The sequence below is a fragment of the Nostoc favosum CHAB5714 genome, assembly GCF_020829495.1.
Taxonomy (GTDB): Bacteria; Cyanobacteriota; Cyanobacteriia; order Cyanobacteriales; family Nostocaceae; genus Nostoc; species Nostoc favosum.
On sequence record NZ_JAIVFQ010000031.1, the window covers coordinates 1 to 57671 of the forward strand.

The window sequence follows — 57671 nt, forward strand, 5'->3', positions numbered from 1 at the left end:
GATAATGCTTCCAAAAATATAGAAATGGTCGGCATGGGGCATCGGCACGACCTTAAACGGACGGGGAGCGACCATAAGACTACGAAGAGTAGCTAGTTGCTGTGAGCCGCCAAGAATCACCGCACCTTTAGGTGCGGTGAGTATGTCAACATTGAATCACCATGCTGTAGTGATAGCTCATCTATTATTCACCTTCGTCGTTTTCAAAGTCTTCCAAGCTTTTTAGTACCCGTTGAATGTTCTTCTCCAAATATAGCGGAGCATCATCTCCGTCCTTCCCTGGAATGGTGAGAGGTTCTTCAGGTAGCAACGATGTTTCCAATAGGTATCACTTCCTTTTCCTCGACCTGGCTGAAGAATGTATCCAGCTTTCGCTACCATTGCCTTCAGTTCTCTAATTTTCTTGGGCATTGGTTTTCACGGTTTACCAGTTCAAGCTTACTATAAGTTCAGCGATCGCCTGATCTTCTAGGTTAGTTATTATCCAAAAAATTGAGAATGCGGCGACATATTCCATCACCTTTTGGGACTTTAGGCAAAAGTGCGACGCCGAATAGCCCATCGGAGATATCGCTTTTGATGTTTCTTTTGATTTGGCACTCACCAGATGCGGTCTTTAACTTAGCACAACTTGAAGCGTTTCTTGCCAGTCTAACTGCAACTTTGAGTGAGCATTGCCGCTATTAATGGCAATTTCTACCCAGCCGTGACTACCAACTAAAGCTATTATCTCTCCCACGTTGACATCACTGTAAGTTTCACAACCTGGTATAATCAACCCTGCAACTTGCACAGACCAAGTTTTGCCTTGTACGTAACTTCCTGCAATGTTGCTCACTAAGTTGCCAAAGTGGTCAATATATTGAATGCAACCCACTACACCAGTGGTTGTTTGCTTACACTCGCCTATATCCAGTTTTACCAAACTTTCTGGATCAATTTCTTGTCCTAGCTGTTTGAGAGGGACACCACTAGCAAGATTAGCTCCCACTGGTGCAAAAATATCTCTACCGTGAAAAGTCTTGCTTGGTTGGGGAGTTCGCCAATAGTTAAAATTTGTAAGTTCGACGGCTGCGATCGCCGGACTTTGACTGAGTAACCCGCTAAAGATACCATTATCTGGGCCTACGAGAAACCCTTGAGCAAATTTTACTGCGATCGCTCGTCGCTTGCTTCCCACACCCGGATCTACTACTGCCACATGCACTGTCCCAACAGGGAAATAGGGATAAGCATTCATCAGGGAAAATCTGGCTGCGGCTATGTCTTGCGGTGGAATTTGGTGCGTTAAGTCTACCACCGTAAGTCTGGCGTTGATTTGGGCTATGACACCCTTCATTATGCCTACATAAACATCGCGATCGCCGAAATCGCTCATTAAAGTCATAAGTGGCTGTTGACCTACATGCTTCTTAGACATGTTTTTCCTAAAATCTACATAAAGTCGTAAAATTCTGTAGCAACAGCTACAAAATATGTGTTATGTTAAGAATACAAGATATAAAGCAAAAAATTAAAGAGGGTAATTACTATGAATCAAAATAGACTACAAAGTGCCAGAAAAGCACAAGAAGCTCACAGAGAGAGTATACAAAAAAGCCTAGAACATCGCTTGCAAGTAGCCAGAGCAAAGGGCGACGAACAACTGATTCGTCAACTGGAAGCTGAGATGAGGTATTCGGGCTAAATCAAGTTTTCAATGTTCTTAGTTTGTTGTGTAACCCGCTACGGCGGGTTTTTTTTGTATTTAGGGTGTTTCCTGGCAATTTCGCTCTTACAGCGTTTTCAATTAATTCAATTACCCCACTCCCCAGTACAGACGCGATTAATCGCGTCTCTCCCATTCCCCATTCCCCACCCTCACACTTCTGGCTCAACACCCAAGGCTCGTAACTGTGCCGCCAAGCGTTCAGCCCGTTGCAGAGCAGTTTCTTTAGCTTCTCGCTCTTGTTCGGCTCGCAAACGTTCTTGTTCAGCTCGTAAGCATTCTTGTTCGGCTCGTAAACGTTCTTGTTCAGCTCGTTCTGCACCAGTAGGAATTACATTACCCGTAGCGTCACACCACCTCAGCCAAACATCCCGCTTCCCTTCATACGCACCTTCCCACAAACATAAACCTAGCTCAACTTCAGTCAGCCATTGCTCACTCATGGGTATATATTGCCGCCCACGCAACTCGTACATCTGTAGAACTTCACCACTAAGTTGTCGAGTTGGATCAAAGATAATGTAGTACATTACCCGCATCCTGGCATACTCTAAGATTTTTCGTCCTGTTTCATTGCCTTCTCGATTTGAAACAATTTCAATCACCACCTCTGGCGGTTTACCAAAATCCCAGAAGAAATAAGAGCGATGCCGTCTTTCCCACCAGTTATCAGCTACTTGTACATCTAGGCTCAAAAAGACATCAGGCACAATCGGCGGTTGCTTGTTACTGGGAAACAACCCTACATTGGCAGCCACGAGAAACCCTTGGGCATTACTAGGCCCGTTCCAAGAACTGTAAAGTGTTTCTGTCAGCAGCCGTTGTTGTTTTTCAGATGGCAGATTATCCAAGGGTTCATCGTCCTCTGTCACCAGATGACTAACATCTGGTAACAAATCTTCTGGTAATAAGCCAGCGTCTGTCAAGATGATAGATTCACTCATAAGGAATTCTGGGGGTAGCAGCTTAATTCTATTGTGGCAGCAGGATTAATCTCCTTCACCCTAACAGTAGATTTTCTACACCTACTATTGCCGTCGTAGTTGCTACCTGGATAATCCTACTGTATTGTAACCGCCACTGTAGTGCATTAGAAATTGTTAGGTAGCCAATTTCTGGCGGTTGCTGCAAAATCCTTTCTGCAAGTATTTCACGCCCAATTTCATCTAAAGGAAAGTTGCGTTCCTCTAAAAATGCTATTACATCTTCTTTGTTGCCATTACGGCGTAAGATTTCTATTAGCCCGTAGGTTGTTTGATAATCTCCAGTTCTTTCTCTTGATACAAAGACAACATTCTGGAATTTTAAATTAGCAGTGCGGGAGCTATGCTCATCAATCTTTTCATACGCCAATATTAGCAGATGATAGCCTAATCCATATACTTTTTGACTGGCATTCCGAAAGGGGCAAGAAGATTGTGGCTGACGAATTGATGTCACTTTTAAATCAACTTCTAATCCGGGAAAATCAATTCCCAAAGCAGCACTACCAAGGGTGTATTCATACTTTGTAGACAAATATTGATTAAAAGTCAACTCAACATACGTTCCTACTGCTTTGCCATCTGTAACCCCATACAAATTAGGAATCGGTGTTGCACTAAGTACAATACAAAAATCCCGTGCAGCAGTTTTGAGGGAAGATAAGGTTAGCGCTTCCATTTTTTAAATAGCCAAAGTTAATTGTTGCCAACCAGATTTACTCAATTCAAAGTTTCTTTGACCGATTCTTTTGCACACCCACTCTACACAAGCTGGTACAATAGCATTCCCAAATAATGCGTATTGATCGTAAATTCTGGCAACTTGACACCAATCATCAGGAAAACCCATAAGTCTGGCATATTCAATATTAGTTAAACGTCGAAATTTATCACCTACTTGATAACGTTCATAATGCCTTGATGTTGAGGCAGTCAATGTAGATGCAATGCCATTAGTTCCGAATATAGTATAACCAAGTCTCGCGCCTCCATCTTGGTTGTACAAAATTTCAACTCCATTACAATAACGATTTACAGGCTTACTTTGCTTAATCCGCTCCAGCGTATCGGCAGTAAAATCAAACTGGGTATCCACCATTGACTCATCCTGAAGAATATCCTGAAGCCTCTTTCTCGGCTTGATGTCAGGTAATGACGAAATATTTTGAGTGAACATCTGATTTTGATAGGCAATTCCCCAATTATTATTTTTCCTGTCCATCGTCATAATTGGCAACATGTATTTTACCAATGGAGCTTCGAGGCTTGGCAGTAAAATATTGTCTTCTGTAGTTAAAAAAACTGATAGCTTTTCTAAAGTATTAGGTGTTATATCTGTTGAGCTTAACTTTGTACCAAAGATAAAAATTCTATCTCGATTTTGAGGGATACCAAAGCTCAAGGGGCTAATTAGTCGCCATTCAATAAAATAATCTAATTCTGAAAGTGCATTTAAAATTAATCTAAAATGAGAGCCGTTTTCCATTATCAAAAGTCTTTTGACATTTTCCAAAAAAAAATATTTTGGCTGCTTCTGGTCTAATATTTCTATAATGCGCTCAAATAGTGTTCCCCTAACTATATCTCTCACGCCAAGTTTTTTACCAGCAGGACTAAAAGGTTGACAAGGGAAGCCAGCAGTTAAAATATCATGATTGGGAATGTCTAAGATGGAGATTTCGTTGATATCGCCTAAAACAATAGAGTCTTTGCCAAAATTACTTTCATAAACTTTACAGCAAAGTTCATTAATATCATTCGCCCATACTGTTTGAATATTTGCATTTGCCATACCCAGGCGAAACCCACCGATACCAGCAAAAAGCTCTAAAGCTTTGAGTTTGTTTGTTGTCATGCCACACTACTGCAACCGCAAAGCATAATGGTAAAACTCTTCATTCTTAATGTAATCTCGCGTTTCATAGAGTTTTTGCGCTGTTATGTTAGAAATTTGAGTAGCTAAAATCACTCGAATGGCTCCACTCTCTTTTGCATATTCTTCCGCAACACTCATCAATAACTTTGCAATTCCCTTCCGGCGATACGACTCTTCCACATACAAATCGTTCAATATCCATACTTGTTTCATCGACACTGAAGAAAAGCTGGGATAAAGCTGAGTAAATCCAACTAATTCCCCATTGTCATTAGCTGCAAACACTACCGAGTCATTATTGTTGAAACGTTCTTTGAGAAACTCCTTGGCAGCTTCAAGGTTTGATGGCTGATTGTAAAAAATACGATACCGATCAAATAGTACTGAAACACTTTCAAGATGATTAATATTAGCCAAGAAAACTTCCATTGAGTGTCCTCATCACTTCAATGCAGTTTACACCCAATGCTGCTCGGTTAAGGTAAATGGGAGATGAAATCAAGAAAAATATTTGCTTTCTCAATTCAAGTAATTGGTGGGCATTGCCCACCCTACTTAGACAATTCCCTAGTTTACTAAGACTTTGGTTTATAAGTCGAAGCAACATGCAATTCTTTCAACTGTTTAGCATCTACACTCGAAGGTGCATCTGTTAACAAACAACGTGCTTGTTGTGTTTTCGGAAAAGCAATGACATCTCGAATGGATTCTTCGCCAGCTAGCAACATCACCAAACGATCTAAACCGTAGGCGATGCCACCATGCGGTGGTGTACCATATTCAAATGCTTCTAAGAGAAAGCCAAATTTATTTTGTGCTTCTTCAGGAGATAAACCAATCGCTTCAAAGACTTGCTGTTGAATTTCTCGCTGATAAATCCGCAGACTTCCGCCGCCAACTTCCACGCCGTTAAGTACCAAGTCGTAAGCTTGGGCGCGTGCAGTTTTTAAATCGCTCAAATCATCAGGATGTGGTGCTGTGAATGGGTGGTGGAGTGCTTCTAGACGTTTTTCGTCAGCATTCCACTCGAACATGGGGAAATCTGTAATCCAGAGTAAGTTGATTTTTTCTGGATCAATTAAGTTAAATTCTCTAGCGATCGCTTGCCGTAATCTATCTAATGTCTTATTAACTGTAGCAGCATCACCAGCCCCAAACAACAGCAAATGTCCAGCTTTTGCACCTGTACGGCGTAAAATTTCTTCTTTTTGTTCAACGCTGAGGTTGTCTTTAATCGCGCCAATGGTGTCAATTTCGCCATCATCCCTGACGCGGATATAAGCTAAACCTTTAGCACCGGCTTCACTGGCTTCTTTAAATAAATCACCGCCTGGTTTAATGCGGACATTAGAAATTACATCGTTACCGTTGGGAATGGGCAGGATTTTGACGATACCACCATTAGTAACAGTGTCCCGAAAGACTTTGAAACCAGAGTCTTTGACAATATCTGAGACATCAACTAATTCCAAACCATAGCGGGTATCTGGTTTATCACTCCCGTAGCGTTCCATCCCCTCAGCGTAAGTGAGGCGGGGGAAAGGACGCTGTAACTCAATACCTTTAACTGTTTTGAAGATATGACAAACTAAGCTTTCATTCAGTTCGATAATTTCTTCTTGGGACATGAAGCTCATTTCCATGTCCAACTGGGTAAATTCCGGTTGTCTGTCGGCGCGTAAATCTTCGTCACGAAAGCAACGCGCAATCTGATAATATCTATCTAAGCCGGATACCATCAGCAATTGTTTAAATAGCTGGGGTGATTGCGGCAAAGCATACCACTCACCAGGATTGACGCGACTGGGTAGAACATAATCCCGCGCCCCTTCTGGGGTAGAACGCGTAAGTATTGGGGTTTCGACTTCGATAAAACCTTCCAAATCTTCCAAATAACGCCGCATGGCTTTGACAATTTGATGACGCAGTTGCAAATTTTGCGCCATGCGTTCGCGTCGCAAATCCAAATAACGATATTTCAGCCGCAAGTCTTCCCGCACTGTCTCGGTGTCAGCTACGGAAACTTGGAAAGGTAACTGTTTGCGAACAGCATTCAGGAGTTGAATTTTATCGGCGTAGATTTCTACCTCGCCTGTTGGGATGCGGGTATTCAGCGATTCATCGGGACGTTGTGTTACCCTACCAGTGATTTCGACAACATATTCATTTCGCAGGGCGTTTGCCTGTTCGTAAGAATCTGGGGTGCGTTGCGGATCGCTGACGATTTGGACAATTCCAGAGCGATCGCGTAAATCTAAAAATATCACACCACCGTGATCGCGGCGACGGTCTATCCATCCGTAAAAGGTAACAGTTTCTCCAATATGTTCTTTTCGGAGTTCGCCGCAATAGTGAGTTCGCATAAGTGTTAGTTATTGTTTCCGGGCTAGATTGGCAAGCAAATGTCAAAGCTTTCCCATTATCTAGCATCAATTGTAATTGTAGTAATAAACATACAATAATCTCACGCCAATTTGGCAAAGGTCGATTGGGGGAGTCGGTGAGACGCAAAAGCTCAAAGAAGACGCGATGAGGCAAAGAAATTATAAGGGAAATGCTGAAAACCCCTGAGAAACAGCAACGCAGTTGCGTATTTCGTACTTCAGGCTCTTGATGAAAGCTAATAACACCCTGAAGGGTGTTCTGATTTAATCTTTTTGGTGCGCTATATACTCTATTACATTTAGGTGCATCCCAGTTTTTATTTTGCAATGAGAGAATAACTGTCATTGCGAGGAGGAACGACGAAGCAATCTCATGGACTCGTTTTGACCTAAAGAATTTTGCGATTGCTTCGTTCCTCGCAATGACATGTAAAAAAGTGGGATGCTCCCATAACCAAACTTGTTCACTTGTCGGATAGGTATCAAATTGATAATCCTAAATTCTCAACTAACAAAAAAGCGAAACGCACTCTGAATGATATTGAGTTCACTCACTTACCCATCACTCGACGCGTCACCCCACCCCAGTTTTGTCTAAAGCCAAAACTTCCCCTCCCCGCAAGCAGGAGGGGATTAAGGGGAGCCAGTGCGGTCTTGGGGTTCACCTGCGTGGAGCCGGATAGCGTGTGGGGTAAAACGCCTATGGGATAAGCGTTTGAGCTTAAGTTGACACCAATGGGCAGTGCCATGCCCCTACCGATGTACCTCACATAAACGAGAACCGCTATATATTTTTGTGTAACTTAACTATGGAACACAACTAATAACTGTTAATCGCTGTCTCCATAAAAATCTTCATCTAATAACTGTTCTATCAGAAAAGGGCAATCGAGAGGATATTCTGTGTCCGTTGGTTTTCTCACTCCTAATTTAGCTTTTTTACTTTCTTTGATTGCCAGTTTGCGAGCATCAATATAGGTTTGAGAAATAACTTCAGTAATATAGTTTTTGAAAGAAGGATTTTCTTCCAAATCCTTTTTTACTCGAAAACGATGTTCTGTAACAGAACTATACCAGCTTCCTTTCATCATCTCAGGAGCATCAGATTGAACGGTTAACTTGAGTAAATGAGCAATCAAGATTGTTAAATTACTCATAAATGACCGTTTTTCTGACTTTCCCATGTCTTCTAATTCTATAAGCAAATGCTCCCAATCTATGTCATTAAAACGATGTTCTTTAATTTGCTCAATAATGCTTTCTCGCCACAGATTAAAATCTCGTTCGTACAGTTGATTGTTCATATAGCAGTTCTCGTTTACGTGAGGTACACCCGTAGGGGCACGGCACTGCCGTGCCCTTACACATCGTGATGTAATATTGTACAGATAGAACGATTTACCAGCCTTGGAGAAATTGCTGGGGAAGAAGTTTTGAGTGAGTTGTTTACTTTGTATTCAGAACCAGTGATTCGGCTGAATTCGGTCAAAATATTAAGTTGACAAGCACAACTTGGTAGCGCATACTTTGTTTCGCCTAGAAAAGCATATCTTTAATTTAACTCTTCTGTAAGTTGTGGAACCGCTACAGTTGCAATATTGATAACGATAGCTTAAGTATGGTGTGCAGCAAGTCGTTGAAATGCCGACGGCGCTGGAATATCTACGAGGTGCTTGCGTATCACCTCGGCACACGCACCTGGGCTTAACAACGAGGTATCGACTTCAAGATCATAGATGCCAGGGATGTGGACTTCACGTTGCCATAATTGAACCGGATGTGGCATCAACGAGTCGGCTGTACTTCCTACTTTCCCCCCCGTCTTTTGTCGCCGTTCCATAATAATCTCAATTGGGCAACGAACGCCTACGAACAAGACCGGCAATCCGTTCAAACGCCGCGCACTATCGGCCAGAATGCCCCGTGGGATTGCGTAGGCGTCATGGTGTCCGACATCAACCACGACATTCAGACCCAAGCGGCTGTGGGCGGCAATGGACTCATACATGGCGCTGTACAGAATGGGAACAAGGGGTTCGATGTCCTGGCGTTCTCCCCCTGGCCGCAGACCGATCCCAGGTAGGTATCGTGGGGGAGTCATTTGCATAAACCTATCGACACCCAAGTTCATCCACAGACCATCAAATGTCTCCTGGATAACTGCGACAATGCTCGACTTTCCCGATCGCGGGGCACCATTCAGGATGATAATCTGTCCTAGCTCCTGTGTCTGCCCCATGATCACTCCTCGCGTCTTTAATATATAGTTAGCAGTTCCACGTTAAGGCTAAAACGTTGAATAGGCAATTGAAAATGCTTCAATCTCAGCTATGAGGCATTGGCTGAGGTAGAGATTTGATTGTGAGTGCAAGCACATTGCAAGGAAGACCGCTCCCGTTAAGAGTTAGACTGCTCCCGTTAAGAGTTAGACTGCTCCCGTTAAGAGTTAGACCGCTCCCGTTAAGAGTTAGACCGCTCCCGTTAAGAGTTAGACCGCTCCCGTTAAGAGTTAGACCGCTCCCGTTAAGAGTTAGACCGCTCCCGTTAAGAGTTAGACCGCTCCCGTTAAGAGTTAGACCGCTCCCGTCACGAGTTAGACCGCTCCCGTTGATTTCCAATTTTCTGGGTTTAGCTCAAACGGTTAGAAGCCCCACATCCTACCCGTAGGGAGGTGTGGGATGAATAGCCGGACAAAAACGAGGTACACCCCTAACCGATGTTGACTATCACTCAACGAGGATTAGGGGTGTCCGAGTTTTTGTCAATCCCTGGAGTTGGCAACGAGTCAATAAAGTCTTCAAGTATTTGAGTCATAGTCTTATCTTTCCATACTGAATATAGGCGTAACTTATTTAATCGGCGTTCACTTATTCGTATTTGTAAATATTTATTTTTCATTTTCGTACCATCATAGTCACTACATTTATGGGATTATAATAATACAAAGAAGGTAATAAATAAATGAGGACTGCATATCAATATAAGCTGCGACCAACAAAACAACAAGCTACTGAAATAGATAGGTGGTTGTCGATGTTGTGTTCACAGTACAACTATCTGTTGGCTGACAGATTTAATTGGTATGAGCAAAATCGTTGTCCAATTAACGCTTGTCCTCTTATCTGTTATCTTCCAGAGTTGAGGGACAATCCTGACTATTACAGTCAAAAGAAAACTTTACCCAATCTCAAAAAGACACATCCTCATTACAGTGATATTCACTCACAAGTTTTACAGGATGTAGTTAAAAGGGTTAAGGTGACATTCGACCGTTTTCTAGGTGGGGATAGCAACGGCAAGAGAAGCGGTAGACCTCGCTTTAAGTCTCGTGACCGTTACCGGACTTTTACTTATCCACAGATGAAGGATGATTGTATTCAAGGCAGTTTAATAAATCTTCCGAAACTGGGAAATATTAAAGTTATTTTGCATCGTCCCATACCTGACGGGTTTAAGACAAAGACTGCCTCTGTCACCAAAAAAGCTGACGGGTACTACATCACTCTCAGTCTAGAAGACCCAACAGTTCCAACTATTAAGCCTAATATCAATCCTGAATCAATTACAGGTATTGACCTTGGTTTAAAGGAGTTTTTAACAACTTCTGATGGTGAACCTGTTGCAATCCCTCAACACTACCGCAAGTCTCAAAAACGGTTACGTGTCATTCAAAAACGTGTTTCACGCCGTAAAAAAGGCAGTAATCGTAGACGCAAAGCTGTTAAGCAATTGGGTAAGCAACACAAAAAAGTTGCTGATAAACGCAAAGATTTTCACTTCAAAACAGCCTTGCGACTGCTGTCAAAATATGATGTTGTAGTTCATGAAGACCTCAATGTTAAAGGACTTGTCATGTCGCGGCAAGCTTTATCTATGCATGACGCGGGATGGTCAAGCTTTTTGTCGATACTGTCAAACAAAGCCGAAAATGCTGGTTTGTTGGTAATAGCTGTAAATCCTAAGAATACGTCACAAGATTGTTCTAGCTGTGGAATGAAAGTACCTAAAAAGCTGCATGAAAGATGGCATTCTTGTCAATGCGGATGTAGCCTTGACCGTGACCATAATGCAGCAATAAATATAAAAAACAGAGCGCTGGGGCATCGCGTTCTTAAAGCCAAGAGTCTCCTAAGCAATAGCCGGATTGTCTTGGAAGCCTACACTGTACTCGTAGAGTCAGTGTAGGAGATGTCACGTTGATCCGCCCGTGATTCAAATCGCGGGATAATATAGCGATGTCTACGACGGGCTACGCTTACGCTCGTTTGTATGCAATAGACTTTGACCTCTCTCCAAACCTCTCTCCTAAGAGGAGAGAGGCTTTGAATCTTGCTCCCCAACGCTAGTAGGGAAGGGGTTGGGGGTTAGGTCTCTATTGGACTCAACTGAGAAATCGCACCCTCTTTAACTTAGAGATTAAGGTAAAATTATAATTAAAAATATTAAGAATTTTAAAGAAGCTAATCAATGTCCAGCATTACTCTTGACAAAAGTAACTCTCATGTCGTCGTTATCGGTGCGGGAATAGGTGGACTGACTGCTGGAGCATTATTAGCTCATAGAGGTTACAGCGTCTTAATTTTGGATCAGGCTCTCGTACCAGGAGGCTGTGCTTCGACGTTTAAACGCCAGGGATTTACTTTTGATGTGGGCGCAACTCAGGTTGCGGGGTTGGAACCAGGGGGAATTCACCACCGCATTTTCTCAGAATTGCAAATAGATTTACCGCAAGCAACGCCTTGTGATCCTGCTTGTGCGGTGTATTTACCTGGGGAAAGCACACCGATTAATGTCTGGCGCGACCAAAAGAAATGGCAAGAGGAACGACAAAAACAGTTTCCCGGTAGCGAACCGTTTTGGCAATTGATGGCAACTTTGTTTGATGCCAGTTGGGAATTTCAAGGACGCGATCCGGTGCTACCACCACGTAATTTATGGGATTTGTGGCAGCTAGCGCAAGCGGTGCGTCCTAGTACATTAATTACTGTACCCTTCACTTTGTTTACGGTGGGAGATGCTTTACGGTTATGTGGACTGGGAAATGACCAACGACTGAGAACTTTTTTAGATTTGCAATTGAAGCTATACTCCCAGGTGGATGCAGAACAGACAGCATTACTTTATGCCGCCACAGCGTTAAGTGTATCCCAACTGCCCCAAGGATTGTTTCACCTCCAGGGAAGTATGCAAGTATTAAGCGATCGCCTGGTACAATCCTTAGAAAGAGATGGCGGCAAATTGTTGATGCGCCACACTGTAGAACAAATCAAAGTAGAAAACGGCAAAGCTACTGCTGTAGTCATTAGAAATCAAAAAACTGGCGAAGTCTGGACAGAAGCCGCCGACCACATAGTTACCAATGTCACCGTGCAAAACTTGGTGCAGTTATTGGGAAAACAAGCGCCATCTGGATATAAAAACCGGGTGGAAAAACTGCCCCAAGCATCGGGTGCGTTTGTGGTGTATTTGGGTGTAGATGCCAGCGCGATTCCGCCTGAATGCCCTCCCCACCTACAATTTCTGTACGATGTCAATGGCCCGATTGGTGAGAATAATTCCCTATTTGTTTCCGTCAGTCATCCTGGAGACGGCCGCGCACCGGAGGGGAAAGCGACAATTATTGCTTCTTCATTTGTCGATCCTGCACAATGGTGGCAGACTGATGATTATGAAGGACTAAAAGAAAAGTTTACCCAAGAAGCGATCGCTCGTCTTGCCCAATACTTCTATCTCAAACCAGAAACTATTATTCATCAAGAAGCCGCAACACCGCACACTTTTGCCTATTTTACAGCCCGCGATCGCGGTATAGTTGGCGGTATTGGTCAAAGAATTCCTACCTTTGGCCCCTTTGGATTCGCAAATCGTACACCAATCCAGCATTTGTGGTTAGTTGGTGACTCCACCCATCCAGGTGAAGGTACTGCTGGAGTGAGTTATTCGGCGCTAACGGTAGTCAGGCAAATTGAGGCGCAAAGGTAGTACAATGTCCAAGTTAGTTTTGAGGGTTTGTAGTAAGGACTTTAGTCCTTATTTTCTAAGGACTAAAGTCCTTACTACGAACTTGTTTACAGACTAGTAGGGGCATACGACTGTATGTCGGCAGCAACATCTTTGTAGCAGAAATAAATTTCCTGAAATGGTATAAGTCATACCTGTAACCGATGGCAAACAGGACATAAAACTGGTGAAATAAGGTTAGTGTTGCGAATCTGGAGTAATGACAGACAGCGTTTTAATTCTTGGTGGACGCGGGCGGATTGGTAGCACTGTTGCTCAGGATCTTGCTACCCATACGCAGGCACAAATTACGATTACTGGACGTTCTGCGGAGTTTGGGAAGGCTGTTAGCTTGTCTTCGGGAGGACAAGTGCAGTTTTTGGTATTGGACTTGGCAGAAGTTGACAAGTTGCGAGATGCGATCGCAAACTCTAACTTAGTCATCCACTGTGCTGGGCCATTTCATTATCGAGATACTAATGTTCTTGAAACCTGTATTGCTCAAGGCGTTAACTATGTAGATGTCAGCGACCATCGTTCTTATACCAGTAAAGCTCTCAATTTTAGTGAACAAGCTGCTGCTGCTGGTGTGACAGCAATTATTAATACTGGTATTTTCCCTGGCATTTCTAACAGCATGGTACGTCAAGGTGTTGAACAATTTGATAAACCAGAAAAGATCCATTTAAGTTATTTAGTTTCCGGTTCTGGCGGTGCTGGCATTACAGTGATGCGGACAACTTTTCTTGGGTTGCAGTATCCTTTTGAGACTTGGATAGATGGAAAATGGAAGATAATTAAGCCTTATAGTGAAAGAGAGTTAATCAAGTTTCCACCTCCCTATGGACGCACCGGAGTTTACTGGTTTGATATGCCAGAAACCTTTACACTGCCGAAAGCTTTCCCATCAGTAAAAACTGTAATTACTAAGTTTGGCTCTGTTCCCGATTTTTACAATCACCTAACTTGGATTGCGGCACACGTTTTTCCCAAGTGGTTAATGCAGCGCCGTTACATGATTGAATTTCTGTCTCATGTCAGCCATTCGATGACAGATGTCACTAATAATTTTAGTGGGATTGGTGTAGCAGTTCGTTCAGAAGTTACAGGGCAAAAAAATGGTGAAACCGCCGTTTATTGTTCAACTGTAGTGCATGAAAATACAGCGGTGGCTTCTGGTTGCGGCACAGGTAGTATTGCCCAGTTATTGCTAGAAGGTAAACTCAAGAAACCAGGTGTTTTTGCTGTAGAAGAAGCCCTACCAACAGATTTATTTGAAGAGGTAATGCAAAGTCGAGGAATTAAAATTAATCACAGTTGGTTATAGCTTAACTAGTTCCGTGGGTTTAAGTCCCCCGGTTCAATAAAAATTTTGTTTTGTGTTGGAGTTAAATCCCCAGACGCTCGCGGACTCGCTAACGCTTCGCTAATACAAAACAAAATTTACGAAAGCGTTGCGGGGCGTTCGCGTTTAGCGTCTCTAAGAGTTGCCCATTACGAATTACGAATTACGAATTATTTAATACGCTTGAGTTAAGCACACTGGATGAAAATTTCATCCGATTTCACGAAATATTCAGATACAAAGGTAGGGGCGTACATTTGTACATTGGTGTCAACTTAACGTAAAAGTCAAAATAATTCGTAATTTATAATTCGTAATACTTCGGCTACGCCCTTACTTCGACGCCGCTCAGTACAAGTCGGCTACGCTCTCCCAAGGCTCAGTACAAGTTCGTAATTATTACCCCACGACTGAAGTCGCTTGCTCTGAAATAAGGAATAAATTTATTTGTCTCCATAAACTTTAGTTAGTTGCTCTGTACCTTTAATTACGAATTACGAATTATAAATTACGAATTATTTGGTCATGTACCGCAAGGAACTGAAGTTCCTTGCTAATAGCTAAAGTCATCTGAAGATGACTAAATATACTCAAAAATCTTTAGTCTACTTAAGTAGACTTTAGCTAAAAGCCAAAGAACTTTAGTTCCAGGCGGGTGAGGAAGGAAGCCAACGTTAAGCTATTTCTAGCTTAAGTTGACACCAGTGACATTTGCACGCCCCTACTAGAGGCAAAAATTAATATACCTTGCGGTAGAAGTAAAAACTGTACCTAAACATATAGGATGCCTGTGAGCCTGGAATATTGAATACATTTATACATAACGAAGGCTTATAACAAAACAACAAGAGGAGTTTTTTGTGCAAAAAATTTTATTAACTTTAAAGCAAGCGTTAAGTTCAAGCTTTTTGGTCGTTGGTTTAATTATTTTCATTAGCTTGTCAGGTTCTTTCATTTTTGTTCAGCAAGCTAGTTATGCAACTACTCTTGAAGAATTAAAGCTAATACCGCCAGAGTATAAACCAAATTCTGAAGAAAAAATTAATCGTGCTAACGAATTTGATCCAGGTGTTGGTATTCAAGAAGAAGAACGAGAAGAAGCTTATGAGCAAGCAATAAAAGATTCAAAAAACCTTAATACTATAGAGAAGACTTACGAAAGGAATTTGAAGGCTGAACAAGCACAAAATCCCCCAGAAAGTTTTGGGGAAAAAGCGAAAGAAGTTATTGAAAAGGTGACGGGGAAATAGGAAATATAGACCTAACCCCCAACCCCTTCCCGACCTCTCTCTAACCCTCTCCTACGAGGAGAGGGAAGCGGAAAAACTTTTGTTACTGGAAGGGGAGTAAAAATTAAAAGCCTCTCTCCGGTTTTGAGTGACAGGTTTAGAAAATTAAATCGCTTTTACTCAAATTCATCTATTGTGGCGGGAGGAGTAGCGTTTCTCTGATTAGCAATATTGCGCTCATACCACTTCATCAATGGAGTTGCACTGATGCCATGTATAATCACAGAAGCTACAATAGTAGTGTAAGTTATCCAAGCAATTTGTTCGGCAGCTTCACCTTTTAAACCATGACCAAAGGCATAGGCGAGATAATATAAAGAGCCGACACCGCGAATACCAAACCATCCAAATAACCACCGAGTTCCTGGGTGCAAGGTTCGGCGGTGTGAGTCTATAGGACGTTTACCTATTGTGCTAATCCAAACTCCTACAGGTCGGATTATCAAGAATAATAAAACTATCACTAATAAAGATTGCATAGCATAGTTGAGCATTGGCTGGAATAATAATATTGAACCCAATAGTAAAATTGTCCCAACTTCCAGCAGCTTTTCAACTTTTTCAACAAATTCCAATTGTGCTAGCGGTTTTTCAGGATTTCTGTAACTGCGTTGGACAACTAAACCAGCAACAAATACTGCCAAAAATCCATAGCCATTCACCATTTCTGTTAAGGAATAAGTTATTAGAATTGTGCTGATAGCAATAAAATCTTCCATTAACTCATCGGCAGGACGGCGTTTTTGAAGTTTTTGTTCAATCCAAACTAGAGATTTGGCAACAACAATTCCCATAACAATGCCAGCTGCGATCGCCCAAATTAAATCAACCGCAATCCACTGTTTAAACCAGTTCTCCCAGTTGTCATCTTTTAATGCATGAAGGCCAAAATAAACAAAGGGAAAAGCTAAAGCATCATTTAACCCACCTTCAGAAGTTAAACCAAATCTCAACTCATCTTGGTCGTTTATATCGGTCAGTTGTACTTCTGATGCTAATACTGGATCGGTAGGTGCGAGAATTGCTCCTAATAAAATCGCTTCTCCCCAACTCATCCCTAAAAACAATTTACCCACAACAGCCAGCGCAAAAATTGAAATTGGCATCAGAAATACAATCAATCGGGCTGTAATATCCCAAGTCCCCAATCTGAGAGGACGAACAATTCTTAAGCCGCAGCTAAACACAGAAATAATTACTACAAATTCTGTTATTTTTTCCAGCACTTGGGCATTAAAAACTTCATCCCGACGTAATTGAATCAGCCCAAAGGCGTAAGGGCCTAGCAAAATACCAACTAGTAGATAGATAAGGGCAAAAGAAAGAGGTAAACGAGCAATCCAACCTGACCCTAATGTGACCATCAGCAGAAGTAGACCAATCACAAATAGGTCAATAATATAGATATCTACCATATAGCGATTTATATAAAAATTAGGCGTTACTTTGTAAGCTTAGTTGTAATAGCTTGATGTTAGAAATTACCTATGGGCAGATTTTCTATTGGAGATTGGAAATTTACACCCGCTACCAAATTTGAGAAGAAGGGAACAGATAAGATCGCGCTTTGATTATTCGCGTCTGGATTACAACACAGCCCCTAAAATAATGGGATGTAGCACGGGAATATGGCTAATACACGCTGGAAAACCTCTCTTCTATTTCTCTTTCCTAAAAGGCTACGGTGTACGCACAAGTCGAAAAATCCTCTACCCACATTTTTCTCAGAGTGAAACTGTTACATTCACCCACATCCCGCCCAGAACTAAAGTTCAGGGCTGATAGCTGAAGTCCACTCAAGTGGACTGAATTGATTATTTAGTCCACTTGAGTGGACTTCAGCTATGAGACTCGGAATTCATTCCGAGGCGGGATAGAAACGCAGTGCGAGATTTATTAATAAAGATATGGCCGGGGCAAAGCTTGTGTATACACCGTAGCCTAAAAGGAGAGAAACTTTGAATTTCCCCCTTAGAGCGTCGGGAAGGGGGTTAGGTTAATCGTTAGCTTCTCCACAGACCTGAATTGTCAGAATACACACCTGTACGCTCCTACCAATGGTCTATATTCCCTACTTTCTCACTCAGATATTGCCCGATTTAGTACAAAGATACTATAATATATATAGCGTTCACAAAGCCTAACCAAATATATAACGGCTCTGTGAAAACCTTCTGGAAGATGGATTCAAGGGTTAGTTCGATGATGAAGCATTACATTCTCAACCTCAATCCGACTGCCAAGCATGAATGGGATCGGTGTATTTTACGTGACCCGTTGACTGCCAAACGCCCAGACATTGCCAAATTAATTGCTGAAGCGGTTGGTGCTGATACAGGCAGTTATTTAGTGAGCGTGAATATCGAAGTTCAAGTTTTGGAGCAAGCCGCAGTCCCTCAAGCCGAACAACTCTCGCTATCATTTCCAGAAGTGAGTGTGCCGTCACAACCACAACTGCGGGAAGCGGCTTGAGCTATAGTGCAGAATTTAGCAGAAAATAAAGCCTGCATAAGCAGGCTTACTTGGTGTAGCCGCAGACTTGAGTCTGATATCATGTCCGCTTGATTACTTATTAAACCTGAAGAACCCCACCCCGACAATCGTCGCTTTGTCTCCCCTCCTGCTTGCGGGGAGGGGATTAAGGGGAGCCAGTGCGGTCTTGGGGTTCACCTGCGTGGAGCCGGATAGCGTGTGGGGTGTAATGACTGTGGTTAGCATAACTTATGCGGGCATGATAGATATGACGGCTAACGGAATCATGAGTAGATTTGACCTGAGAGGAAAATTATTAAATGATGCAACTGAGTCATTATCCAGCTGCGTTGGGCGAAGCCCTTGCCGAAGGCATCGCACAAGCTGCCCAACGGGCTAATGAAATAGACTCTCAGTTGATGGCAGTGCAGCACCAAATTAACCGATTTGAAGGCAATGCGGATCGTGTCGCCGCCTTTGAGATGGATTTGAAAAATGATGCTCAACGCAAGGCTCGTCGCTTTGAAGTGCTGCTTGTGAATCAGGAATATCAAAAAGCAATAGACACCCAAATTCGATTAACTGTTGATAAAGCAAATGCCATCGCTCATTTGGAATATCTGCGTAACCAGTTTAGTGTAGCTAAGTTAGAAGCAAGATTAGCGTAGCTTGCCGTCGTAGGCATCGCCCAACAACTCTCTGATTTGGAATCTCGTGAATTAGTTGGTAAGCTAGAAATAGCTTAACTGTTGGCTTCCTCACCCGCCTGGAACTAAAGTTTTTTGGCTTTTAGTTAAAGTCTACTGAAGTAGACTAAAGATTTTTGGGTATATTTAGTCATCAAAATATGACTTTTGCTATTAACAAGGAACTTCAGTTCCTTGCTGGACATGACTTTTACGTTAAGTTGACACCAATGAGCATTGCTGTGCCCCTACAATATATGTGGTTCAAATAAATGAAAACTGCTGTAACCAGGTATTTATAATCTCTGAGACAGCAGTTGGGCAATTTGCTGATTAATAATTGAAACATCAAAACGCCGACTAGCAGTAGTCTGGGCATTATTAGCTATAGTTGCAGTTATTTCCGTCTCCTGAAGACAGGTGATAATTACTTGTGCAAGTTCCTGGGGTTCTCCTGGTGTTACTAGAAAGCCATTAAGTCCATGTTCTACTAATTCCATTACACCGCCAGCTTTTGCTGCAACTACAGGTTTTCCACATAGCATCGCCTCAACAATCACTCTACCAAAGGGTTCTGGGGAAGTAGAGGTATGTGCTACCAAGTCACAAGCTGCCATTAACTGAGGAATATCAGAACGAAATCCTAAAAATTTGACGCGGTTTTCTAATCCCAGTTCAGCAACTTGTTGATGTAACTGTTGGACGTAATCTTGTTCGCCAAACAGTGCATCACCCACTAAGATTGCTGTCACTTCTGGTGGACATTTGGCAAGGGCATCAATTAAAATATGCTGCCCTTTCCAAGGTGCAAGACGGCTAAAGTGTCCGACTACAAATTTTCCTTGCAATCCTAACTGTTGCTGTAATTTATCAATGTCAGACTCATCAGTTTGATGATTTTTCGTTTCAAAGCCGTTATAGACAACTTCGATAATATCTGTACGTCCTCCCGCTTGTATAAAGGCTGTTTTACTAGCTTGGGAATTGGCAATTACTAATGATGCAAAACGATTAGCTAAGTTAACAGCAATACGAAGATTCGTTTGACTAAAATGTTCTGTGGAAAGAATATCATGTAAATGATAAACCAGAGGGCGACGGCTGAAAAAACTTGCTAATGCTCCGACAACTAATGCTTTTTGAGTATTGGCATAGATTAAATCATATTCACGCGCTATTTTAACTACCTTAGTAATCAAAGGTGCAAGTTGTCCGAGACTCTTTAATCCTTGTAGCAAACTGCTTTCTTTGCGAACTTGGATTGCTTGAGTTGCGAGAACTTCTACTGGGATATTATTTTGCTGTAGTAAACTTTTAAATGACCCATCTGCAAATAAACCTACCAAAGCGCAATCACCATAAGGTTTAGCAATATCTATTAGACACAATTCTGCGCCGCCTGGTTTACCACTTTGGTCTAGAAAAAAAATTCTCATTAAACCTCTATTTTATCTAATTTGACTTACGTAGCACCCCTAATATCTATTATAATCACTTGTTTTTGACTTTTCTTTTCACGGTATCTGGAAAACCTCTCTTCTATTTCTCTCTCCTAAGAAGAGAGAGACTTTGAATTTTCCCCCTTCCCGCCACGGGTTGGGGGTTAGGGGGTTAGGTGTTTCGTGGATTTTCCACATAACGTGAAAAGTCAATCACTTGTTTAAGCTAATAAAATCTTTCGTACTTGTTGGGCGATTTGATTCCAGTTGTAGTGTGTGGTAGCGTACTGGCGACAGGTTTCTCGTGAAGGTATGGGGATATTTCCCAAAAGCACTTGCTCTAATTTTTCAGCAATGGCTGAGGCTTCTGTTGAAGTAGTAATTAAATCGGGTGAAAATCCTGATAAAATTTCTGGCATTCCACCAACTGGGGTACATAAAACAGGAGTACCACACGCTAGAGACTCGATTATTACTAATCCAAATCCTTCAAAAGATTGACTAGGCATGACGGTTAATTCAGCAGCTTGATAAGCTATAGGCAATTGCTCATCAGGTAGAAAACCTAAAAATGTAACGTTGTCATCTAGCCCTAATTCTGTAGCCTGTTGTTGTAGTGCAGGTTGGATGTGACCACGACCTGCGATCGCTAGCCAAACATCTGGTATTCTGGGCTTAATTATAGCCAGTGCCTGCAATAATTTGTCAACTCCGGTTCGATGTACTAAGCGGCGTGATGTAAATATGATCCGGCGATTACTTGGCCAGCCTAGTTTTGTACAAGCCTCCTGGGGTGATAAATTTGGCTGAAACCAGTTAATATCAACTCCACCAGGAATAATATTAATTTTGCTCCACGGTACTTGATATTTATCATGTAGAATTTTACCAAATGCTTTGCTCAAAACAATGAAGCGATCGCAGCGATTATAAGTATTTTTTTCTATTAGCCAGTGCTTGATTAAAAGACTAAGGTTTTTATTAACCACTTCTTGCTGACTTTCAGAAGCCCAAGGCCCATGAAAGTTAAAAGTAACTGGTACTCCTTTTGGCAAAATATCTAAAATAGGAAAGCTATATAATGCAAAGTGCAAATTAATAGCATCTGGTTTGCTTGTTCTTGTTTTCTGGAAATTCGTGCGAATCGACCATAATCTTTGCCAAATAGCACTATCAACAGAAGCCAAATTAGTCAGCTTAATCGGCGAATTTATTTCAATCTCTGGTAGACCAACTCCGCATAATTCAACCTGGTCTTTATTTGCAGCTAATTTATGAGTTAGTTCATAAATATACCTTTCTAATCCTCCGGGACTCTTGGGGAACCAGCCTAATCCAAGGGTGAGAATAGATGCTGATGATGAAGCAAAATTTTCTGGTTTCTTTTTCACTGATATATCTCCTATAAATATATTAAAACAAACGCACATCTATCATTGGTGTCAACTTAACGTGAAAGCTATGTCCCGCAAGGAACTAAAGTTCCTTGCTAATAGCGAAAGTCATCTAAAGATGACTAAATAATCCGAAAAATCTTTAGTCTACTTTAGTAGACTTTAGCTAAAAGCCAAAGAACTTTAGTTCCAGGCGGGTGAGGAAGCTAGCAGTTAAGCTACTTTTGCTTAAGTTGACACCAATGCACATCTATGTACTCCTACATCTGTATCCAAACCTGAATCACTAAAATTTCCAAATATACATTATCAATAAGAGTTTTTGTATAGAACACCAATTTATAAACTATTTATATGTCAACGTCAACAAGGAATTAAAACTGTGTTTTTAGTAACTAAACAACACCGAACTAGATATATATGATACCTGCCAATCAAGACAGCTGAATGCTATATAGGGAGAGACAAAAGCTGATATAAAGTAATAAATCTAAAATTATTTTGTATTAATATTTACCACTGCTAATAACCAATCAGTAAATATTAATACCTTAAATGTATTAGCTGAAAATTCAAAAAATTGGGTGAGCTTTATAAAGCTTATGTAAAACTTGCTATCAAATCTCATGTCCATGCATAGCCTGTATCTTAGCCACTTCAAAATAGTTAGATTTTTTGCGGATTACCGAAAAAATGATTGTATATAAATAATTAAAAGCTTAAAAAGTATATGAAAAATAAATTACTAGCGCAGTTAATAAAACTCCGTCACAAACTCAACCAGCACATCAAAAAAATATTTAATATTAGATATATACAAAAAAGTAAAACTTTCAAATTTTTACTCAGTCTGATTGTTGGGATCATTGTTACTACTCTTGGAATTACAACAGACTGGGCGACAACTGGAACACGCACTCTTATCTACAAAACATCGTCGATAAATAATACTATCGGCAGTGAAAACCTGTCGCTACAAAATAATACTGAAACACCCACGCTTACACACAAAAAAATATCGATAAGTAATACTATTGCCAGTGAAAATCTGCAAGTACAAAACAATACGGGAACATCCACACCTACCTATAAAACATCGTGGATAGGTAATACGATTGGCAGTGGAAATCTGCGGGTACAAAACAATATTGAGGCAATGTATGTTGCCCCTGATGGCACAGTTTATACCAACAGCCATTGGGATGAGGCAGGAATGGAAGCAGCCATCTATAAGGATGGTAAGGTTATTGGTGCTATTGGGGATACTCACGGCTGGAGTCGTGGAGGTGGCAAAGCTGTAACAGTAAATAGTAAATATATTTACATTGCCATGACTCAGGGATCGAAGGGCAAAACCAATGAAGATTACCCAGCAGAAGGAACAACTTGGCATTGCGTTAGACGTTATGACTTGTCGGGAAAACCTGCGCCTTTTCCTGAAGGGCGTGGCTGGGATAAAAGTATGTTAATTACCAGTACTAAAAGTGAAGTCACTGGATTAGCAACTGTGGGTAACGAGTTGTATGTGAGTGATTTTGCTGCTAACCGGATTCGTGTTTATGATACTGATACGATGAAGGAATTACGCAGCTTTACCCTTGCTAATCCGGGAGCAATAACTATTGATCCACAAAAAAATCTGTGGATTATTCAAAGCAAAAATGATAGTAAGCCTGCCAAGATTCTCCATTATTCGCCGAGTGGAAAGCAATTACCCCAAAAGATTGCAGATATCGTTGAACCAACTGCGATCGCAATTGATCATCAAGGTAAGCTGTTGGTGGCAGAAAATGGGCCACGTCAGCAAATGTTGATTTATGACATCAAAGATAAGCCGGTGCAGGTGGGTAGTTTTGGCTCTAAAGGCGGTATCTATGCAGGAGTTGCTGGTGAAGTTCGAGATTTGAAACTTTATGGACTTACTGGAGTTGGTACAGATGCTTCAGGCAATATCTATATAAATAGTAATGGTTTCAACAAATCAGGAACAGATTTGCGGAAATTTTCGCCATCGGGAAAACTAATGTGGCGATCGCTGGGATTGATATTCGTCGATAATGCAGATGCTGATCCTAAAACTGATGGTGTAGATTTATTCACCAAACAAGAACACTATCTGATGGACTACAGTAAGGCTGCTGGTAAGCAATGGACTTACAAAGCCTACACTTTAAATGCTTTCAAATATCCTCAAGATCCACGTCTGCATACATCGCCAGATGGAACCTTTGTTCGCCGCATCCAAGGAAAGCCGTTTTTGTTTCTCACAGATATGTATAACAGCTTTCTGCAAATATATCGTTTTAATCCAGCCACAGATGGGAAAGTTGCCATACCAGCCGGAATGTTTGTCGGTACCAATGGTGATAAAAAATCAATAGGGGGAAAATGGCCACCGAATCAACCAAAACTAGGGGAATGGATCTGGCGCGATCGCAACGGTAATGGCAAATTTGAAAATAACGAATATGATACCAGCAAAGATTATCCCTATATCGGCGGATGGTGGGTAGACAGCAAAGGAGATGTTTGGAAAGCTTTGCGAACAGAAGATGGCATTCGACACTATCCTTTACAGGGAATAGATGCTAAGGGCAACCCCATCTACAGCTATAGTTCGATGGAAAAGCAAACTACTCCCAAAATATTTAACGACTTGCGGCGGATCGAATATTTCCCCCAAACAGACACCATGTATTTGTCAGGCTTTACAGTAGATCACCCTGCATTCGGTGACGATACTGGAGTTGCTGGATCTGAGATTGCCCGTTTTGACAATTGGAGTAAAGGAAATCGTACTCCCCGTTGGCGGATTGTAATCCCCTACGACACTACCGGTAAACGCGAAGTGTCTACAGCAGCTATGAGTGTGGCGGGAGACTATGTATTCGCCGTGACAGTTAAAACCGCAGAGGTATATGTCTATAATGCCAAGACGGGAGCGCAAGTACAACAGTTAAAACCAGGCCCAGAAGTTGGCAGCGAAAGTGGCTGGATTGATATACCCTACGGTATCCGTGCTTTTCGGCGTTCCAATGGTGAGTATTTGGTATTTGTAGAAGAAAATTGGAAAGGAAAAGTGATTATGTATCGGCTGGCGGGGTAAGCGTTTAATATCGTCTGCGCTTAAAGACTTATCATCAGGTTTAGGGAATAGCTATAGCAATCCTATCTGATTTGTAAAAATTCGCGGTGTCCAGATCCACGACTTATCAAATAAGTCGAGGAGCTAACTTTTCACGAATGATTTAGGATTGCTATATGTAGGGAGATATGTGATTAAATGTATCGCAGGTTGAATAAATAAATTAAGCATAATGCTTCATGCGTCGAGACTCCATTTTTTATAAACTCTTTCAACAATCTCCCACTTTGCTATTTGAATTATTGACAAATCCGCCCACAAATGCAGATGCTTATCGATTTGATTCAGTAGCTGTCAAAGAACCTAAATTTGAGATAGACGGGGTGTTTCTCCCACCAGAAAATGAAGGTGCAGGTGTTGTATATTTCTGTGAAGTACAGTTTCAAAAGCGGAAAGTGCGGTCTTCTCCCAAGGGGAGACGCCAAGGGCGATAGCGAAGCGGTAGCGAGTCATCGAGCGTCTGGGGTCTCCCCAAGTAGAGCAACTTTCCAAGACGGATGAACAGCTTTACGAAAGAGTATTTGCAGAATCTTCACTATATTTCTACCGCAACCGGATCAGATTTAGCGACTGGCAAGCAGTAATAATTTACCCATCTCGCAGTCTTGAACAAAGGGATATTCATCCCCATCGTTCATTGCTGAACGGTGGACAAGTACATCGAGTGTATTTGGATGAATTGGGGGATATTCGCCAATTACCTTTATGGTTAGCGCTAATGGTGTTAACTACTGTGGAAGAAGAACAAGCACCACAAGAAGCTAAATATTTACTTGAGCGATCGCGCCAAGAACAATCTCAACCATCAAGTAGCGTCATAATGGAATTAGTGACGACGATAATGGTGTACAGGTTTGAACAATTAAGCCGAATGGAGGTAGAGTCTATGCTAGGAATCACGCTCAAAGAAACGAGGGTTTACCGCGAAATTAAGGAAGAAGGACGAGAAGAAGGACGAGAAGAAGGGCGAGAAGAAGGACGACGAGAAGAGGCTGCTAACCTCATTATTCGACTGTTGACTAAGCGGTTTGGAGAACTCTCTAAAGAAATGCGCTCCTCAATTTCTGGTTTCCCCCTACCTGTTCTGGAAGATTTGAGCGAAGCAGTGTTAGATTTTACCAGTTTGGCTGATTTACAAGCTTGGTTAGTAGCAAGATAAAAATGCGTTAGCGATCGCGCAGCGTTCCGCAGGAAAGCTTACCATACCCCTACGGGGATCTTGCTACGCGTAGCGTCTGTCTGCGACACGCTGTTCGCGTTCGTAGAGAAAGTATCGCTGACGCTTTGATAATTTGGAGTCAAATTAAACATACTTTATCAAAGCTATGATTTTACAGACGGAATTTGCGCGAAAATCGCAGACTGCAAAAGTTCGGGAAGCTGTTCCCAAACTAAAACCCCTTTACGGCTCTTGATATACAGTTGCATAAATTCTAGTAACGCTGCTGGGCTTTCTTCTGGGGGAAGATTGACAAACAGATAGGTGGGTTTCTCGTGGCTTGATACAGATACAACGCAGCCTTGACTGCAAGCCCACAAACATCCAACGGGTTTAATTTCAAATTCGCCAGGTTGGAATTTTGTGCCGCATAAAGTATTTAGTTTGTCAAGTAAAATATTGCCATCGAAAGGCTGATTTTCTAGTCGTTCTTCAGATGAATGGTGGCAGGATTTGCAGACAAATAGGGTGTGTTTTGGCATAGGTTCAGGGTGTGTTGACTAGGTATTTATAAAGGTCATCAATTACTGCATCAGCCGCAAGCAAATTTGACTCCCTCCAGATTGATAATTTTACTAAATAAACATGATTTTGTTGAACGGCTTTAAGCGTTTTCCATAGTGGCTTTTGTTTGAGTTCTTTCAAGGATTTTTCATCGTCATCTCCATAAATTCCTATAAATATAACATCACCGTCTATCTGCGATAGTTCTTCTTCAGGAATAAAAAGGTATCCCTTAGGAGTAAAAACATCTTGTGATTTTGTGCGTTGCAATCCAACATCATTCAGTATTGAGCCAGCAAATATATTTTTCAGTTCACTAATAAATATAGAGCTATTACTAGTTTGAAGATAGACATAAGAAAATTTTTTATTTTGATAGCGATTCTCCTTCGGAGAGGCTGCGCCAACGCCCAGCGCAATTTTAAGTTCTTGAATTCGCTGATAATAACGATTCCATGCCTGCTGATAAGCATCTTCTCTACCTAAAACTTTAGCGACAAAGCTAAAATGTTCCTTCCATTGACGGGGGCCTTCCCAGCCAGTTTGTACAGTTGGGGCAATTTTTGATAGTAGAGGATAAATACTTTTATCGTCACTCAAATTTATAATCAAATCAGGTTTGAGTTGCAATATTTTCTCTAGATTGGGTTGAGTGACATCTCCCACCGATTCGATCCCATCTATCTTGCTTTCAAGATGTTTAGGAAACTCACTTTCCTGATATCCAGTTGTACTTCCAATGGGTTTAACACCAAGACTAAGTAAGTTGCCCAAGGTAGCTGGATGTAAGGTGATAATCCGTTGAGGATTTTGAGGAACACAAGTTTCTCCCATTAGATGTGGAATTATCCGACAGTCAGTAGTGTGAGATAATTCATCTAAATTACTTATATTTTTAGCTAACTTTTGATTGCAAGCAGAAAACAAAAAAGTTGTTAGAATAGCAAGTATATATATTATTATTGCACGACTTACTTTCTTCATCAGAGAAATAGTAGCAGGATTTACAGACGAATAAGGTGTGTTTGGGCATTTGAGTTAGTGAGCGGTGACGAGGTATTTGAAAAGGTCATCAATTACTGCATCAGTCCCAAGCATATTTGTTGCAGCCCATGCCATAAAATCAACATAATAAACATGATTGTCTTGAACAGCTTTAAGGGTTTTCCAAAGTGCCTCTTGTTGTTTTTTTGCCAGAAATTCATTGCCACTTCTCGAAAAAGTTGTCACAAATAAAATATCGCCATCTGCTTTTTCTAGTTCCTCTAGAGAAATAGGAAAAGCTCCATAGGTTGAATCGATATTTTGTGCGGCTGGACGCTGCAAAAGCGCAGCACTGATAATGGAGCCAGGAAATGAGTTTTTGGAATCAATGTATATCTGCTCACGCCCAAGAGTTATAAAGGATATTTTTTTGCCTTGATAGCGAGTTCCTAATGCTAGTTTTAGTTGTTCTATTCGCTGATAGTAGCGTTTCCAAAGTGCTTTTTCAACCTCTTGCTTTCCCAGTGATTCAGCTACAAAACTCAGATGTCTTTGCCACTTTATGTAATCAATTTCACCTAATACTGTTGGGGCAATTTTAGATAGTAAAGGATAAATTGGCTTGAACCAATCTACACCAATAATTAAATCTGGTTTGAGTAGTAATGTTGCTTCTAAATTTGGTTGTGAAAGTCCAAGTAGTTTTATTCCCTCCGTTTCACCATTAATCGATGTCAGAGAGTTTCCCTCTACATAAACTTCGTTAGTTGTGCCGATGGGTTTAACCCCAAGTGCTAGAACATTGCCTAGAGTACATGAAGATAAGGTAACAACACGCTGGGGGTTAATGGGGATACAGGTTTCCCCCATTGTGTGTTTAACCATGCGACATTCTGCGGCTGTTTGTTGAGGTGAAAAGGATATATTTTGAGATGTGTGAGGATTGCAAGCTGTAACTAGAATAAACCCTAAGAAACTCAATATGAGCCAGCAGAAAAAATGTTGCATGATCATCTCGATTACTAAAACTGAAAGGAAACAGTTCCTTGAACTGTAAAAGGTTGTCCATAGTCAACACGACCACCAAAATACCCCAACTCAAAATACTCTACGTCAAATAAGTTTTTGAAGTTGAGTCCGATTCTAAATCTATCTCTGTTGTAGAAAATAGATGCATCAGTCCGAAGATAACTTGGAATATCGTAAGTATTTGGTAAATCTCCAGCGCGATCGCCCACAAAAAACAAACCTAAACCAAATCCTAAACCTTGTAAATCACCTTTTTGAATTTCGTAGGTTGTCCATACGTTGAAAGCATGGTCTGCGGCATTTTGCAAACGACTTCCAACTTCAAAAGTAGTATCCTTTGTAATACGGGCATCCGTATAAGCATAGCCTGCAATAATATTCCATCCTGGTAAAATTTCGCCCGACAAACTCAGTTCAATCCCTCGGCTGTTCTGCTCACCTGTTTGGATTTGAAAGTCGTCATCGTTGGGATCTGTTACCAAAACATTGGTACGGGTCAAATCATACAAAGCAAGCGTTGCCGAAAGTCGGCTGTTTAAATCTGCCTTTACTCCAACCTCAAACTGCCTACCCCGTTCTGGTTCAAAAAGTGTATCCAAATTACTGCCAAAAAGAAATGTGCCTCTTGCTGGCGTAAATGAACTGATGTAGCTGGCATAGAGTGAAATAGCGGGGATGGGTTGATAAACAATGCCAATTCGAGGACTTAAGGCGCTATCTGATTGGCTACTTTCTGTATTCGCAATAAAATCTTCAGAAACTTGCTTAAACCCATCAAATCGTGCGCCTAGAAGTACCTTCAGGCTTTCTGTAAGGGCGACTTGATCTTGAAGATAAATGCCAAAGGAGTCTGTTGTTGCTTCATTACTGGCTTCAAAGGGAAATAAACCACTACCACCATTGGGTTGACCGTAAACAGGATTGAATATATCAATGGAAGCAGCATCACCATCCCCCGCAGTTCTTGGTACTGCACTTATCGACCGATTCAAATCAACCCCAAATAGAAGCTGATGCCCAATTGAACCTGTAGAAAATTTGCCTACAACATTTGTTGTTAGATTATAGCTAGTAAACCTATTGTCATAGATTGATAAAGAACGATTTATCGTTCGGTTATCTGCATCCAAACCATCAAGTCTCGTTTCTATGGAATACAAACTACGATAACCATACCGAAACGCATTGGTTAAAGACCAATTGTCGTTAAATTTATGTTCTAGTTGATACCCAGCCCTGACCGTTGTTCCATCTACGTTATCGGTCGGTTCAGTCAAGTTACGATTACGGGGGAGTTTACCGTTAGGGTTCGCAAATATCGTGCCCACAGTCGGCAGACCAAATGATTTGCCAGAGTCTCTAGTTCCAATGTAGTCTGCGCTCAAAGTTAGGTTAGTTTTCTTGCCGATCGCCAAACTAACGACAGGGGATAGGCTCAAACTTTCACTATTGTAGAAATCGATAAAACTACCTGAATTTCTATAGACGGCATTAAAACGATACAGTGCAGTTTTTGAGTCATTTAATGGCCCAGAGAAATCAACCGCGCCTCGGTAGAAACTGTAGCTGCCAATGGTGGCATCAACGGCGTAGAAAGGTTCGCTCAAGGGACGTTTAGTGACGATGTTGATGCTTCCCCCCGGACTGCCCAAGCCAAATAGCACGGATGCGGGACCTTTGAGGACTTCGATTCGCTCTACATTGGCAAGCTCAACCGAATCTCCAACGCCAGGATCGGGTAATCCATCTCTGAGCAAGCTATTATCCGCTACAGCGAATCCGCGAATTTTATAGTAAACGGTTGGACCAGCCGTAAATTCTGCTGTGACACCTGCAACATTTCTGAGCGCATCATCTAAGCGGTTAACCTGCTGGTCGCGCAACACTTGTTGTGGTACAACCTGAATCGATTGAGGAATATCGCGCAAAGGTGTATCGGTTCTTGTCCCAGTTGAGGAGTTGGGTACGCGATACCCATCTTGCTCTCCGGTCACCACCAACTCAATCGGCTCATCCTGCTGTGCTGCTGGCTCCTCTTGTGGTGTCTCAGTTGTTGGCTTTTCTGGTGGTGGCTGCATCGCAGTTGCAGCAGAATTTATCCCAAAAACCAGCCCTGCATTATCATCAAATAACTCAACTGTGGGCAAAGCCTTCTCACCTACCACCGTCACCCGCACAGTATTTGCATCAACATTCGTAACCGTTATTTCAGCAATTTCCGAAAGCGGTTTCTCTGAACGGAAGGTGAAACCATCACCATTGGGCAAACGCAACTGAGCGTTGGGAATATCAGCAATAAAATTATTACTTGTGCTGCGGTTGATAACTTGTAGTTGTGCTCCAACAGTTGTCTCTAAAATTACCTCCACACCTTTGTTGGTGGGAGTTGCCTTCACTCCAGTGATTTGGATGACTCGGGTAGTGGTTGGTTGTTGAGCAAACAAATCTGCTACACGAGTTGAAACTTTTTCTAAATCTCTCACCCGACGGATGGAAGGTCTCTCATCTTCTATTTGCACAGAAGCTAAAGTAGTTTCTGTGTCCTCTTTTGCCGGTACGGGAGATTTCGCCCACACCACTTGCATATCTAGAACACAAAATACACTCGTTAAAAAAAGCGATGTCTGCCACAAATTCAACACTGCTCACACCAAACTTGATAGGAATTCTCAAAAACATTACTTGAATTTCTAGTGTGATGTGAAGGCTTTTTTATCGCTAGAGGGATTTTTTTCTATCGCTAGACGGATTTTTTCTGTTGCATTTGATATTGCTTTGGACAAAGACCAAATTTTTTCCTATAGGCTGCGGTGAAATAACTGTGACTGACAAATCCCACGATGTTAGCAATTTCTGACACTTTCAAATCTCCATAATCTAGGAGTTGACGTGCTTGTTCCAAGCGATAATGATGTAAATAATTAAAAGCTGTTGTGCCAAATACCTGACGAAATCCCTGTTTGAGAAGATAATCGTTTAAACCCACTGCCCTTGATAATTCCATAAACGAAGGCGGATTACTCAATCGTTTCAGTAGAATATCTCTGGCATGGTAAACTCTTTCCACTACATCAGGCTTCAAAGTGTGAAGTTGGTTATTACCGTCATTGATTTCTATCTCCTGTGCAACCAACATTCCCATCAACTCTAAAGCTTTGCCTTCCAAATACAGCCGCTTGGCAATTCCCTGATAAGGACACTTTAAAATTTGCCGTGCAACAGTGTGCATAGCAGGTGTTGCAGTTCCACAACGGCAGTAATATGTTTGATGAGATTGCCGAATCCACGGTTGCAAGGCTTGGGGTAATTGTCCTTGTTGATTAGCAGCAAAAGAATATAGTGATTCCGCCTGCATCAGGATATTCACTTCCAGAAAGGAGTTTTTATCTGAACAATAACTCGTTTGCTTGGGATCTAGTCCACTTCCCACGAAACTGTACTCGCCTCCAGCAACAGTTCTGTATTTATCATGATGTTCTCCAGAAAAATGAAAGTGATACTCTAACCAATCATGTTCTTGTTCTGGCTGTAAAATAATCATGCGATCGCGCATTTGCAAATTGCCAATTATCAACTCCAACCTTTGGCGCAACTCAATTCTCCGCCAGTAACCTTGTCCCAGTCGTCGCGGATATTTGTACACCACATCCATCACATCATCTGGATCTGGGTGTTGGGAACGTTCCACCGTCTCCTCAAATAGTTCATCAAAGCCTTGCTGGGAAAGGGTGATTGTCATAGCGATCGCTTGAGATCAAAACTTTTACTCTTAATAAGAAATTATCTCATTAAAATTGGAAATTTGATTTTGGGGTTCCTGCTTCGGGTTGCCGTAGGCATCGCTTCTGTAGTTTACGAGCCAAAAATCATACCGGAATTTCCATAGTCAATTAATTTAACTTATTTGGTTTCGGGATTAATTAGAATATTGGCGGGTTTAATATCTTTATGAATAATGCGCGAACGATAAAGTACATCTAAGGTATTGCATAGTGCGATCGCAATTCGTAAAAACTCCATCAGAGATTCTATGCTTCCCCCCACTCCCAATACCGTTCGGATAAGCAGGGGAGGCTCTTGAGGCTCTTGAGGCTCTTGAGGAAAGAAGGTTATTGTTCAGCAATTCTTCTCTCAAGAACAGCTTCTCTTCTCCCCCTGCTCAAGAACAGCCTGCCTCAACCAAAAAATTCCTTAACCGAACGGTATTGCCCCCACTCCCCACTCCTTCAGAGAAATTCCCCCAAAGTCTTCCATCACCAGCGCATAACCATTCTGATAAGCTTGGAGGCTATAAGTTTGGACAATCAGAGGTGAGTTGAGATTTTTGGCAATGGTGTACTGATTCCGAAACGACAAGAGTTCGCTGAAACTGGGATAAGGATTTTTCAGCACTTTAATCACTACTCTTAATAAGTCAGTCTCTCGATACCCTCGATAAACTAGCGTTCTCGAACCATTGTAGAGTTCTTCGTTTACTTGATATCCGGGAATACTGACAAGAGTATTGAACATACTGCTTAATTTTGGTAATTACTGATTTATTGTTCCCAAACCAGTAATCTTTATCAGTCAAGCAAAATGTTTTTTAGAAGTCTTGCCATGCAGCCATTTCATCTAAATACAGGGGAATTACAAAACAAGCTATTAGTCAGTATTTCAGGCGATACCCCTAGCTACCTAAAAGCAGTAAGCGCCGTGCATCGGGTGTATTTGGCTCAATTGGAGAATATTCATCAATTACCTTATGCAACACCTAAACTATCTCTTGTTGTTTTTGACTTAGATGCATTGCAATTCCTTTCTCGTAGTAAGCTGCTTCATTAATAAAAATAGGATAAACAGTAGACTCTCCTTCATAGAAAATGTCTTTTCCTTCAAAAGTCAGAAACATTGGATCGCCTGGATTCAAAGGTTCATAATCTCTAAACTGAAGGTGGGGGTGAATCATGGCTTTAATCTCCCCGCGTTGGCGCAGCCCGCCGTAGGCATCGCTTCTTGGATAATCGATCGTCTCAATGTATTGATAGAATGTAAGCGTACTGTTTATCTGCGGAATATTACCTTGGTTGCAATTTTCAAAATAGTCTAAAATTCCATAGATAAGCTGCTCTGTTTGCTGAAATAATTCGGCGTTTAAAATATTCTGAGCCACAGCACCAACTTCTATAACGAAACCCAATTCGCACAGAGAACGGAGAAATCCACCATCTCTAGATTGTTGATTAACAAAAATCTTTACCATCGGATTTGTAGAACTCAAATAAGCGCCTAACCGGAGTAAAAAAGGATGCATGTCACAAAAAATCAGACTTAACCCCATGTTGGCAGTTGTGCTGTGCAAATCAACAATTACATCTACAAAGGGCTGATTTTGCGGTTGCAATATGTGTTGGATTGCTTTTGCCCGTGTATCTTCATAACTTGAGAGTTGAGGATTTTGTAAGCCTTGATTAGTGAAGCAACGATTTAAATCTTTGTCAATGTATCGTTTGCCTTCTTCAATAGCTTTGAGATTACCAAGTAATGCCAGAGTTTCAAAACTTGCTCTGTTGATTAAATTTGGATACTGCTGAAACTTTTTGACTAGATGTATTCCTGTTAACTCATTACCGTGGTTTCCTCCAACGATCGCAACTCGTTTAATCTGACTCATAACAACCTCATCTTTAAAAAACTACCCTACGGTTATTGAGAATGGTGCAAGATACAAGATAGAAGTATACCTGCTGCTGACTAAATCTTGTAAAAGGCTGACGCGATGTCTACGACGGGCTATTCGGCGTCGCTCCATGTTCGAGCCAAAATATGATAACTGTTAAGCTGTTGGTTTGAGTACAAAAGGGGAGGAAATTTATGGAGTATAATTTTCAAGCGCTCGCTGAACTTTACAAAAACGCCCTCCTCAACGACGTACTCCCCTTTTGGGAAAAATATTCTCTCGATTGGCAGCAAGGCGGCTATTTCACCTGCCTTGATCGCAAAGGTAAAATTTATGATACCGACAAATTCATTTGGCTGCAAAACCGCCAGGTGTGGACTTTTTCGATGCTTTACAACCAGCTAGAAAAACGCGAAAACTGGTTAAAAATTGCTAGCAATGGCGCTAATTTTCTTGCCCAACATGGCAGAGATAGTGATGGTAACTGGTACTTTGCCCTCACCAGTGAAGGGAAACCACTGGTTGAGCCTTACAATATCTTTTCTGACTGCTTTGCAGCAATGGCATTTAGTAAATATGCACTCGCTGGCGGCGAAGAATGGGCAAAGGATGTGGCGATGCAGGCTTATAATAACGTATTACGCCGCAAGGATAACCCCAAGGGCAAATATAATAAAACCTATCCCGGCACACGCCCGATGAAATCATTGGCTGTACCGATGATTTTAGCAAACCTGACTCTAGAAATGGAATGGTTGCTGCCAAAAGAAACACTAGAGAATGTCCTAGCTGAGACTCAGGGCGAAGTGATGACCGATTTTCTCGACCAAGAACGGGGGTTAATGTACGAAAATGTTGCCCCTGACGGTTCCCACATAGATTCTTTTGAGGGACGGCTGATTAATCCAGGTCACGGTATCGAAGCCATGTGGTTCATCATGGATATCGCCCATCGCCAAAACGACACCAAAACTATTAACCAAGCCGTTGATGTGGTGCTAAATATCTTAAATTTTGCTTGGGATAACGAGTACGGCGGATTGTATTACTTTATGGATGCAGACGGTCATCCCCCACAACAATTGGAATGGGATCAAAAATTGTGGTGGGTTCACCTAGAATCATTGGTTGCATTAGCGATGGGTTATCGCTTGACAGGGCGTGAGGAGTGTTGGGAATGGTATCAAAAGATGCACGATTACACTTGGTCACACTTTGCTGATTCAGAATACGGTGAATGGTTTGGCTATCTCAATCGGCGTGGAGAAGTATTGTTGAACCTTAAAGGTGGCAAATGGAAAGGATGTTTTCACGTACCGCGTGCATTGTACCTTTGTTGGCAGCAATTTGAGGCATTGTGATGCCTGCGGCGGTAAACAACGCAGTCAGTTTAATCTCTGCTAGTGTACAAGTACTATTGGAAAGATATTTCATGAATGTTGTGACACCTAAGCGATTTACGATCGCTGAATACCATCAATTGATTGAACTCGGATTTTTGACAGAGGCTAATCATATTGAATTAATTCGAGGGGAACTGATTCAAATGACAGCAAAGGGAACGCCTCATACAGTTTGTAGTTCTATCCTGTGCCGTCAATTGGATCGGCTTCTAGGTGATCAAGCAGTCATCCGTGGACAAGATCCTATCACCCTTCCTAATCAGAGTGAGCCTGAGCCGGATGTTGTCATTGCACGAGGAAGAGATGAAGATTATCTTGCTCATCATCCCTATCCCGAAGATATTTTATTAGTAATTGAAATTTCGGATAAAACCATAGATTACGATCAAACAACCAAGTTGTCTTTGTATGCAGAAGCCGGAATTTCTCATTACTGGATTGTGAATTTGCCAGATAGTCAACTTGAGCGCCACAGCCAGCCATATCAAAATGCTCAAAGAAAGTTTAGCTATCTCAGCAAGGAGATTTCTTTATCGAATCAGTCAGTGGTCATTCCTGGATTTAAAGATGCATTATTGGATTTGAGTCGGTTGTTTCCAGAGAGTGCGTTAGCGTAGCTCGCAGCAGGCATCGCCCCCGTGGTCGGATACGATTGAACTTGGTTAGCCTTACCCGACACCATACCCTGTATATTCTCTGGCATAGACAGGCTGCAAGCCCAATACAATATCTTGTTTTAGTACACCCATTGCTACCAATTCATCAGCAATCAACTTATCAGTTTGGTTACGTTGAATCCAAATTTTATGGCTCTTAATGTCTAAATGCATCACGCAATTATAAATGCGGTGATGTTTATCCCATCCCAAATCAACAATTTGATAATGGTCGTGTTCTGTATCAAAAAGTATTTGCGTCTCAATTTCGCCGTTTATCGGTCTAACATCGCCGTATTCAGTCAATAGTTTTTGAATACACTGACGATAAAATGCTAGTTTATCCATTTAACTATCACCTCATCCACTGGATCATATACAATCAACTTTATTCGGTATTGCTGCACTGATGCTTGGGGTAAATCACGTTGGAAAAACGATTCATAAGCGGCAATTGGCACTGCTAAGTATAATATGCGTTCTCTTTCGCTAGCTTCTAAAACTAAACGGTAGTTCAAAAATTGACCCAGTGCCAGATGAAAATCAAACAATGCTGAGTCACTCAAAAAACTTTTAATTTCAACCGCAATCTTTTCTCCTGCTTTTTCAGCCGCTAAGAGTCTTTCTGCACCTAAATCTATTCTAACTTCATCATCCTTGCCAAACTCGATCCTTAATGGGTCATGTGTAATTATCCACTGCTCTTTCTGAAGACCCTTCTTGACTGCTTCATGGAATAAGTCTTTGGCCGACATTTCTTTCACTCACACACTTTTTTACCTGATTTTAAATCAATACGCTTGGCTTTGTGGAAAATTGTAGGTTGGGTTGAGGCAATGCGTTACCCAACATTTTGCGCTTCGTAGAGTAATTTGCTTGTTCTTCTAGTTCAGTGTCTTCATCATTAATTACAAACTAAATTCGGCTGCGCCATCCTCATCTGCATCCTTACCCATAGCAGTAGGTTTAAATTTAGAGCCATGAATTAATTCACCAAATACAATTCCTGGATTTTGGTGAAGAATATTCAGCACACTCATAAAATCCCGCACAATTTCCCCTGGTGTAAGTAATGCTTCTGCACCCAAGCGATTAATAATTTCTTGCACAAACTCCTTCAACTCACGATTTGTCAAAGTCTGTTCATACCCAAAATTGAGTGCATGAATCTCAGCTAAACGTTGCAAAAGCGTTAATATTTCTGCTTCACTCAACGGATTTAGCCGAATCACTGGCCCTAAATGTTCCTGAACATTAGCTTGTGCAACAAAACGACTTTCTTTTGTGCGTCTTTGCCAAGCTTGGTCTGCAAAAAGTCCCCGTTTGGGGTCTTCTAAAAATTTAGTTGTTCCACCAACGACAATGCCAAGATGTTCTGCTTTGCACTGCATGGTATCGTTAAACATTGCCAGGAGTCGATTATAATTCTTTTCCCGCGTGACTGTAGTAGATATTTGATATAAATGAACAGCTTCATCAACTAAAATTAACAGTCCTTTATAGCCAATCTCAGCTACAAACTTCGCAAACAGTTTTATATAGTCATACCAACTATCATCATCAATAATAACCCGCACTCCTAAAGCTGCTTTCGCCTCAACTTTAGTAGTAAATTCTCCCCGCAACCAGCGCATCGCCGCATTTTTTAAATTATCATCATCCAATCGGTAGCCACGCCAATAAGCAATAATCACGCTACCAAAATCAAAACCGTGAACTAAGCCTTCAATATACTGAACTACTTCCCTAATTTTCGATTCAACTTGGTCATCAAAACCATCGTCATTCGGACGCATTTCAGTTTCTTTAACGACTTCTTGTTGAATTTTATTAATCCATCCTTCTAAAATTGAGACTAAAGCACCACCATCAGGACGAGTTTTTGTAGCAAGATGGCTCATTAATTCTCGATAAGTAGCTACACCTTCATTGCTGCTTCCAGCTAATCGACGTTCAGGGGATAAATCAGCATCAGCTACTACAAAACCTTGCTCCATAGCACGGTTGCGTATTAGTTGCAATAAAAAACTCTTGCCAGAACCGTAGTTACCAATTATGAAGCGAAATGCTGCTACACCTTCTGCAATATCATCGAGATTTTGTAATAGGCTTTTTAGTTCTTTTTCTCGCCCTACTGCTATATATTCAACTCCCACTCTTGGTACTACCCCCGCACCAAGAGAATTGATTAAAGCAGTGGAGATTTTTTTCGAGATTTTGAGCTTTGCCATGTATTACACTTCACTTTATTCTAAACGCAAAAGCACGCAATAAGTAGGTAAGATATTCACCTTACTACTAATCTGACGACGGCAATAATAATTTAATTTGACGAAGCATGTCTAGCCATAAGGTCTTCATACATTGCAATTATTTTTTTGACATTCGTCATATATTCAGGGTAAACTTCTGGAATTTCCGAATTTGAATCAATTATTAATTCACCAATAGTATCATTTGCTCGTTCATTTATAGAATCGATTAATAGATTTGGCATAGTAATGTTTGCTTCGGCAATTTTTTTAATAGCAGCATTAGGATTATCTTGTTCGACTATAGCTTTTAATACTTGTAGTTCGTATACTGGAAGAATTTGTAAAAAATTAGTCCATTCTTCAGATAAATTCTCCGATGTATCAGCTGCCGAAGTGTTTATGATTGCTGTAGTTTCCATTATCTCAGAAAAAGGAAACAATTCATTATCATCTTCTTTGGAATTCTCAGACAAATATTCTGGATTGAATGTTTCTATTTGTTGGAGTAATTCCCATACTTGATTTTGTAATGAATCTCGTTCTTCTTGCAATAATGAAACTTGCCCTTGCAACTGCTGTAATTCGGCTTTGTGTTCTGCTAGTTGGGTTTGTGAAGAATTCAGGATAGCTTGGATATTTTCTCTTTCGGCTTTTACCGCTACCAGTAATTGATTTTTTTGGGTTGTCTCAACTTCTAGCTCTTGAATTGCAATTCGCAGTTCGTATAATTTTTCTTCTAATTGGGGTTTGAGTCTGCCTAAAAGAGTTAAATTGCTTTCAATTTCTTGCTTCTCCTGCTGGAGTTCGGAAATTTGACTTTGCAAATGGGTGATTTCACTACGAGATACATTACAATTCGACTCTAGACGGCGCTTTTCTGCTGTGAGAACAGAAAAAGCATTGTTCAATTCTGTTTGATTTTTCTGTAAGTTATTAATTTCACTTTGCAGGGTATTGACTTCAGTTTCTAACTGCTTTTTCTGTCCGGCAAATGTTCTTAATTCTCTATGTAAACTATCCCTTTGGTTACGGCTTTCTGTGACTTGATTTTGCAGTTGTTGTGACTCTGCATATAATAAATTATGATGTTCTTCGATTTGATTAATTTCTCTGACAACGCGAGCCTTTAATCCCTCCATCTCTTTAATTCGTTTGTGGATAGAACCTAAAATAAACATTTCATAATTTCTGCGTCGCTTATCTACGAATAATGCTGCTGCATAGATAGTAACGGCAGTAATTAAACCTGTGAGAAAGGCTTTATTAAAATCCCAGTTTGGGACGAGGCTAAGACCAAAACTCACACTAAAGGCAACTATCCCTAGTATAAATCGATTGCCGATCATTACTGATTGCATATTGCTGGTTTTTAGCGTAGTTAAATTATCAGAAAAAGTAGCTCTCATACTAATTCGTAATTCGTAATGACGCTCGTTCGCTCTTAGCGTCTCCCCTTGGGAGAGGACTCGCTAACGCTGCGCTAACGTAATTCGTAATTAAAAAACACATAGAGAAATATTTAATGCTAGGTGTTGGATGTTTTGTTATTTGCATGAAAAAACGTTAAATCTGCTTTTAAAAAATCAACAAACTGCCGTGCTGTACGTCCAGAACGACCGTTGTGGCGAGTTGCCCATTGTAATGCTTGAAATTCCAAATCTTCTTTGGTAATATTAATTTCAGCTTGTGCCGCTAGATGGTGTACAATTTTCAAATAAGTTTTCTGATTGGCTGGTTCAAAAGTCAAGGTTAAACCAAAGCGATCGCTAAACGAAAGCTTCTCCTGCATCGTATCCCAAGCATGGATTTCCTCGTTATCCTTGGGGCTAGGTCTATCCACAAAAAACTCCCGAATCAGGTGGCGGCGATTGGAAGTAGCATACACAACTACATTTTGCGGCCGCGCGGTTAAATTACCTTCTAAAACTACCTTGAGCGCTTTAAAGGCATCATCATCTTCTTCAAAGGAAAGATCATCGACAAAGATGATAAATTTTTGTGACACTCCTCGTAAATGTTCCACAATTGCTGGTAAGTCTTTTAAATCAGATTTTGCCACTTCCAATAAGCGGAGGCTGCCTTGGGCTTTGCCCTTGCCGGAGACATCGCTATATTCATTCAACAAAGATTTCACCAAAGAAGATTTGCCAGAACCCCGACTACCGTAAAGTAATACATGCAGTGCCATCTCTCCTGATAATAAAAACTCTGTATTTTTCAGCAAAGCATCTTTTTGAGACTCATAACCTACAAGCGCACTCAGCTTAATTGGATCAGAATACCGAATACCGATAAACTGCCCAGCTTGCCAACGTAAAGCGCGATATTCTGCAAATAAACCAGAGCCACATTGCCGATAATAAGCCGCTAACTCTTCTACAGCATCACTCCAATTATCTAACTCTTGTAGATATGTAGCGAACTTTGTCTCTCCTCCTAGCAATTCTTGCTCTTTATACCACACCACTGGCGAAATCGGCATGTGAGCTACGCCTTGTATCCACTCACTCAAAGAAGCGCTGCTACATTCATAGAGACTTTGCAATATTTGTAAATCATGCCGAACTGCTGCTACTAAAGCCGGGGGCAAATCCTCAAATTCTCGCACTTGGGCCAGCCTTGTAAAAGGATTATCAGAGAAGAGAAGTTGAGTAATTAAATAGTCTTCCCAATTTTGATTTTTAGCAGCCAAAGCGTGGAAGTAACTACCGTAGGCTTGCAGACAACCCCGGGCATCGGCATCAGTGTAACGTATAGCTTGCAACAGTTCCAGAAATGCCATCCCCACTTCGCCTTGCAGAACAGACTGGTACAGTAAAAGTGAGGCTGCTTGGCGCTGGAGATATTGAACCTTTGTATATGAGGAAGTACTTGCTATTGGCATCGCTTGATTATCCATCAATAAACTGTATGGTATAGCTAAATAGCTATGGTAAATTGTCTGCTGACACTGGCAGTAAAGTCAAAGTCTACATAGGTTTTAACAATGAATTTAAGTATAATTGCTGCTTTTGCCTACGGCATATTAGCGATCGCTGGTGGGATTATTGGCTACATTCAGGCTAGAAGTAAGGTTTCACTGTTAAGTGGTAGCATTAGCGGTTTATTACTAGTACTTGCGGCTTACTTTCAACTTCAAGGGCAAAGCTGGGGTTCGATTTTAGCAGTGATAGTTACTGCTGTTTTAGTAATCGTGTTTACCTTTCGTTTGGTAAAAACACGTAAGTTTATGCCTGCGGGATTAATGACGATTTTGGGTATGTTGGCTTTGGGGGTGATGGTGAGTCAACTCCAATTCGCAATTCGCAATTCGCAATTCGCAATTAAGACAATTAGTGGGGGCTTGAAACCCGCCACTAATTGAAGACCACCAAATCGAAGATTTGGTGGGGGCTTGTACCCCGTAATTAGCCAATTAATCAATTAATAATTCGCAATTCCCTTTGGTCAAATTGTGGCTTTAAGGTAGCATCAGTCTCCAAGCAATAACCACCTTTCTGTTTTTTGTAATTTATTTAGATTAGGGCGTTCTTCCAGAGTCAGGGAAGTGATGATTTGCAGGAGCGACTCGACCAATCGGGTGTTTCTGCAATTCTATACTTAGTACAATATTGCGTAAAAGCATAGCATTTTTAATGCAAGCTGCCGCATTAACAAGGCCGCCGCCGCATTAACAAGGCCGCCGCCGCATTAACAATGCAAGCCGATGCATTAACAAGGCCGCCGCCGCATTAACAATGCATCCCAATGCATTAACAAGGCCGCCGACGCATTAACAATGCATCCCAATGCATATTGCAATACAGTTCAGTTAAGCATTTCTTTATTCTCTTTGCGTCCTTTGCGTCCTTGGCGGTTCGTTCAAAAAATTGACTTTGACAAAGAGTTTTAGCATTAACTGAACCGTATTGATGCATATTGTGGGGTATTGCCAAATTGAATTCGCTATGAATTAATGAAATGCTGTACTTAGCGCAAAATCTGGTCAATCATCCGGTTCGCCTGGGAAGCATAACCGCCGCCAAATAAATTGAAGTGATTCAAAATGTGATACAGGTTATAGAGCGTTTTTCTTTGCTCATAGCCTGCATCTAAAGGAAAGACTTCGTTATAGCCTTTGTAAAACGCTGCGGGAAACCCACCAAATAATTCTGTCATGGCAATATCAACTTCGCGATCGCCAAAATAAGTTGCTGGATCAAAAATCACGGGTTCTCCTGAGATAGTACACCCGGCATTTCCGCCCCATAAATCGCCATGTACTAAAGAAGGTTGCACCTGATGCGCCACCAATATTTCAGGGATAGCTGCTAGTAATTTTTCTGAAGAGGGGAAATTTCCTCCCTTTCGCCTTGCCAACTGAAATTGATAACCCAGGCGATGTTTAATATAAAATTCTGTCCAGTCTGCTGTCCAAGTATTGATTTGGGGTGTCGAACCAATAGTATTGTTAATTTTCCAACCAAAACCTTGGCTACTGCTAGCTTTATGCATCGCCGCCAACTTGCGCCCCATCTCTTCCCATCGCGGAGCGTCTCGTAGAGAAGAATTGCTGTTACCGCTACCAAGTTCTAACCATTCCAGCACGATGTAGCTAGAATTCTCAGCTACACCCCAGCAAATAGGATTGGGGACGCGAATACTAGCTGTTGCTAGCATTTCCTTTAAACCCAATGCCTCAGCCTCAAACATCGCAACTTGGGATGCAAGGTTTTGCTTGACAAAGTAGGTGATCTCACCATTGGAGATAGCATAACCTTGGTTGATGCATCCGCCACCAACCGATCGCCGTTGCTGACTCTGAAATTTTTCGCCAGTCACCTGGCTAATTTGAGCATCGATTTGAGTCCACATTGTTAAATAAAAGTTAGGAGTTAAAAGTTAGGAGTGAGGAGTTAAATAAAAGTTAGGAGTTAAAAGTTAGGAGTGAGGAGTTAAATAAAAGTTAGGAGTTAAAAGTTAGGAGTGAGGAGTTAAATCAAAGTTAAAAGTTAGGAGTGAGGAGTTAAATCAAAGATAGGAGTAAGGAGACACAATCATGGCCTTTTACTCATAACTCATAACTCATAACTCATAACTCCTAACTCCTAACTCCTAACTCCTAACTCCTAACTCCTAACTCCTAACTCCTAACTCCTAACTTTATAATGCCCCATTTTTAATTTACGGCTTGACGACAACTACACCATAAGCATCTGGAGAAAGATACTCTTTGGCTGCTTGCATCAAGTCAGTTGCATTTTGGCTCTGAATATGATCTGGGTAGTTAAAGGCGGGTTCTAAATCTCCCACCAAAGACTGATAATAACCATACAACCCAGAGCGATCGCTTGGTGTTTCATTGCCAAAAATAAATTTGTTCGCTACTCGCCGCCGCACACGGGCAATTTCTGATTCTGTGACTAACTTGGTTTGGACTGTGCGAATATGTTGAGCGATCGCATCCTCTACTTCTGCTAAATTTTGCACTGCACATTTAGCTGAAATATAAAATGTCCCTTGCAGCTGATTGCTCATGTTGCTCACAGAAATTGAAGAAACTAATCCCCGTTCTTCTCGTAAATCCCTCACCAGTCTTGATGTCCGCCCGTGTCCCAAAATTCCTGCTAAAACATCCAGTCCATAGGTGCGATCTAACTGAACCATTCCTGGAACCCGCCAAACCATCACTAGCCTTGCTTGCTGGAGACTTTCATCTATAAATTCTCGACGGACAATTTCTGTAAATGGTGATTCAGTGGGCAGAGGCGCGATTAATCGCGTCTGTACTGGGCTTGCCGTGAGCGTAGCCGAACGGGAGTGGGTAGAGACGCCATTAATGGCGTCTGTACTGAGTTTTGTAAATCCTTCAGCAACGATCGCAATTAATTTTTCCACGGGTAAATTGCCCACAGCTACAGCAGTAATTGACTGGGGTTGATACCAACTAGTATGAAAATCTCGCATCTGCTGGGGTTTAAGTTCGGCAATCACCGATTCTGGCCCCAATACTGCACGGCGATAGGGTAGCTTGGTAAATGCTGTCTCCATCGCGTGTCGAAATGTACGCCGTTGGGGATTATCCTCTGAACGCCTAATTTCTTCTAAAACTACTAATCGCTCACGTTCAAAAGCATCATCAGGAATACTCGCATTAGATACTACATCTATTTGTAGTGGAGCAAGCTCGGCAAAATCTTTGGGGGCAGTGGTTATATAGTAATGAGTATAATCTTGGCTAGTAGCGGCATTGGTAACAGCACCCCGTTCTTCAATTCGACGTTCAAACTCACCGCTAGCTAGTCGTTCTGTTCCCTTAAAAATCATGTGCTCTAAAAAGTGAGCCATGCCGTTAATGGCATCAGATTCTACGGCTGAACCAACTTTAATCCATAAGTTGAGGTTTACAGCTTCAACTGGCATCTGCTCCGCGATGATTGTCAAACCATTGGGCAACTGATGCAGGGTTGGGGTATTAAGACGAGGAAGTTTCCGCAGGGTTGAAGTCATTGCTACTTGTGTGAGGAGCTATATTACTCCTTTATCTTATCTGTCACCGAAAATCATAGAGTGCAAACCCCTGCTTTCAAGTAGCGATCGCATAACTAGCAACTTGGGTTACTAGTAGGTGGATTTCTCCTATACGCTTTAGTATATCTGGGCTTCGCCTTCGTACAAGCACCTTGGCAAGCCTGGGGATTGTTTGCTCTTTATGGTCTACATATGGGTATGAGTCAAGGCTTACTGTTGGCGCTAGTGGCAAATAATATACCTGCAAAATTGCGCGGCACTGCTTTTGGATTTCTCAACTTGGCTATAGGATTAGCGCTTTTACCTGCAAGTTTACTAGCTGGTGGGTTGTGGCAAACACTGGGAGCAAAGGCAACATTTATCGCTGGAAGCTTGTTTGCGTTGGCAGCTGTATTGTTATTAGTTACAGAAACAAATATTAAACTCGACCAAAAGCAAAAATGGTATCCTTGATTTAATAATGGCGATGGAGCTCGCCAAAACCGCCTTTCCGGTACAAGTTAAATTCATCACTGGAAGGCTGATGGCTCCTACTTTCTTCGCTAACTGCGGGAGAGTAGGGCTTGGCTAAATGCATTACCTGACTCTCCTGTAGAAAGTGTAAGTCTACAGATTGCACCTCAAGGAGTCATGGGATGTTAGCCAGTGTATTGTGGATTTTAATGATGGGCTTTTTTGTGGGTCAACTTGCCCGCCGTTTAGGCGCTCCGCCTTTAATTGGCATGATTTTAGTGGGGATTATTCTTGGCCCCCAAGTTCGGAATGTCATCAGTGAAGATGTGTTGGGTGCTGCTGATGAGTTAAGAACTTTGGCGGTAATGATTATCCTGATGAAAGCCGGACTGGGTTTAGATCGAGAAAAACTGGCTCAACAGGGAACTGTGGCGCTGCGATTGGGATTTTTGCCAGCCGCAACCGAAGCGATCGCGATCGCTTTTGCTGCTATGGTAATTTTTAAATTTGACTTTCCCACTGGGTTACTTTTGGGCTGTGTGATTGGCGCTGAATCTCCTGCTGTAATTGTCCCAGGAATGCTGAGGTTAAAAAGTTTAGGCTGGGGTGTCACCAAAGGAATTCCCGATGCAATTTTAACTGGTAGTGCCTTATCTGATGTGCTGCTATTACTAGTCTTCAGCCTACTGCTGAGTTTCTTAGGTGACGGAGGTGTTGAGCAGATTACCCTACCTGGGGGATTCACTTTGACTGCTCTACAACTGCTGCCGTTCCAAATTATTATGCAAATATTGCTGGGAGTATTGTTTGGCTATTTAGCAGCTCGTTTATTAGTTTTACTATTAACTAAACAAAACTGGACTCAGAATGCGATTCAAGATACTGTAATTGCTGCCAGTTTAGCCTTATTCTTGGTAATTGCCGCTCATGCTTTGCCTTACTTTTCTGGTTATTTAGCAGCAATGGCTATGGGGTTTTTCTTAATTGAATTAGATACTCCCCTAGCCCGAAGATTACGCGGCGGATTTGACAGTTTATGGATAGTAGCTGAGATTTTTTTGTTTGTCTTGTTAGGGGCAACTATTCAACTGCAAGTATTGGAAAAGATTCTATTACCTGGCATTATAATTCTGGCAATTGGTTTACTAATTGGTCGGATGCTGGGTTGGTATCTGTCAACTTTGGGTAGTAATTGGAATTGGCGCGAAAGATTATTTTTACTCCCAGGAAACTCAGCAAAAGCTACAGTCCAAGCTGCCATTGGAGCAATACCCCTCTCCCAAGGAATTGCGGGGGGTGAGATAATTTTAGCGATCGCAGCTCTTTCAATTTTAATCACTGCACCTTTAGGAGCTTGGGCAACCATGACTTTTGCGCCTAAATTGCTCACCAAAGGCGAAGTTGACCCGACCAAAGTCACAGTTGCTACTCGTACCTTATTATTGGCAGCCGTGGATACATCGAGTTTAGCTACAGAAGTTTTAACAAAAGTAGCAGATTTAGCACGCCGCAGTAATGGAGAAGCGATCGTCTTGCATGTAGTTAACACCTCAAACCAGCAAGATATCGAACAAATAAAAGAACAAGCTAAACAGTTTTTATCGGATATCAGATATGAGTTTTTGACTGTTACAGGCACAGTACCAGAAGAGATTATTCGCATTGCCGAGGAGTTTCGTGTAACTGCGATCGTTATGGGAAAACGCGGACATCAACCTTGGGAGGAAGTGCTGGTTGGCTCCGTATCACAAGCAGTTTTAGAAGCCAGTCTAATACCTGTAATCTTGCTGGAAAATCAGGCATTAAAGTCAGTTTAAATCAGTAAATAGAGTAACGAATTGGAAACCGCTTGTATCAAGCATTTTTCTCTGTGTCCTAATTACGAATCAGTATGAAACAGTTTCGTCAATTTGAACCATTTATTGCATTACCACACCTAATTAAATGGTTGCCTATTTCCGTTGTAGTTGGCATTCTTGCTGGAACTGCTTCTGCGGCTCTTTTAGCATCCTTGGAATGGGCAACTGATTGGCGAGAATCGCATCGGTGGATTATCGCTTTGCTGCCCCTTGGTGGCTTCTTGAGTGGTTGGATTTATCATCAGTTTGGGCGGACTGTAGAAGCCGGGAATAACCTTTTACTTGAAGAAATCCATAACCCTAAAAGTGTTATTCCCTTCCGTATGGCTCCTCTGGTTTTGCTAGGAACAGACCTGACCCATTTATTTGGAGGTTCAGCAGGCCGTGAAGGCACAGCATTGCAAATGGGTGCTTCTTTGGCAGACCAATTAACTAGAATATTACATTTTAAAGGAGCAAATCGGCGAATTTTATTAACCGCCGGTATCAGTGGAGGATTTGCTTCAGTTTTCGGTACTCCCTTAGCTGGAACCGTATTTGGTCTAGAAGTTTTAGCAATTGGTAAAATTCATTATGATGCTCTTTTCCCTTCTTTAATTGCTGCGATCGTTGGAAATCAAGTAACCTTACTATTGGGTTTGCATCATACCGCATACCGACACGCTCCCTCTATACCGACGCTCACAATTTGGGGACTGATTGCAGCGATTATCGCAGGTGCAATTTTTGGAATAGTAGCGAGGTTATTTGCTAAAGTAACTCACAAAATTAGTCACTTCTTTAAAACGAAGATATCTTATCCTCCAATGCGTCCTTTAATTGGCGGTGTGATAATAGCAGCAATTGTTGGGTTGACTGGTACAACTAAGTATATTGGACTTGGTATCCCTACTATCGTTGATTCTTTCTATACTCAGCTACCTCCTTGGGATTTTGCAGCAAAATTGGGTCTGACTGCTCTAACTTTAGGAGCAGGTTTTAAGGGAGGAGAAGTAACACCTTTGTTTTTTATTGGTGCAACTTTAGGTAACACTTTGTCGTTGCTTTTAGCATTACCTGCACCACTTCTAGCAGGAATGGGATTTGTGGGTGTGTTTGCGGGTGCAGCAAATACACCTATAGCATCGACTCTAATGGGAATTGAATTATTTGGTCTGGAATCAGGGATATTTATTGCTATTGGCTGTGTAGTAAGCTACCAATTTTCAGGTCATTCTGGAATTTACTCTGCACAACGAATTGGGTTGAGTAAATACTCTGCTGTATATTTAGAAGAAGGGATAACTTTGGGTAATTATGGGCAACCAAAAATTTATTTACCTGATGATAGTGAAAAAGAAGGAAGTAATTATCAGGAATAATTTATTGATGTAATTAATGGATAATTGGGAAAATGACAAATGAATAATCATGGATTTGGCAAACTAGTTACCTTTCTAAATCAATTGGAACAAGAGAGAATTAGTTACACTTTGGCCCATCATCGGGATGAGACTATTATGGTGAATGTGGCAGTGGCTGGTGAACGATGGGAAGTGGAATTTTTTGAGGATGGTTCGGTTGAGGTAGAACGATTTGTTATACCAATTCTGTATGAAGATGCGCTAAACCATATTTAAGTACAAGAAAGAAGAAAGAGAAACGAACCGCAAAGGACGCAAAGGACACAAAGAAAGAAAGAAAGAAAGAAAGAAAGAAAGAAAGAAAGAAAGAAAGAAAGAAAGAAAGAAGTTAAAAGGGTTTGGCGCAGCCTCACAAAGAAATGGTATTAGTAGTGGAGAGATTAATGCAAAAGAGGTTTTTAGTGATTTCTTTGCTATGTATTCAGAGTTATCAGGATAAAAAGAGTAATCAAGAATTAGCCAAAATTAAAATTTTAAGTGAGCATGTAAATCGCAGGCTGAAGGTGTTTAAAATTTTGTCCCTTACTTATAGAAATCGCCGAAAAAGATTTAGTTTGCGGTTTAATCTGATTGCTGCTCTCTACAATTACGAGCTTTTTCTCCCCAAAATCAAATCTTCCTGAGCGACTTTTGCAAGAGGTCTATTGATTCGGATCTGTCTCTTGTTTCGGGATGAACGCAACAAGCAAATGCTGTCGCTCAACAAGCAAATGCTGTCGCTCAACAAGCAAATGCGTACGCTCAACAAGCAAATGCGTACGCTCAACAAGCAAATGCTGTCGCTCAACAAGCAAATGCGTACGCTCAACAAGCAAATGCTGTCGCTCAACAAGCAAATGCTGTCGCTCAACAAGCAAATGCTGTTGCTCAACAAGCAAATGCGTACGCTCAACAAGCAAATGCGTACGCTCAACAAGCAAATGCGTACGCTCAACCTGACTTTTCACGGGATGTGGAAAAGGGGATAGACTTTTGCAAGAGGTCTATTGAATCATCACTTCCAATTCTTCTAAAGCTTGAAAACTTCCTACTTGCCAACTACGTTCCACGGCAGCAGGGATAATTTGAGTAATAGCTATATCCTCAAAATTAGGACTGGTGTTAGATTTTATGTATTTCCCATCTCTGAGCAAATAAATAGAAAGGTTTCCACTATCGTAAACCCATAATTCTGGGACTCCAATGGCTTCATAAGCATCAAGAGTAGTTTTCGATATGACATCAGTCTCAATCGCTAAATCTGGCGGCGGATCATCAGCTTGCAAGCGGCGATGACCAATCATTTGTTGATAATTCTGAATATAAAAGCAAGCATCAGGTTCAACTCCTGCTACACCTTGCCGTTTAAATGTGGTGGAACCAAAAGGTTGATATCTGATATCTTTAGCCTTCAGCAATATTTTGACAATATCAGAAATTAAATCTTTGGGTATTTCATGTTCTGGTAAAGGAGCCATAATTTCTAAAGTACCCTGGCTGTAGGCAATTCGTGTAGTTCTTTTTTCTCCCAATTCTTGTAAAATAGATTCAAATTCTTCCCAGCTAACATTTGGAATTGTTACCGTGCTACCAGGTGCTAACTGCATCTGGCTAACAGGTTTGAAAACGGGGATGGCAGCAGTCATAACCAGAATATAAGTAATCTGAGTTGAAATAATTATCTATCAGGTTGCGGTGGATAATCTAGCCCACCGTAACCTTTAGATTAATAGAATGAGTTTAACAAAAGCGGCTAAGGGACTTCCAAGAAATAAATTACCCAAATAAATGAACCACTCCAGACACAGAGAAGCCAGTGCGCCCTTGCGGTTAAGAGACTTGTAGCAACTGGCGCGACACAGAGGAATGAGGAAGAGAGAGTTTTTCGCCAGTTCTTTGGGTATTTTTTTATTTGGAAGTCCCTAAAAGCGATCGCCTTACACCTTAAAATTCTCGGTAATCCGCTTCATCGCCTCTTCGACATTCTCCCGGCTGTTAAACGCCGAAATGCGGAAGTAACCTTCACCCGCAGCACCAAAGCCAGAACCAGGTGTCCCCACAACGTTGACAGTTTGCAGCAACTTATCAAAGAATTCCCAACTGGATAAATCATTAGGAGTTTTCACCCAAACGTAAGGTGCATTCACCCCTCCATAAACTGATAATCCGGCGGCTGTGAGTTTTTCGCGGATAATTTTGGCGTTTTCTAGATAGAAATTCACCAATTCCTTAATTTGTGCTTGCCCTTCTTCAGAGTAAACCGCTTCGGCTCCCCGTTGGACGATATAAGAAACACCATTAAACTTGGTAGACTGGCGGCGATTCCAGAGTTTCCATAGTTCCACATCGGAACCATCGGCGGCTTTTGCTGTGAGTGTCTTCGGTACTACAGTTAACGCGCAACGAGTTCCTGTAAAACCTGCGTTTTTGGAGAAAGAACGAAACTCGATCGCAACTTCTCTTGCACCTTCAATTTCATAAATTGAGTGGGGAATCGATGGATCGGTAATGTAAGCTTCGTAGGCTGCATCAAAGAAAATAATCGAGCCATTGGCTTTAGCATAGTCTACCCATGCCTTTAAATATTCCTTGGTAGCAGTTGCACCAGTGGGGTTATTGGGAAAGCAGAGATAAATTAAATCGACTTTCTTTGAGGGAATTTCGGCGGTGAAGTTGTTATCAGCCGTAATTGGTAGATAAACTAAGCCTTCAAACTCGCCTTTATCGTTGGTATTCCCCGTATTTCCCACCATAACGTTAGTGTCTACATATACGGGATAAACGGGGTCAGTAACGGCAATTATGTTGTCATGTCCAAAGATTTCCAGAATGTTGCCCGTATCGCACTTGGAACCGTCGGAGATAAAGATTTCGGAAGCATCTATATCGGCTCCCCGTGCTTGGAAATCTTGAGTAGCAATTTTCTCCCGCAACCAAGCGTAGCCTTGCTCTGGACCGTAGCCTTTGAAGGTATTGCGATCGCCCATTTCTTCTACAGCTTTAATCATAGCTGTGCGGCAAGCCTCCGGCAGAGGTTCGGTAACATCGCCAATGCCCAGCCGGATGATTTTAGCATTACTGTTCGCTTCTGCAAAGGCATTCACCCGCCGAGCAATTTCTGGAAACAGATAACCCGCTTTCAGTTTCAGGTAGTTGTCGTTAATAGTTGCCATTATGTAGATTATGAAAAAACGCCCTCAAACAGCTTACTGCTAATTTATGAGGGCGGGGAGTGGGGAGATGAGGAGTGGGGAGTGGGGAGATGAGGGAGATGAGGGAGCAGGGGAGGAAGAACTATTGCTTTTTACCCATGCCCAATGCCCAATGCCCCATGCCCCATGCCCAATTAGACATTTACTGGCTGTTTATTATCGGCTGATGTGTAACTGTTGCGATCGCTAATTACGAACTGCGTGAGCGATTCTTGTCCTGTAATTAATCTTGCTCCGCGATTACGGGTGAAATAGTTCCATGCCCACTGAATCATTACTACTAATTTGTTGTCAAATTCAATTAAAAAGTAGATGTGAATCACTAGCCAAAACAACCATGCAAAGAAACCTTTCAGCTTGATAAAGCCCAAATCTACCACAGCAGAATTGTGCCCAATCATTGCTAAACTACCATGATCAGTATAAGCAAAGGGCGGCAAACTGTTACCTGCAAGCCTCTGTTGGACTAGTGCTGCTACATATTCACCTTCTTGTTTCGCTACAGGTGCAACACCAGGTAGGGGTTTACCATTTTGATGAGAAAAATTTGCTAAGTCGCCAACTACAAAAATATTGGGATGTCCCTTAATACTCAAGTCAGGTTCAACGATAATCCGTCCAGCGCGATCGCATTGGGCACCTGTGCGTTCTGCTAGCACTTTTCCCATTGCTGAAGCTTTTACACCTGCTGCCCATAATACCGTTTTTGAGGCAATTTCTTTAACCTCATCACCTTGTTTAAGGGTAACAATATCATTTTCAATATTCGTCACCAGTGTTTTTGTCTGCACAACCACCCCCAAGCGCGTCAGGGATGCTTCCGCTTCTTGTGATAACTCTGGTGCAAAGGGTGGCAGAATCCGATCTAGACCTTCTAATAGCAAAATCTTGGCTTATGACGTGTCGATGTTGCGAAAATCTTCTTTGAGAGTTTGATTTGCCAATTCTGCGATCGCACCAGCTAACTCTACACCAGTTGGCCCACCACCAACAATTACAAAGGTTAACCAGGCACGGCGTTTTTCTGAATCGGTTTCTTTTTCTGCGGCTTCAAACGCCGTAAAAATCCGGCGACGCATTTCTATAGCATCTTCTACTGTTTTCAAGCCTGGGGCGAATTCTTCCCAGTTGTCTTTGCACATCTCTGACAGAACCCGCCCGATCCATAATTTTTTGCAAATTGGCTTCAGTTTTTTGCAAATTGGTTAATCTAGCTTGGAAATCTACCAGGCGATCGCCCACATCTTCCGCCGTGATAGTAATTCGTAGTTCGTAATTAATGACGCTCTCTACGAGAGGCTGCGCGTAGCTTGCTGATATTGTAGGGGAGGGGTACGCAGACAATACCGTTCGGTTAAGGAATTTTTTGGTTGAGGCAGGCTGTTCTTGAGCAGGGGGAGAAGAGAAGCTGTTCTTGAGAGAAGAATTGCTGAACAATAACCTTCTTTCCTCAAGAGCCTCAAGAGCCTCAAGAGCCTCCCCTGCTTATCCGAACGGTATTGGGTACGCGGACTCTCTACCGCTACGCTAACGTAATCATGTTACAGATGGGGATTTAGACCACACCCGTAACTGCACGACCTATAAAGATAGGTCGGCGACTCTGACCCTTGGTTTAATTACGAATTACGTTAGCGCAGCGTTAGCGACGTAGGAGCGTCATTACGAATTACGAATTATTAATGGCTCATAGTTCATCTGTGGTTACTCAATTTGAGGTACAATCGTAAGCCTGCCAATAAATGACGATGCTTGCTGACAGGAGATGCTTCTATGGCCCGGATGTATTATGACGAAGATGCCAATTTAGACCTTTTGGCTGGAAAAACTATTGCTATCATCGGCTATGGTTCTCAAGGTCATGCCCACGCTCTCAATCTCAAAGATAGTGGTTTGAATGTGATTGTGGGACTATATCCGGGTAGTAAGTCAGTAGCAAAAGCTGAAGCATCTGGGTTAACTGTGAAAAATGTTGCAGATGCTGCCAATGCTGCTGATTTCATCATGATTTTGTTACCTGATGAAGTCCAAAAAACGATTTACAAAAACGAGATTGAACCAAATCTCGAAGAAGGGAATGTGTTAGCCTTTGCCCACGGCTTCAATATTCACTTTGGGCAAGTTGTACCACCAGCTAACGTAGACGTGGTGATGGTAGCACCCAAAGGCCCGGGGCATTTGGTACGGCGGACTTATGAAAGTGGTGAAGGTGTACCAGCGCTATTTGCAGTTTATCAAGATGCTAGTGGTCAGGCACGCGATCGCGCCATGTCTTATGCTAAAGGTATCGGTGGTACTCGCGCCGGTATTCTCGAAACGACTTTCCGCGAAGAAACCGAAACAGATTTATTTGGCGAACAAGCGGTATTGTGCGGTGGTTTGAGTGCTTTAATCAAAGCTGGATTTGAAACTTTGGTAGAAGCTGGTTATCAACCAGAATTGGCTTATTTTGAATGTCTGCATGAAGTTAAGCTGATTGTTGACTTGGTTGTGGAAGGTGGTTTAGCCAAAATGCGCGACAGCATTTCTAACACTGCTGAGTATGGCGATTATACCCGTGGGCCGCGGATTGTGACTGAACAAACCAAAGCTGAAATGCAGAAGATTCTCAGCGAAATTCAATCTGGGCAATTTGCACGGGAATTTGTTCTAGAAAACCAATCTGGTAAACCAGGATTTACTGCATTGCGTCGCAAAGAAGCTGAACACAAAATTGAGGAAGTTGGTAAAGATTTACGTGCGATGTTTAGCTGGTTGAAAAAGGCTTAAGCAAAAGGGTTCTTTGAATTTAACAGTTATCAGTTATCAGTAAACAGTTAAAAGTTTTGATAATTGGGTTTAAGTCCCCCACTATATCGGCGAAAACTGACAACTGAAAACTAATCACTATGCCGCCGATTAGTGGTAGGCGTTAGTGGCGCTTCTTTATCCCCCACTATACGCAGGATAACTGATAACTGTTGACTGTTCACTGATTTAATAAGTAATCACCCGAACTTGATATAATTTGGATCTAGAAATGAAACAGCTTTGCTCTGCCCCCCTATCTCTTGGTATTTTCCTTAATGGGATTGAGCGATCGCTCAAATCGACTAAACGCTTGAGAAGAAAGCAGAGTCAGGAATAAATAAACCAAGGCGACAGTGGCGTAAATCTCAAATGAACGATAGTTCTCAGCTACAATCAGCTGTCCTTTGCGGAACAACTCTTCAAACCCGATGATAGCAACTAAGCTGGTGTCTTTGAGCAGACTAATGAACTCATTGCCCAGAGGTGGCAGCATCCGCCGGAGGGCTTGAGGAAAGATTACATAGCGCATCGTTTGCACAGAAGTTAAACCCAGTGATTGAGAGGCTTCTGCTTGTCCAGGCTCAATTGATTGAATGCCCGCCCGGACAACTTCAGCAATGTAAGCAGCGCTATTGAGACTCAATGCAATCACTGCTGCTGCTAAACGATTTAAAGTGAAGGTGAAACCAAAATTTTGGGCTAAAGCAGGCAACCCAAAGTAAATCATAAAAATCTGTACCAGCAACGGCGTTCCCCGGAAAAAGTCTACATACGCCCTAGCAATCCAGGGCAAAGGCGGAGTGGGGAAAAGGCGAACAATTCCAATCAGTGTACCCCCGATCATCCCCAGCAAGACTGAGATTGCTGTGAGTTCAAGTGTTACTAAAGCCCCACTTAGCAAGGTGGGTAGTGACTTAAAAATAATGCTTAGTGAGGTAAATAGTTGGGATACGCCTTTTTCGGCAGCCTGGTTTTCGATGGGTGATTTTTCTGGTAGTTGTGGCGGTTGGATACCAAACCACTTTTGGTAGATTTTAGCGTAAATACCATTTTTCAGCACCGTTTCTATACCTTGGTTAATCGCTTGCAAGTTGGGCGATCCTTTAGGTGTAGGAATGCCATAAAATTCTTCTGTTAGCAGACTGCTGACCACTTTGAGTCCCTTAAGGTTGCCGCTCTTTATGCCATATAAAATAACGACTTGATCGTTAAGAACAGCATCGACATTACCATTAATTAATGCTTGAAGGGTTAAAGGTGAATCATCAAAAGTACGAATTTCAGAGCCGGGAATACTTTTAGCTTTCTGTGCGCCAGTTGTCCCAATTTGCACGCCAATGGTTTTGTTCTTAAGATTATCGAAATTGGTAATGTTTTGATTATCTGTGCGGGTGACGATCGCTAGCCCTGATTTGAAGTAAGGACGCGAGAAGGAAATTGTCTTCGCCCGTTCGGCAGTAATCGTCATTGCCGCAACTGCGGCATCTACAGTTTGCGCTTGCAACGCTGGAATCATACCAGCAAAGGGCATATTTTGATACTTAACTTTAAAGCCAGCAGATTGAGTGATCGCATTCATCAAATCAATGTCAAAGCCTTGCAACTCACCACTGGCAGATTGAAACTCGAAAGGCGGAAACGTCGGTTCTGTAGCAACCGTAAGTGTGTTACCAGCAGTGGAACCATTTGTAATACAACCTGAAAGTAAAAGTAGACAGCTTAAGCTAAAGCCAAAAACTAGCTGACGTAACCAAAGTCCAACAGTTAATCTAGTCATATTCTTTAGACTTCTCCAAAAATATCCAAGCTGAGACTATGACTGGCGATCCTTAATCCAAAATCCAGTCAAGCATAATTGCTGTAATATATAGTAAAATTTTGTAGAACAAGGGACACTTTGTTCCGGTAAAGAGTTGTCCGTAGAGGCTTCTGTGGATGGGTTGGCAACTAACGATCGCAACTTCAGTAAGAGGGTGTTTGAAAAGTATTTTTCGTAACACCAAAGCCTCGCAAACCTAACCCCCCGAGCAAGCCTTCCCTACGTTCGCGCAGCGTCTCGAAGAGAGGGAATGGGGGTTTCAAAGCCTCTCTTTGCTTGCCTAACGGCAGGCTGACGCCAACGGGGAGAGGAATGGAAGCGGGGTTTATAGTATACTTTACGACTTTTCAAACATTCTCTAAATCCTCTTCAAAAGTATCATCCCATTCATATTGAAAATTCACTTTATAAATCAGATTCAAAATGCTTGCAAATACATTTGATGCTAACAGCGTGTTCGAGGAAGATTATCTTTACTTTTATGAAACGTTGTTGACACCAGAACGTACTCAACACGAAGTTGACCTCATTTGCCGATTGCTAGATTTACAACCAGGGATGAGTATTTTAGACTTAGCTTGTGGGCATGGACGGATTGCTAATCAGCTAGCGGCTCGTGGCTATCATCTGACTGGACTTGATGCAACAGCTTTCTTCTTAGAAAAAGCAAATCAAGATGCGGCTAGCAACGGTGTTAAGGTAGAGTACCTTCAAGGCGATATGCGTTCCCTACCCTTTAGCGATCGCTTCAACTGCATCATCAACTGTTTCACAGCCTTCGGTTACTTCGATGACAATGAAAATAGATCGGTCTTAACCCAAGCGTATCGCGCTCTAAAAGTAGGTGGCAAATTCCTAATTGATATTCAGAATTTTAGCCGCGTCTTGCAAGAATTTACGCCTGAGTTAATTACTGAGCGTGAGGGGAATTATATGCTCGCACGCACCCGCTACGATGCGCTTACCAATCGTACCCATACCGAGCGGATTATCATTCGTGATGGACAAGTACGGCGCGGTCAATACTTTGTTCGCAATTTTACCTTTCCCGAAATCCGCGATTGGCTCCTGCAAACAGGCTTCAGCGAAGTAGAGGGCTATGGTTACGATGGTGAACCGTTCGCGCTTGATAGCCGCCGAATGATTGTGGTAGCAAGCAAATGAAGATTCCTGACGACTGACGCCTTTATTCTGTTTGAAAAATTACCATCCCATT

General features: G+C 41.8%; 47 protein-coding genes, 7 pseudogenes and 1 riboswitch (1 of these 55 running past the window's edge). Of the genes and pseudogenes, 22 read left to right on the plus strand and 32 right to left on the minus strand.

Annotated elements, in window-relative coordinates; all coding sequences use genetic code 11:
- Nucleotides 1-184: 184 nt before the first annotated feature.
- On the minus strand, nt 185-322 hold the full coding sequence (locus LC586_RS41175) for a hypothetical protein (protein WP_306423272.1): 138 nt from the start codon (nt 320-322) through the stop codon (nt 185-187).
- A 294-nt stretch (nt 323-616) separates the two neighbouring features.
- Complete coding sequence (locus tag LC586_RS19890; protein WP_229486447.1) at nt 617-1420, minus strand: SAM hydrolase/SAM-dependent halogenase family protein; 804 nt, start codon at nt 1418-1420, stop codon at nt 617-619.
- Nucleotides 1421-1531: 111 nt separating this feature from the next.
- On the opposite strand from LC586_RS19890, the gene pirA reads away from it, so the two are divergent.
- On the plus strand, nt 1532-1687 hold the full coding sequence (gene pirA / locus LC586_RS19895; RefSeq protein ID WP_229486448.1) for an arginine synthesis PII-interacting regulator PirA: 156 nt from the start codon (nt 1532-1534) through the stop codon (nt 1685-1687).
- Nucleotides 1688-1860: 173 nt separating this feature from the next.
- On the opposite strand, the gene LC586_RS19900 is transcribed toward pirA, so the two are convergent.
- From LC586_RS19900 to LC586_RS19930, 7 genes are all read right to left on the minus strand, one after another.
- Nucleotides 1861-2652 carry a Uma2 family endonuclease gene (locus LC586_RS19900; RefSeq protein WP_229486449.1) on the minus strand — a complete coding sequence of 264 codons (792 nt, stop codon included), beginning with the start codon at nt 2650-2652 and terminating at the stop codon, nt 1861-1863.
- 55 nt (nt 2653-2707) lie between these two features.
- Complete coding sequence (locus LC586_RS19905; protein WP_229486450.1) at nt 2708-3370, minus strand: type II restriction-modification system restriction endonuclease; 663 nt, start codon at nt 3368-3370, stop codon at nt 2708-2710.
- A gap of 3 nt (nt 3371-3373) precedes the next feature.
- The gene (locus LC586_RS19910) at nt 3374-4546 is read right to left on the minus strand and encodes a DNA cytosine methyltransferase (protein WP_229486451.1); all 1173 of its coding nucleotides are present in this window, start codon (nt 4544-4546) and stop codon (nt 3374-3376) included.
- A gap of 6 nt (nt 4547-4552) precedes the next feature.
- Nucleotides 4553-4996, minus strand: coding sequence for a GNAT family N-acetyltransferase (locus LC586_RS19915; protein WP_229486452.1), 444 nt, complete (start codon nt 4994-4996; stop codon nt 4553-4555).
- A 146-nt stretch (nt 4997-5142) separates the two neighbouring features.
- Nucleotides 5143-6930, minus strand: coding sequence for an aspartate--tRNA ligase (gene aspS / locus LC586_RS19920; RefSeq protein WP_229486453.1), 1788 nt, complete (start codon nt 6928-6930; stop codon nt 5143-5145).
- 851 nt (nt 6931-7781) lie between these two features.
- Nucleotides 7782-8255, minus strand: coding sequence for a DUF29 domain-containing protein (locus tag LC586_RS19925; protein WP_229486454.1), 474 nt, complete (start codon nt 8253-8255; stop codon nt 7782-7784).
- A gap of 308 nt (nt 8256-8563) precedes the next feature.
- The gene (locus tag LC586_RS19930) at nt 8564-9190 is read right to left on the minus strand and encodes a chloramphenicol phosphotransferase CPT family protein (protein WP_229486455.1); all 627 of its coding nucleotides are present in this window, start codon (nt 9188-9190) and stop codon (nt 8564-8566) included.
- A gap of 722 nt (nt 9191-9912) precedes the next feature.
- On the opposite strand from LC586_RS19930, the gene LC586_RS19935 reads away from it, so the two are divergent.
- The 4 genes from LC586_RS19935 (at nt 9913) to LC586_RS19950 (ending at nt 15546) form a co-directional block, all read left to right on the plus strand.
- Nucleotides 9913-11136 (plus strand): RNA-guided endonuclease InsQ/TnpB family protein, encoded by a 1224-nt coding sequence (locus LC586_RS19935; protein WP_229486456.1) that lies wholly within the window; start codon nt 9913-9915, stop codon nt 11134-11136.
- Between the two features lie 282 nt (nt 11137-11418).
- Complete coding sequence (gene crtD, locus LC586_RS19940; RefSeq protein ID WP_229486457.1) at nt 11419-12933, plus strand: C-3',4' desaturase CrtD; 1515 nt, start codon at nt 11419-11421, stop codon at nt 12931-12933.
- A 238-nt stretch (nt 12934-13171) separates the two neighbouring features.
- Nucleotides 13172-14278 carry a saccharopine dehydrogenase family protein gene (locus LC586_RS19945; RefSeq protein ID WP_229486458.1) on the plus strand — a complete coding sequence of 369 codons (1107 nt, stop codon included), beginning with the start codon at nt 13172-13174 and terminating at the stop codon, nt 14276-14278.
- Nucleotides 14279-15156: 878 nt separating this feature from the next.
- Nucleotides 15157-15546: a hypothetical protein gene (locus LC586_RS19950; protein WP_229486459.1), complete on the plus strand. Its 390-nt coding sequence runs from the start codon at nt 15157-15159 to the stop codon at nt 15544-15546.
- Between the two features lie 155 nt (nt 15547-15701).
- On the opposite strand, the gene LC586_RS19955 is transcribed toward LC586_RS19950, so the two are convergent.
- Nucleotides 15702-17000, minus strand: coding sequence for a cation:proton antiporter (locus tag LC586_RS19955; protein WP_229486460.1), 1299 nt, complete (start codon nt 16998-17000; stop codon nt 15702-15704).
- 787 nt (nt 17001-17787) lie between these two features.
- Here LC586_RS19955 and LC586_RS19960 point away from each other — a divergent pair.
- Nucleotides 17788-18057 (plus strand): hypothetical protein, encoded by a 270-nt coding sequence (locus LC586_RS19960; protein ID WP_100900343.1) that lies wholly within the window; start codon nt 17788-17790, stop codon nt 18055-18057.
- 320 nt (nt 18058-18377) lie between these two features.
- A pseudogene (locus LC586_RS19965) lies at nt 18378-18803 on the plus strand (hypothetical protein).
- A gap of 236 nt (nt 18804-19039) precedes the next feature.
- Here the strand turns inward: LC586_RS19965 and LC586_RS19970 are convergent.
- Nucleotides 19040-20179 (minus strand): glycosyltransferase family 4 protein, encoded by a 1140-nt coding sequence (locus LC586_RS19970; protein WP_229486462.1) that lies wholly within the window; start codon nt 20177-20179, stop codon nt 19040-19042.
- A 224-nt stretch (nt 20180-20403) separates the two neighbouring features.
- On the minus strand, nt 20404-21573 hold the full coding sequence (locus LC586_RS19975; protein ID WP_229486463.1) for a glycosyltransferase family 4 protein: 1170 nt from the start codon (nt 21571-21573) through the stop codon (nt 20404-20406).
- A 733-nt stretch (nt 21574-22306) separates the two neighbouring features.
- Here LC586_RS19975 and LC586_RS19980 point away from each other — a divergent pair.
- The 3 genes and pseudogenes from LC586_RS19980 to LC586_RS19985 form a co-directional block, all read left to right on the plus strand.
- Nucleotides 22307-24682, plus strand: coding sequence for an NHL repeat-containing protein (locus LC586_RS19980; RefSeq protein WP_229486464.1), 2376 nt, complete (start codon nt 22307-22309; stop codon nt 24680-24682).
- A 218-nt stretch (nt 24683-24900) separates the two neighbouring features.
- Nucleotides 24901-25110: pseudogene (locus LC586_RS40730) on the plus strand (DUF2887 domain-containing protein); the annotation flags it as partial.
- A 107-nt stretch (nt 25111-25217) separates the two neighbouring features.
- Nucleotides 25218-25880 (plus strand): annotated as a pseudogene (locus LC586_RS19985) (DUF2887 domain-containing protein); the annotation flags it as partial.
- Nucleotides 25881-26044: 164 nt separating this feature from the next.
- On the opposite strand, the gene LC586_RS19990 reads toward LC586_RS19985, so the two are convergent.
- From LC586_RS19990 to LC586_RS20020, 7 genes and pseudogenes are all read right to left on the minus strand, one after another.
- Nucleotides 26045-26422 (minus strand): DUF1636 family protein, encoded by a 378-nt coding sequence (locus tag LC586_RS19990; protein WP_229486465.1) that lies wholly within the window; start codon nt 26420-26422, stop codon nt 26045-26047.
- A gap of 4 nt (nt 26423-26426) precedes the next feature.
- Complete coding sequence (locus LC586_RS19995) at nt 26427-27428, minus strand: iron-siderophore ABC transporter substrate-binding protein (RefSeq protein ID WP_229486466.1); 1002 nt, start codon at nt 27426-27428, stop codon at nt 26427-26429.
- 54 nt (nt 27429-27482) lie between these two features.
- Entirely contained in the window at nt 27483-28436 is a 954-nt protein-coding gene (locus LC586_RS20000) for an ABC transporter substrate-binding protein (RefSeq protein WP_229486467.1), read from the minus strand.
- Between the two features lie 14 nt (nt 28437-28450).
- Nucleotides 28451-31042 carry a TonB-dependent siderophore receptor gene (locus tag LC586_RS20005; protein WP_233715634.1) on the minus strand — a complete coding sequence of 864 codons (2592 nt, stop codon included), beginning with the start codon at nt 31040-31042 and terminating at the stop codon, nt 28451-28453.
- A gap of 155 nt (nt 31043-31197) precedes the next feature.
- A complete protein-coding gene (locus LC586_RS20010) occupies nt 31198-32196 on the minus strand; it encodes a helix-turn-helix domain-containing protein (RefSeq protein ID WP_229486469.1) in 999 nt (332 codons plus the stop codon).
- A gap of 164 nt (nt 32197-32360) precedes the next feature.
- Nucleotides 32361-32969 (minus strand): annotated as a pseudogene (locus LC586_RS42700) (protein kinase); the annotation flags it as partial.
- 241 nt (nt 32970-33210) lie between these two features.
- Nucleotides 33211-34110: an aspartoacylase gene (locus LC586_RS20020; protein ID WP_229486470.1), complete on the minus strand. Its 900-nt coding sequence runs from the start codon at nt 34108-34110 to the stop codon at nt 33211-33213.
- Nucleotides 34111-34310: 200 nt separating this feature from the next.
- On the opposite strand from LC586_RS20020, the gene LC586_RS20025 reads away from it, so the two are divergent.
- The gene (locus tag LC586_RS20025; RefSeq protein ID WP_229486471.1) at nt 34311-35477 is read left to right on the plus strand and encodes a n-acyl-d-glucosamine 2-epimerase; all 1167 of its coding nucleotides are present in this window, start codon (nt 34311-34313) and stop codon (nt 35475-35477) included.
- A 71-nt stretch (nt 35478-35548) separates the two neighbouring features.
- Nucleotides 35549-36136 (plus strand): Uma2 family endonuclease, encoded by a 588-nt coding sequence (locus LC586_RS20030; RefSeq protein WP_229486498.1) that lies wholly within the window; start codon nt 35549-35551, stop codon nt 36134-36136.
- Nucleotides 36137-36187: 51 nt separating this feature from the next.
- Here LC586_RS20030 and LC586_RS20035 read toward each other — a convergent pair whose 3' ends face one another.
- The 5 genes from LC586_RS20035 to LC586_RS20055 form a co-directional block, all read right to left on the minus strand.
- Nucleotides 36188-36523 (minus strand): XisI protein, encoded by a 336-nt coding sequence (locus LC586_RS20035; protein ID WP_109012042.1) that lies wholly within the window; start codon nt 36521-36523, stop codon nt 36188-36190.
- Entirely contained in the window at nt 36511-36930 is a 420-nt protein-coding gene (locus LC586_RS20040) for a XisH family protein (RefSeq protein WP_109012041.1), read from the minus strand. The genes LC586_RS20035 and LC586_RS20040 overlap by 13 nt, the downstream gene beginning before the upstream one ends.
- Nucleotides 36931-37083: 153 nt before the next feature.
- Nucleotides 37084-38406: an ATP-binding protein gene (locus LC586_RS20045; RefSeq protein WP_229486472.1), complete on the minus strand. Its 1323-nt coding sequence runs from the start codon at nt 38404-38406 to the stop codon at nt 37084-37086.
- Nucleotides 38407-38498: 92 nt separating this feature from the next.
- Entirely contained in the window at nt 38499-39788 is a 1290-nt protein-coding gene (locus LC586_RS20050) for a tellurite resistance TerB C-terminal domain-containing protein (RefSeq protein ID WP_229486473.1), read from the minus strand.
- 167 nt (nt 39789-39955) lie between these two features.
- Nucleotides 39956-41329 carry an ATP-binding protein gene (locus tag LC586_RS20055; protein ID WP_229486499.1) on the minus strand — a complete coding sequence of 458 codons (1374 nt, stop codon included), beginning with the start codon at nt 41327-41329 and terminating at the stop codon, nt 39956-39958.
- An 87-nt stretch (nt 41330-41416) separates the two neighbouring features.
- Between LC586_RS20055 and LC586_RS20060 the strand changes: the two genes are divergently transcribed.
- Nucleotides 41417-41794, plus strand: a complete 378-nt coding sequence (locus tag LC586_RS20060) for a TMEM14 family protein (protein WP_229486474.1) — start codon at nt 41417-41419, stop codon at nt 41792-41794.
- A gap of 605 nt (nt 41795-42399) precedes the next feature.
- Here the strand turns inward: LC586_RS20060 and LC586_RS20065 are convergent.
- Entirely contained in the window at nt 42400-43284 is an 885-nt protein-coding gene (locus tag LC586_RS20065) for a fructosamine kinase family protein (protein WP_229486475.1), read from the minus strand.
- Nucleotides 43285-43593: 309 nt separating this feature from the next.
- Nucleotides 43594-44919 carry a M16 family metallopeptidase gene (locus LC586_RS20070; RefSeq protein WP_229486476.1) on the minus strand — a complete coding sequence of 442 codons (1326 nt, stop codon included), beginning with the start codon at nt 44917-44919 and terminating at the stop codon, nt 43594-43596.
- Between the two features lie 120 nt (nt 44920-45039).
- Between LC586_RS20070 and LC586_RS20075 the strand changes: the two are divergent.
- The 6 genes and pseudogenes from LC586_RS20075 to LC586_RS20100 all read left to right on the plus strand — a co-directional run.
- Nucleotides 45040-45393 (plus strand): annotated as a pseudogene (locus LC586_RS20075) (MFS transporter); the annotation flags it as partial.
- Nucleotides 45394-45480: riboswitch (Fluoride riboswitch) on the plus strand. It abuts the pseudogene before it with no gap.
- A 95-nt stretch (nt 45481-45575) separates the two neighbouring features.
- Entirely contained in the window at nt 45576-47210 is a 1635-nt protein-coding gene (locus LC586_RS20080; protein ID WP_229486478.1) for a cation:proton antiporter, read from the plus strand.
- Nucleotides 47211-47284: 74 nt separating this feature from the next.
- Nucleotides 47285-48613, plus strand: coding sequence for a voltage-gated chloride channel family protein (locus LC586_RS20085; RefSeq protein WP_229486479.1), 1329 nt, complete (start codon nt 47285-47287; stop codon nt 48611-48613).
- Between the two features lie 39 nt (nt 48614-48652).
- Nucleotides 48653-48871: a hypothetical protein gene (locus tag LC586_RS20090; RefSeq protein WP_229486480.1), complete on the plus strand. Its 219-nt coding sequence runs from the start codon at nt 48653-48655 to the stop codon at nt 48869-48871.
- Nucleotides 48872-49101: 230 nt separating this feature from the next.
- A pseudogene (locus LC586_RS20095) lies at nt 49102-49278 on the plus strand (IS5/IS1182 family transposase); the annotation flags it as partial.
- 66 nt (nt 49279-49344) lie between these two features.
- Nucleotides 49345-49623, plus strand: a complete 279-nt coding sequence (locus LC586_RS20100; RefSeq protein WP_229486481.1) for a coiled-coil domain-containing protein — start codon at nt 49345-49347, stop codon at nt 49621-49623.
- 15 nt (nt 49624-49638) lie between these two features.
- On the opposite strand, the gene LC586_RS20105 is transcribed toward LC586_RS20100, so the two are convergent.
- Nucleotides 49639-50280, minus strand: coding sequence for a Uma2 family endonuclease (locus LC586_RS20105; RefSeq protein WP_229486482.1), 642 nt, complete (start codon nt 50278-50280; stop codon nt 49639-49641).
- A gap of 291 nt (nt 50281-50571) precedes the next feature.
- Complete coding sequence (locus LC586_RS20110) at nt 50572-51807, minus strand: LL-diaminopimelate aminotransferase (protein WP_229486483.1); 1236 nt, start codon at nt 51805-51807, stop codon at nt 50572-50574.
- 67 nt (nt 51808-51874) lie between these two features.
- On the opposite strand from LC586_RS20110, the gene LC586_RS20115 reads away from it, so the two are divergent.
- A complete protein-coding gene (locus LC586_RS20115) occupies nt 51875-52036 on the plus strand; it encodes a hypothetical protein (protein ID WP_229486484.1) in 162 nt (53 codons plus the stop codon).
- Here the strand turns inward: LC586_RS20115 and LC586_RS20120 are convergent.
- A pseudogene (locus LC586_RS20120) lies at nt 51981-52982 on the minus strand (NAD(P)/FAD-dependent oxidoreductase); the annotation flags it as partial. The gene LC586_RS20115 and the pseudogene LC586_RS20120 sit on opposite strands and share 56 nt — an antisense overlap.
- Nucleotides 52897-53088: a DUF4349 domain-containing protein gene (locus LC586_RS41385; protein WP_229486500.1), complete on the minus strand. Its 192-nt coding sequence runs from the start codon at nt 53086-53088 to the stop codon at nt 52897-52899. The gene LC586_RS41385 and the pseudogene LC586_RS20120, both read right to left, overlap by 86 nt.
- Nucleotides 53089-53619: 531 nt before the next feature.
- Here LC586_RS41385 and ilvC point away from each other — a divergent pair.
- On the plus strand, nt 53620-54615 hold the full coding sequence (ilvC, locus tag LC586_RS20130) for a ketol-acid reductoisomerase (RefSeq protein WP_229486485.1): 996 nt from the start codon (nt 53620-53622) through the stop codon (nt 54613-54615).
- Nucleotides 54616-54889: 274 nt separating this feature from the next.
- Here ilvC and LC586_RS20135 read toward each other — a convergent pair whose 3' ends face one another.
- Nucleotides 54890-56413, minus strand: a complete 1524-nt coding sequence (locus tag LC586_RS20135; protein ID WP_229486486.1) for an ABC transporter permease subunit — start codon at nt 56411-56413, stop codon at nt 54890-54892.
- Between the two features lie 465 nt (nt 56414-56878).
- Here LC586_RS20135 and LC586_RS20140 point away from each other — a divergent pair, with 465 nt between their 5' ends.
- The gene (locus LC586_RS20140) at nt 56879-57619 is read left to right on the plus strand and encodes a class I SAM-dependent methyltransferase (RefSeq protein ID WP_229486487.1); all 741 of its coding nucleotides are present in this window, start codon (nt 56879-56881) and stop codon (nt 57617-57619) included.
- Between the two features lie 39 nt (nt 57620-57658).
- Here the strand turns inward: LC586_RS20140 and LC586_RS20145 are convergent, their stop codons facing one another.
- Nucleotides 57659-57671 carry the end of a DUF427 domain-containing protein gene (locus LC586_RS20145; RefSeq protein ID WP_229486488.1) on the minus strand. Its footprint extends 482 nt past the window's final position, so 13 of the gene's 495 nt are visible here — the last part of the coding sequence; its start codon lies off the right edge, out of view — the gene reads right to left on this strand; the stop codon is at nt 57659-57661.

Coding starts and splice junctions, on each gene's coding strand:
- LC586_RS19890 (WP_229486447.1), bottom strand. CDS start 1,420: ATGTCTAAGAAGCATGTAGGTCAACAGCCACTTATGACTTTAATGAGC.
- pirA (WP_229486448.1), top strand. CDS start 1,532: ATGAATCAAAATAGACTACAAAGTGCCAGAAAAGCACAAGAAGCTCAC.
- LC586_RS19900 (WP_229486449.1), bottom strand. CDS start 2,652: ATGAGTGAATCTATCATCTTGACAGACGCTGGCTTATTACCAGAAGAT.
- LC586_RS19905 (WP_229486450.1), bottom strand. CDS start 3,370: ATGGAAGCGCTAACCTTATCTTCCCTCAAAACTGCTGCACGGGATTTT.
- LC586_RS19910 (WP_229486451.1), bottom strand. CDS start 4,546: ATGACAACAAACAAACTCAAAGCTTTAGAGCTTTTTGCTGGTATCGGT.
- LC586_RS19915 (WP_229486452.1), bottom strand. CDS start 4,996: ATGGAAGTTTTCTTGGCTAATATTAATCATCTTGAAAGTGTTTCAGTA.
- aspS (WP_229486453.1), bottom strand. CDS start 6,930: ATGCGAACTCACTATTGCGGCGAACTCCGAAAAGAACATATTGGAGAA.
- LC586_RS19925 (WP_229486454.1), bottom strand. CDS start 8,255: ATGAACAATCAACTGTACGAACGAGATTTTAATCTGTGGCGAGAAAGC.
- LC586_RS19930 (WP_229486455.1), bottom strand. CDS start 9,190: ATGGGGCAGACACAGGAGCTAGGACAGATTATCATCCTGAATGGTGCC.
- LC586_RS19935 (WP_229486456.1), top strand. CDS start 9,913: ATGAGGACTGCATATCAATATAAGCTGCGACCAACAAAACAACAAGCT.
- crtD (WP_229486457.1), top strand. CDS start 11,419: ATGTCCAGCATTACTCTTGACAAAAGTAACTCTCATGTCGTCGTTATC.
- LC586_RS19945 (WP_229486458.1), top strand. CDS start 13,172: ATGACAGACAGCGTTTTAATTCTTGGTGGACGCGGGCGGATTGGTAGC.
- LC586_RS19955 (WP_229486460.1), bottom strand. CDS start 17,000: ATGGTAGATATCTATATTATTGACCTATTTGTGATTGGTCTACTTCTG.
- LC586_RS19960 (WP_100900343.1), top strand. CDS start 17,788: ATGATGAAGCATTACATTCTCAACCTCAATCCGACTGCCAAGCATGAA.
- LC586_RS19970 (WP_229486462.1), bottom strand. CDS start 20,179: ATGAGAATTTTTTTTCTAGACCAAAGTGGTAAACCAGGCGGCGCAGAA.
- LC586_RS19980 (WP_229486464.1), top strand. CDS start 22,307: ATGAAAAATAAATTACTAGCGCAGTTAATAAAACTCCGTCACAAACTC.
- LC586_RS19990 (WP_229486465.1), bottom strand. CDS start 26,422: ATGCCAAAACACACCCTATTTGTCTGCAAATCCTGCCACCATTCATCT.
- LC586_RS19995 (WP_229486466.1), bottom strand. CDS start 27,428: ATGAAGAAAGTAAGTCGTGCAATAATAATATATATACTTGCTATTCTA.
- LC586_RS20000 (WP_229486467.1), bottom strand. CDS start 28,436: ATGCAACATTTTTTCTGCTGGCTCATATTGAGTTTCTTAGGGTTTATT.
- LC586_RS20005 (WP_233715634.1), bottom strand. CDS start 31,042: ATGCAAGTGGTGTGGGCGAAATCTCCCGTACCGGCAAAAGAGGACACA.
- LC586_RS20010 (WP_229486469.1), bottom strand. CDS start 32,196: ATGACAATCACCCTTTCCCAGCAAGGCTTTGATGAACTATTTGAGGAG.
- LC586_RS20020 (WP_229486470.1), bottom strand. CDS start 34,110: ATGAGTCAGATTAAACGAGTTGCGATCGTTGGAGGAAACCACGGTAAT.
- LC586_RS20025 (WP_229486471.1), top strand. CDS start 34,311: ATGGAGTATAATTTTCAAGCGCTCGCTGAACTTTACAAAAACGCCCTC.
- LC586_RS20030 (WP_229486498.1), top strand. CDS start 35,549: ATGAATGTTGTGACACCTAAGCGATTTACGATCGCTGAATACCATCAA.
- LC586_RS20035 (WP_109012042.1), bottom strand. CDS start 36,523: ATGGATAAACTAGCATTTTATCGTCAGTGTATTCAAAAACTATTGACT.
- LC586_RS20040 (WP_109012041.1), bottom strand. CDS start 36,930: ATGTCGGCCAAAGACTTATTCCATGAAGCAGTCAAGAAGGGTCTTCAG.
- LC586_RS20045 (WP_229486472.1), bottom strand. CDS start 38,406: ATGGCAAAGCTCAAAATCTCGAAAAAAATCTCCACTGCTTTAATCAAT.
- LC586_RS20050 (WP_229486473.1), bottom strand. CDS start 39,788: ATGCAATCAGTAATGATCGGCAATCGATTTATACTAGGGATAGTTGCC.
- LC586_RS20055 (WP_229486499.1), bottom strand. CDS start 41,329: ATGGATAATCAAGCGATGCCAATAGCAAGTACTTCCTCATATACAAAG.
- LC586_RS20060 (WP_229486474.1), top strand. CDS start 41,417: ATGAATTTAAGTATAATTGCTGCTTTTGCCTACGGCATATTAGCGATC.
- LC586_RS20065 (WP_229486475.1), bottom strand. CDS start 43,284: ATGTGGACTCAAATCGATGCTCAAATTAGCCAGGTGACTGGCGAAAAA.
- LC586_RS20070 (WP_229486476.1), bottom strand. CDS start 44,919: ATGACTTCAACCCTGCGGAAACTTCCTCGTCTTAATACCCCAACCCTG.
- LC586_RS20080 (WP_229486478.1), top strand. CDS start 45,576: ATGTTAGCCAGTGTATTGTGGATTTTAATGATGGGCTTTTTTGTGGGT.
- LC586_RS20085 (WP_229486479.1), top strand. CDS start 47,285: ATGAAACAGTTTCGTCAATTTGAACCATTTATTGCATTACCACACCTA.
- LC586_RS20090 (WP_229486480.1), top strand. CDS start 48,653: ATGAATAATCATGGATTTGGCAAACTAGTTACCTTTCTAAATCAATTG.
- LC586_RS20100 (WP_229486481.1), top strand. CDS start 49,345: ATGCTGTCGCTCAACAAGCAAATGCTGTCGCTCAACAAGCAAATGCGT.
- LC586_RS20105 (WP_229486482.1), bottom strand. CDS start 50,280: ATGACTGCTGCCATCCCCGTTTTCAAACCTGTTAGCCAGATGCAGTTA.
- LC586_RS20110 (WP_229486483.1), bottom strand. CDS start 51,807: ATGGCAACTATTAACGACAACTACCTGAAACTGAAAGCGGGTTATCTG.
- LC586_RS20115 (WP_229486484.1), top strand. CDS start 51,875: ATGAGGAGTGGGGAGTGGGGAGATGAGGGAGATGAGGGAGCAGGGGAG.
- ilvC (WP_229486485.1), top strand. CDS start 53,620: ATGGCCCGGATGTATTATGACGAAGATGCCAATTTAGACCTTTTGGCT.
- LC586_RS20135 (WP_229486486.1), bottom strand. CDS start 56,413: ATGACTAGATTAACTGTTGGACTTTGGTTACGTCAGCTAGTTTTTGGC.
- LC586_RS20140 (WP_229486487.1), top strand. CDS start 56,879: ATGCTTGCAAATACATTTGATGCTAACAGCGTGTTCGAGGAAGATTAT.